This window comes from Pseudomonas sp. Pf153, assembly GCF_001269775.1.
Taxonomy (GTDB): domain Bacteria; phylum Pseudomonadota; class Gammaproteobacteria; order Pseudomonadales; family Pseudomonadaceae; genus Aquipseudomonas; species Aquipseudomonas uvaldensis.
The window spans coordinates 1-56,190 of the sequence record NZ_LHVL01000025.1 but is presented as its reverse complement, the minus strand read 5'-3'; the positions used below and the strand labels follow the sequence as shown (position 1 = coordinate 56,190).

Below are 56,190 nucleotides of genomic sequence, written 5' to 3'. Positions count from 1 at the left end.
CTTGAGGTAGTAAGCGTAATCGACGTTCGGGTGCTGCGGGTGCAGACGAATGAAGCGCTCGGCGGCGGATTTCGCAGCTTCCGGCTCGGCGTTCTTGTAATTGGCGTAAATCAGCTCCAGCTGGGCCTGATCGGCGTAGCGACCGAACGGATACCGCGACTCCAGGGCCTTGAGCTTGGCGGTGGCGCTGGTGTAGCTGTTGTTGTCCAGGTCGTTCTGCGCCTGTTGGTACAGTTCGACTTCGCTCAGGTTTTCGTCTACGACTTCCTTCGACGAGCAAGCAGCAGTCAATGCGAGGATGGCGATCAGCAGCAGGTGTTTCACTTGCATGGCGGCTTGCGTCCCTATGACGGCCGCTGTCTTGGGCGGGGCCGTCCTGTTATGATGAGCGCCCCGTTGAAAAGCCTCGGGGCAAAAGACGCCGTATTTAACCACAAGCGCGCAGCCGAAACCAAAGGCTGTGCCGACGCCCAGTCCGAGCATGTCCGATAAAATAGAACTTCGCGCAGAGGTGCCGTCCGAATTGGGCGGCCAACGCCTCGATCAAGTCGCCGCCCAACTCTTTGCCGAGCATTCGCGCTCGCGCCTTTCCGCCTGGATCAAGGACGGCCGCCTGACAGTGGATGGGGCGGTCGTGCGCCCGCGCGACATCGTCCATGGCGGCGCCGTCCTCGAACTGACCGCCGAGCAGGAGGCCCAGGGTGAATGGGTCGCGCAGGACATTGCCCTGGACATCGTCTATGAAGACGACGATATCCTGGTGATCAACAAGCCGGCGGGCCTGGTGGTGCACCCGGCGGCGGGCCATGCCGATGGCACCCTGCTCAATGCCTTGCTGCATCACGTACCGGACATCATCAATGTCCCGCGCGCCGGCATCGTTCATCGTCTGGACAAGGACACCACCGGCCTCATGGTGGTGGCCAAGACCATCCAGGCGCAGACACAGCTGGTCGCGCAGCTGCAAAGTCGCAGCGTCAGTCGTATCTATGAATGCATCGTGATCGGCGTGGTCACCGCGGGTGGCAAGATCAATGCCCCCATCGGTCGTCATGGCCAGCAACGCCAGCGCATGGCGGTGATGGAAGGCGGCAAGCCGGCGGTCAGCCATTATCGCGTGCTGGAACGCTTCCGCTCCCACACCCATGTGCGGGTCAAGCTGGAAACCGGTCGTACCCACCAGATCCGCGTGCACATGGCCCACATCAATTTCCCGCTGGTGGGCGACCCAGCCTATGGCGGTCGTTTCCGCATCCCGCCGGCGGCCAGCGTGACGATGGTTGAATCCCTGAAGAATTTCCCGCGCCAGGCGCTGCATGCACGCTTCCTGGAGCTGGACCATCCGACCACCGGCAAGCGCATGAGCTGGGAGTCGCCGCTGCCGGATGACTTCGTCTGGCTGCTGACGCTGCTCAAGCAGGATCGCGAGGCGTTCGTCGGATGAGTGACTGGCTGATACCCGACTGGCCTGCGCCGACCCGGGTAAAGGCCTGCGTCACTACCCGCGGAGGCGGCGTCAGTCTGGCGCCGTTCGACAGCCTCAACCTTGGCAACCATGTGGACGACGACCCGTTGGCTGTTGCCGAGAACCGTCGCCGTCTCACCGACCGATTCGCCATTCGCCCGGCCTGGTTGCAGCAGGTTCATGGAATCAATGTGGTCGAGGCTGATCCGGCGCAGATGCTTATCGCTGATGCCAGTTGGACCGCTACGCCGGGTATCGCCTGCACAGCGATGACTGCGGACTGCCTGCCCGTGCTCTTCTGCAGCCGTGCCGGCACCCGCGTCGCGGCGGCCCATGCTGGCTGGCGCGGGCTGGCGAACGGCGTACTGGAAGCCACGCTCGATAGCCTTGAAGTTTCTCCGGGTGAAGTGCTGGCCTGGCTCGGTCCGGCCATTGGCCCGCAAGCCTTCGAGGTCGGGCCCGAGGTGCGAGAAGTTTTCACCGCCGCACTGCCCGAGGCCGCAAAAGCCTTCGTACCCAGTCCCAATGCCGGCAAGTTCCTGGCTGATATCTATGAGCTGGCACGTCTGCGGCTGAAAGCTCGGGGCGTCACGGCGGTCTACGGCGGCGGGCTGTGCACCGTGAACGACCCGCGTTTCTTTTCCTACCGTCGCAATCCGCGCACCGGTCGCTTCGCCTCCCTGGTCTGGATCGACGCTAGACTCTGCTGATCTACATCAATAGCGCGTTGCTTGAAACTTCCAGAATCGACCACATCTATAACGGTATCTGGCAGGTTTCTTCATTCAGGATGGTTTTCAGGTCCGGCCTGCTTTAAAGGAAGGTGACCCTATGCGTATTGACCGTTTAACCAGCAAACTGCAATTGGCCTTGTCCGACGCCCAGTCATTGGCTGTCGGCATGGACCATCCCGGTATCGAACCGGCGCATCTGATGCAGGCCATGCTCGAACAACAGGGCGGTTCCATCAAGCCGCTGCTGATGCAGGTGGGCTTTGACGTCAACAGCCTGCGCAAAGAGCTGGCGAAAGAACTCGACCACTTGCCCAAGATCCAGAACCCCACCGGCGACGTGAATATGTCCCAGGATCTGGCGCGGCTGCTCAACCAGGCCGACCGTCTGGCCCAACAGAAGGGCGATCAGTTCATTTCCAGCGAACTGGTGCTGCTCGCCGCCATGGACGAGAACAGCAAGCTCGGCAAATTGTTGCTTGGCCAGGGTGTGAGCAAGAAAGCCCTGGAAAATGCCATCAACAACCTGCGTGGCGGCGAAGCGGTAAACGACGCCAACCACGAGGAGTCCCGACAGGCGCTGGACAAATACACCGTCGATCTGACCAAGCGCGCCGAGGAGGGCAAGCTTGACCCGGTCATCGGCCGCGACGACGAAATCCGCCGTACGGTCCAGGTGTTGCAGCGTCGCACCAAGAACAACCCGGTGCTGATCGGTGAACCCGGCGTCGGCAAGACCGCCATCGCCGAAGGCCTCGCCCAGCGCATCATCAACGGCGAGGTGCCGGACGGCCTCAAGGGCAAGCGCCTGTTGTCCCTGGACATGGGGGCGCTGATTGCCGGTGCCAAGTACCGTGGCGAGTTCGAAGAACGGCTCAAGGCCCTGCTCAACGAGCTGTCCAAGCAGGAAGGGCAGATCATCCTGTTCATCGACGAACTGCACACCATGGTCGGTGCCGGCAAGGGCGAAGGTTCGATGGATGCCGGCAACATGCTCAAGCCCGCGCTGGCCCGTGGTGAGTTGCATTGCGTCGGCGCGACCACCCTCAACGAGTACCGCCAATACATCGAGAAGGACGCGGCCCTTGAACGTCGCTTCCAGAAAGTGCTGGTGGACGAGCCGAGCGAGGAAGACACCATTGCCATCCTGCGCGGCCTGAAGGAGCGCTATGAGGTGCACCACAAGGTGGCGATCACCGATGGCGCGATTATCGCGGCGGCCAAGCTCAGCCATCGTTACATCACCGACCGCCAGTTGCCGGACAAGGCCATCGACCTGATCGATGAGGCGGCCAGCCGTATCCGCATGGAGATCGACTCCAAGCCGGAGGTGCTGGATCGCTTGGAGCGGCGCCTGATTCAGCTCAAGGTCGAATCCCAGGCCTTGAAGAAAGAAAGCGACGAAGCGGCGAAGAAGCGTCTGGAGAAACTGCAGGAAGAGATCGTCCGTCACGAGCGCGAATATTCCGATCTGGAGGAAGTCTGGAACTCGGAAAAAGCCGAAGTCCAGGGTTCTGCGCAGATTCAGCAGAAGATCGAGCAATCGCGCCAGGAATTGGAGGCGGCTCGTCGTAAAGGCGACCTCAACCGCATGGCCGAGCTGCAGTACGGGGTGATCCCGGACCTGGAGCGCAGCCTGCAAATGGTCGATCAGCACGGCAAGAGTGAAAACCAGTTGCTGCGCAGCAAGGTGACCGAGGAAGAAATTGCCGAAGTGGTGTCCAAGTGGACGGGCATTCCGGTGTCGAAAATGCTCGAAGGCGAGCGCGACAAACTGCTGAAGATGGAAACCCTGCTGCACCAGCGTGTGATCGGTCAGGAAGAAGCCGTCGTGGCCGTGTCCAATGCCGTGCGTCGGTCCCGTGCGGGGCTTTCGGACCCTAACCGTCCAAGCGGTTCGTTCATGTTCCTCGGCCCGACCGGTGTCGGTAAAACCGAATTGTGCAAAGCGCTGGCCGAATTCCTCTTCGACACCGAAGAAGCCATGGTGCGCATCGACATGTCCGAGTTCATGGAGAAGCATTCCGTGGCGCGGCTGATCGGTGCCCCACCGGGCTACGTCGGTTATGAAGAGGGCGGCTACCTGACTGAGGCCGTGCGGCGTAAACCGTACTCGGTGATCCTGCTCGATGAGGTCGAGAAGGCGCATCCGGATGTATTCAACATCCTGTTGCAGGTGCTGGAAGACGGGCGCCTGACCGACAGTCACGGGCGTACGGTTGACTTCCGCAATACCGTGATTGTGATGACCTCCAACCTGGGCTCGGCCCAGATCCAGGAGCTGGTGGGGGATCGCGAGGCGCAGCGTGCCGCGGTGATGGACGCGATCTCCACGCACTTCCGCCCGGAATTCATCAACCGGGTCGACGAAGTGGTGATCTTCGAACCGCTGGCCCGTGATCAGATCGCCGGTATCACCGAAATCCAGTTGGGCCGTCTGCGCAGCCGCCTCACCGAGCGCGAGCTGAAGTTGCAATTGAGCGACGAAGCCTTGGACAAGCTGATTGCCGTGGGTTACGACCCGGTGTATGGCGCAAGACCGCTCAAGCGTGCGATTCAGCGCTGGATCGAGAACCCGTTGGCTCAGTTGATATTGTCCGGGCGCTTCATGCCCGGTGAAACCGTGACTGGCACAGTGGAGAACGACGAAATCGTCTTCAACTGACAGCTTGCACGTGCTTTGATCGAATGGCCTCGCATTGCGAGGCCATTTTTTTCATCAGGCCGTTGAACTCAAAGGAAAAGGCTTGTAAAGTGCGCCCCGCAGTCAGTCACCCACGGGTTACTTCTCATCGGGAAGGAATCCAAAACAAGTTGCAAATCATTGTCTTGAAAGCAATTTAGGGGGTTGACAGCGGTTTTGAAGATTGTAGAATAGCGCGCCTCAGACACACGAACGCAGCGATGCAGACGAGTAGAAGAGGTTGAAGCGAGATTCGACAGGCTTCAATGTTGCAACTTGAAATATCAGTTCCGTGATAGCTCAGTCGGTAGAGCAAATGACTGTTAATCATTGGGTCCCAGGTTCGAGTCCTGGTCACGGAGCCATTTCAATCGGGGTATAGCGCAGTCCGGTAGCGCGCCTGCTTTGGGAGCAGGATGTCAGGAGTTCGAATCCCCTTACCCCGACCATATTTGGGTCGTTAGCTCAGTTGGTAGAGCAGTTGGCTTTTAACCAATTGGTCGTAGGTTCGAATCCTACACGACCCACCATTTTTGAAACCAGTTCGCTGGAATCGAATCTCAAGATCAGAGGCCAAAAGCGCTGATCGAGGAAGGCGACTTGCGAAGGTCGCCTTTTTTTTACCGGGGTATAGCGCAGTCCGGTAGCGCGCCTGCTTTGGGAGCAGGATGTCAGGAGTTCGAATCCCCTTACCCCGACCATATAGAAAATCCCCGTATCGAAAGATACGGGGATTTTTTTTGCCTGTGAAAAAGCGCAATGCTTCAAGTTGTCGTACAACCAGCCGATAAACCGCCGACAGGGATTCGACCCCACTTCACGCCAACAATAAAAAAGGCATTCCACTATGTTTCTTCGTCAGATGAATATCGCCCGCCGTGCCGCGTTGGGTTTTGCCTTGATCGCCCTGTTGGTGGCGCTGCTCGGGGTGTTTGCGTTGGGGCAGATGTCGAGCATCCGCGACAGTGAGGTCGCGGTTGAAACCCAGTGGTTGCCGAGCATTCGCGGCGGTGACGAGATACGTGAATTGATGCTGCGCATTCGCACCATTTCCCTGCGCATGGCCCTTGACCAGGATCCGAAGAACACTTCGGTCTACCGGGGACAAATGGACACCCGCGACAAGGAGCTGAGCGAAAAGATCGCCAGTTACGAACGGCTCGTCGTGACGCCTGAAGGCAAAGCGCTCTATGACCAGTTCAAGCAGACGTTTGCCGCCTACCGTGCGGGCATCGCGCAATCCTTCACCCTCGCCGAGCAGGGGCGTCGGGATGAACTGATCAAGCTGCTGCTGGTGGACATGAAGACCGTCGTGGACGGTTCCGGCAAGCAGCTCAACGATCTGGCGGAGCTGTTCTCCAAACAAGTCTCCATCGAGAGCCAGAAGTCCCAGGAGCACTACGCCAATTCCCGCATGATCGTCACCCTGTTCATTGTGCTGGCTGCGCTGGCGACGGTGGCCTTGGCGATGCTGCTGACGCGCAGCATCGTCAAGCCCTTGGGCGAGGCACTGAATGCCGCAGAGAGCGTGGCCAAAGGGGACCTGACCCGGCCGATCGAAACCCATGGCAACGATGAGGTGAGCCGCTTGCTCAAGGCGCTGGCGACCATGCAACAAAACCTGCGTGATACGTTGCAAAGCATCAGTGGCTCGGCGACGCAGCTGGCAACGGCGGCCGATGAGCTGAACGTGGTCACCCTCGACAGTACTCAGAGCCTGCAACAGCAGAACAACGAAATCGAACAGGCCGCCACCGCTGTCACCGAAATGACCACTGCTGTCGAAGAGGTGGCGCGCAACGCGGTGTCCACTTCCGATGCCACGCGCCAGTCCAGCGAATCGGCGTCCCTTGGGCAGCAGCGGGTCAGCGACACGGTCGACGCGATTGGCGCCCTCGCCAACGATGTCGAAGTGACCGGTGGCCTGGTGCAGTCCCTGGCGAACCAGTCGCAGGATATCGGCAAGGTCCTGGACGTGATCCGGGCCATCGCCGAGCAGACCAACCTGCTCGCGCTCAACGCGGCCATTGAGGCCGCACGGGCTGGCGAAAGCGGTCGCGGTTTTGCGGTGGTGGCGGACGAAGTCCGGGCGTTGGCTTATCGCACGCAGCAATCGACCCAGGAAATCGAGCAGATGGTTCAGGGCATGCGCACCGGTGCCACCCAGGCCCTGGACTCCATGCAGGCCAGCTCCTCTCGCGCAGCCAGCACCCTGGCGATGGCGGAACGGGCAGGGGAGGCGTTGCAGACCATCACGGCGTCGGTCAATGAGATTCACGAGCGCAACCTGGTGATCGCCAGTGCCGCGGAAGAACAGGCACAGGTGGCCCGCGAAGTGGATCGCAATCTGGTGAATATTCGTGATCTGTCCGTGCGCTCGGCCACGGGCGCTGACCAGACCAGTGCCTCCAGCCATGAGCTGTCGCAACTGGCGAACTCGCTGCGCACAATGGTGCAGCGGTTTCAGGTGTGATTGATGGCAGGCTCGGGTAGTGATTCTGGTCGAGCCTGGATGTTGACTGTACCGCCGTCATCGCGAGCAGGCTCGCTCCCACAGGGATTGCATTCCACTGTGGGAGCGGGCTTGCTCACTAAAGCGGCGTGTAAGGCTCAGTGCAACTTGAGCCGAGGCTCGGTCCCGCGCCCGATCTTGCTGCCCAGCATCAGCATGGCCGTGCGAAACATGCCGTACAGCGCCATCTGGTGCATGCGGTACAGCGACACGTAGAACATCCGCGCCAGCCAGCCTTCGAGCATTACGCTGCCGGTGAGGTTGCCCATCAGGTTACCCACCGCCGAAAACCGTGACAGGGAAATCAACGAACCGTAATCGGTGTACTTGTAGTGCGGCAGCGCCTTGCCTTCGATCCGCAGTTTCAGAGACTTGGCCAGCAGTGAGGCCTGTTGGTGCGCAGCCTGGGCACGGGGCGGTACGTTGCGGTCGGAGTCCGGTTGCGGGCAGGCCGCGCAATCGCCGAAGGCGAAGATGTTCTCGTCGCGGGTGGTCTGTAGGGTCGGCAGTACCAATAGCTGATTGATCCGGTTGGTTTCCAGTCCGTCGATGTCCTTGAGAAATTCCGGGGCGCGAATCCCGGCGGCCCAGACTTTCAGGCTCGCGTCGATCACGTTGCCATCGACAGTGATCAGGCTGTCGGCGGTGACCCGGCCGACGGCGGCATTGGTCATCACGTTGACCCCCAGTTTTTCCAGGGTCTTGTGCACCGGGCCGCCGATGCGCTCGGGCAATGCCGGTAGCACCCTTGGCCCGGCCTCGATCAGGGTGATGTGCATGTTTTCCGGCTTGATCCGGTCCAGGCCATAGGCCGCCAGCTCATGGGCCGCATTGTGCAGCTCGGCCGCCAGTTCGACGCCGGTGGCCCCGGCACCGACGATGGCAACGCTGATCCGCTCCTCGGTGTTTGTCTGGCCGGCGTGGGCGCGCAGGTAATGGTTGAGTAACTGCTGGTGGAAGCGTTCGGCCTGCTTGCGGGTATCGAGGAACAGGCAGTGCTGCGCCGCGCCCTCGGTGCCGAAGTCATTGGTGGTGCTGCCGACTGCAATCACCAGAGTGTCGTAGCTCAATTCCCGGGCCGGCAACAGTTCCAGGCCAGCCTCGTCATACGTGGCGGCCAGTTGGATGCGCTTGCGTTCCCGGTCCAGGGCGCTCATGCGTCCAAGCTGAAACTCGAAGTGGTTCCATTTCGCCTGGGCGACGTAATTGAGTTCGTCTTCGGAGGAGTTGAGAGAGCCGGCGGCCACTTCGTGCAGCAGCGGTTTCCAGATGTGGGTCAGGTTCGCGTCGACCAGCATCACGCTGGCCGTGCCGCGCTTGCCCAGGGTCTTACCCAGGCGGGTAGCCAACTCCAGGCCGCCGGCGCCGCCGCCAACGATAACGATACGGTGAGTCATGGGGATATCTCGCAAGGCTAAAGGAAATCGGTGCCGTTACCCTCGCGAGCATAGGTGTCGTGCCTCACAACACTGTTGTGAGGCACGATACCTGCTCAAAGCGTCAGGTAACTGATCAGTCGGCTCAACAGACCCAGGCCGATGGTCACGGCCAATACCACCACCAGGAGCAACCACGGCCGGAAAGGCCGGCGCTCGACTCGGTGCTGGGACAGTTGCAGGTACTCTTCGACATGCTTCTGGTCTTCGGGGTTCAGGCGGCTCGTCATAAAGGCCTCGTCAGGTAGACGTTACGAAGTGTACAGACGTTACAGGCAATGTATCCGGGCATGAGACTTCACAAGCTGATCCCGACATCGAACACGATGCTGCGACCCAGGTTGCCTCGCAGGAAATCCGGCGCGTCGGGATGGGCGAACAGCACCCGGGCGAAGGTCGGCCCCACCAGCGACAGCGAGCGCCAGCCCTGGCGCAGGTATTCGGTTGGGGGCGGGAAGTGGCTGTTGAGGTCCAGCACTTCACGCTTGAGACTGGCAAACGCGATGATGTCCAGCTCCCCCAGGTCCATGCCCCGCTCTGTGTAGTTGTGGGCTTTCTTGCGCAAGGTCGGCGCCAGTCTCAACAGGAACTCGTTGGCCGGGATCCGCCTGGGCTTGGCCTCGCGGCGTACCAATTGGCTGAGGGAAAAGGCACTGCGGCGGCGTTGCAGTTCGTCGCGCCATTCATCATTGAGGCGACGACCTTCGTCGAGGACGAAAAACACCTCGAAGTTCGCATCACGGAACAATACGTCCGGCGGCTCCCCCGCGGGGGTGAACTCATCGGCGCGATAGGGCACGTTCAGCCCCTGCAACAGCCGCTGGCAGACCCAACGCTCACGCTCCCATTTGCGGGCATTGGAGAGAAAGGCGTTGGCTTGCTCGGCCGCGATGGTCAGCAGGCGTAAGTAATCGGAATCATCCATGAGCCCAAGCTTAGCGTTCAATTGCGACAAGCTGAAAGCGTTGCGTTGATTAATGGAGGGGAGGTGGGGTGTAGACTGCCGGATTGAACCCTCAAGTGACGCGAGGGCAGGCGAAAGGTGTAGTCCATGATCGGAGCTGAACTGCTCTCACCACAGACACTGGCGGTTGGCTGGCTGATTTATGTGCCGATGCTCGCCTGGGCGGTGTGGCGGGCGCCCTGGGTCGAGCTGTTCACCGACAGCCGTCGTCAGCACCTGCTGTTCGGCACGGTGCTGTCGCTGTTCATGTTATGGCTGGTGCGACGGGATTTCGAGACCGGCGTCTCGTATCACTTCATCGGCATGACGGCGGTAACGCTGTTGCTGGACTGGCCGCTGGCAATCCTCGGCGGGCTTTCTGCACAGCTTGGGCTGGTGCTGCTGGGGCGCCAGGACATGGCGGCGATGGGTGTCAACGGTGTGTTGCTGGTCCTGTTACCGGTATTGGTCACCGAGTGCTGTGCGATCCTGGTGGAGCGTGCCCAGCCGCGTAATCTGTTCGTGTACATCTTTTGTTCGGGGTTTCTTGCCGCTGCTCTGTCGGCGTTGCTGTGCCTGCTGCTGGGGCTCGGCTTGCTGTGGTACGACGGGGTATTCGCCATGCCGTACTGGTTGGGCGATTTCGTCGGCTACCTCTGGCTGATCATTTTTCCCGAGGCCTTCATCAACGGCATGGTGGTCAGCGCCCTGGTGGTATTCAGTCCCGAATGGCTCGAGACGTTCAACCGCACGCGCTATCTGTCGGCGCCCTGGAAGGATGACGATAAGCCTTGATTCACATCAAGGCCGGGCAGGCAGTGGCGCTTCATGCTCTGGAAAATTTCCAGGAGCACAGCCATGAGTGTTTATGAGTGGGCGAGACAAGAGATCAGGCGCAGTCACGACGCGGCGATGGAAATCGGCTTCGATCCAGGCTTGAGCCTGCGTGCCTTGCTCAGTGCAATCGTGCAACAGAGCAAGACAGTGCGCAGCGTTGAAGACCTGGCCGATGAGTTGAGTTTCCTGGCGGAGAACCTCGACGATGAACAGGATTACGGTTTTATGCGGCCTTAGTGGTGCGAGCGAGGATTGAAGTCCTCGCTGAACAGCTCATCCTCGGCATCCGGGCTGACCGGGATTTTGTGCTCTTCCGATGCCCAGGCGCCCAGGTCGATCAGTTTGCAGCGATCGGAACAGAATGGCCGGAATTTGCTCTCCGGGCTCCATTCCACAGGTGCGCCGCAGGTTGGGCAATTGACGATTGGGGTCTGGCTCATGACTGGCCTCCACGCAAGGTAAGGTAAAAGTGATGCAGGCGTTCGACCTCGGCGTGCAGCCACGCGAGGTCGCGGTCGTTGACCACCACGTCGTCTGCATGGCTCAGGCGATCCTGACGGGTAGACTGCGCCTTGAGGATGGCCTGGACCTGCTGTTCGCTGGTCTGGTCGCGCTGCAAGGTGCGTTCGATCTGCAGCTGTTCCGGGGCATCGATCACCAGGATCCGCTGGGTCATGGCGTATTGTCCCGACTCGATCAGCAGCGGCGATACCAGAATCGCATACGGCGATTGTGCCAAGGCCAAGTGGTGCGCGATCTCATCGGCTATCAACGGGTGCAGCAAGGCTTCGAGCCAGCGCCGTTCTTCGGCATTTTCAAAGATCAGTGTGCGCAGCGCCCCACGGTCGAGGGCGCCGCCGGTCTGCAACACGCCGGGGCCGAAATGCCTCGTGATTTCCGCCAGCGCCGGGCGCCCTGGTTCGACGACCCAGCGTGCTGCGTGATCGGCGTCGACGACGTGTACACCCAAGTCGATGAAGTGCTGCGCCGCCGCGCTTTTGCCACTGCCGATGCCGCCGGTCAGGCCGAGGATCCAGGGTTTTTCCAAAGAGGTGTTCATTAAAAACCGACAGACTGCCAATAAAAGTCCGTTATTTGACCACCCCAGAGCAAGGCAATCCAGCCGGCAATCGCCAGATAAGGTCCGAAGGGGATCTGAGTCGATGTCGGCGCATCCCGCATGCGCAGCATGACAATGCCGACGACGGCACCCACCAGGGAAGACAATAACAGCGTCAGAGGCAGGATTTGCCAGCCGCCCCAGGCCCCCAGCATCGCCAGCAGCTTGAAATCGCCATAGCCCATGCCTTCCTTGCCGGTGATCAGCTTGAATACCCAGAACACCGACCACAGCGCCAGGTAACCGGCCACCGCGCCCCACATCGCCTCGTTCAACGAAACGAATACACCGAAGCTGTTGACGATCAGGCCCAGCCACAACAACGGCAGTACCAGCGTGTCGGGCAGTAATTGATGCTCGGCATCGATCAGGCTCATGCCCAGCAGGCCCCAGGTCAGGACCATCACCATCGCGGCCTGCCAGCCGAAGCCGAAATGCCAGGCGACAAACGCCGACAATGCGCCGCAGGCCAGTTCGGTCAATGGGTAACGCTTGCCAATGGGGGTTGCACAGCTGGAACAACGCCCGCGCAGCGCCACGTAGCTCAGCAGCGGAATATTTTCCCAGGCTCGAATGCGGTGTCCGCAATGGGGGCATTGGGAGTGAGGCAACACCAGGTTGTAGGCCGGGCCGGGCGTTTCGGCGGGCAGGCCGAGCAAGTCGTGGGCTTGCAGCCGCCACTCGCGGCTGAGCATCTTGGGCAGGCGCCACACCAGGACGTTGAGAAAGCTGCCGACAATCAGCCCGAGCAGTAGCGCCGCCAGCACGAAGGCCAAGGGATACAGCACGAAGAATTCGGTCAGGGGCATGTCAGATCGCAGAGCCGAGTTGAAAGATGGGCAAGTACATCGCGACCACCAGGCCGCCGACCACCACCCCCAGGATCACCATGATGAAGGGTTCCATCAGGCTGGTGAGGTTGTCCACCAGATTGTCCACTTCGGCCTCATAAAAGCTCGCCACTTTGTCGAGCATGTCGTCCAGCGCGCCGGATTCCTCGCCGATGGCAGTCATCTGGATCGCCAGGTTCGGAAAGATGCCTGAGGCGCGCATGGAGAAATTCAGTTGCATGCCGGTCGAGACATCCTGGCGGATGCGCTGCACGGCACGTTTGAACACTACATTGCCGGTGGCGCCGGAAACCGAGTCCAGGGCTTCCACCAGCGGCACGCCGGCCGCGAAAGTCGTGGACAGCGTGCGGGCGTAGCGGGCCACCGCGGATTTGTACATCAGGGCACCTACCAGCGGTAGCTTGAGCAGCCATTTATCGCGCCAGTCACGAAACCCCTGGGAGCGCTTGAGCGCGTACTTCACGCCAAAAAAGCCGCCCACCAGGCCACCCAGCAGCAGCCACCACCATTGCTGCATGAACTCCGAGAGGCCGATGACCATAACCGTGAACGCCGGCAGCTCGGCGCCGAACCCGGCGAACACCGATTCGAATTGTGGCACCACCTTGACCAGCAGAATGCCCGTGACCACCGCCGCGACGAGGATGACGGCCGTCGGATACGTCATGGCTTTCTTGATCTTGGCCTTGAGGGCTTCGCTCTTTTCCTTGTAGGTGGCAACCCGATCCAGCAGCGTGTCCAGTGCGCCGGCCTGTTCACCGGCGTCCACCAGGTTGCAATACAACTCATCGAAATACTGCGGGCATTTGCGCAACGACGCGGCGAAGCTGTTGCCGGCGGCGACTTCCTGTTTCACCTCATCCACCAGCTTGCGCATGTTGGCGTTGTCGAAGCCTTCGCCAATGATGTCGAACGCCTGCAACAACGGCACGCCGGCCTTGAGCATCGTGGCCATCTGGCGGGTGAAGAGGGCGATATCCAGCGGCTTGATGCGCTTGCCCTTGCCGAATATCGAGGCGGACTTCTTGCGCACCTTTTCCGGATTGATGCCTTGCTTGCGCAATTGTGCCTTGACCAGTGCCGGGCTCTGGCCGGCCAGCTCGCCGGACATTTTCGTGCCCTTGCGGTCCTTGCCTTCCCACGTATAGGTATCGGTTTTGACTGCCTTGACCGCCATGCTCAATCCTTGGTGACCCGGTTGATTTCTTCGAGGCTGGTCACTCCTTGCATCACTTTGAGCAGCCCGGAGGCGCGCAGGTCGTTGAAGCCGTCCTTGCGCATTTGCAGGTCGATTTCCAGCGAGTTGCCCTCGGCCATGATCAGCCGTTGCAGCTCGGGTGTGTTTTTGACCACTTCATAAATCCCCACGCGTCCCTTGTAGCCGTTGTTGCACTGTTCGCAACCGACCGGCTCATAGATCGTGAACGAGCCGATGCGTTCCCGGGGAAAACCTTCCTTGAGCAACGTCTCTTCGGGAATCTCGATGGCCTTCTTGCAATGGCTGCACAGCTTGCGCGCCAGCCGCTGGGCGATGATCAGGTGGACCGCCGTGGCGATGTTGAAGCCGGGAATGCCCATGTTCTGCAAACGGATCAAGGTTTCGGCAGCGCTGTTGGTGTGCAGCGTCGACAACACCATGTGCCCGGTCTGGGCCGCCTTGATGGCAATTTCGGCTGTTTCGAGGTCGCGGATCTCACCGACCATGATCACATCCGGGTCCTGGCGCAGGAACGAGCGCAGCGCCTGGGCGAAGTCCAGGCCCTGGCGTGGGTTCACGTTGACCTGGTTGATCCCTTCCATGTTGATTTCCACCGGATCTTCGGCTGTGGAAATGTTGATGTCCACGGTATTGAGGATATTCAACCCCGTGTAGAGCGAGACGGTCTTGCCCGAGCCGGTCGGCCCGGTTACCAGGATCAGCCCTTGCGGTTGTTTGAGGGCCGCCAGGTACAGCTCTTTCTGGTCCGGTTCGTAGCCCAGGGCGTCGATGCCCATCTGCGCACTGGAGGGGTCGAGAATCCGAATCACCACTTTTTCGCCCCAGAGCGTGGGCAGGGTGTTGACCCGGAAATCGATGGATTTGGTTTTCGACAAGCGCATTTTCAGCCGCCCGTCCTGAGGCTTGCGCCGTTCGGAAATATCCAGGTTGGCCATGACCTTCAGGCGCGCGGCGATGCGGGTCGCCAACTGGATCGGCGGTCGGGCGACTTCGCGCAACATGCCATCAGTGCGGACCCGCACACGGTAGGATTTTTCATAAGGCTCGAAATGCAGGTCGGAAGAGCCGCCCTTGATCGCATCCAGCAGCATCTTGTTGACGAAGCGCACCACCGGCGCATCGTCGGCGTCCAGGCCGGCGATGGCGTCCTGCTTGTGGTCATCGCCCGACTCGATGTCCAGGCCATCGAGGTCTACATCGCCCATGCCTTCCAGGCCTGTGGTACTGGATTCGAAGAACTTTTCGATGGCATCGCTGAGTTTGTCGTCCTCCACCAGGATGGCTTCGGTGGTCAGGCCGGTACTGAACTGAATGTCATTGATAGCCTGGTGGTTGGTGGGGTCGGAAATGCCCACGAACAGTTTGTTGCCCCGTCGCCACAGCGGCAGCGCATGGTGCTGGCGAACCAGTTTCTCGCTGACCAGGCCCGTAGGCTGGGCCTCCTTGTCGAGGCTGTTGAGGTCCAGCAGGGCGACGCCGAAGTGTTCTGAGGCGATCTCCGCAACCTGGCGACTCTGGACCAGTTTGTTCTGCACCAGATAACTGACCAGGGGCATGCGATTGCGTTGGGCCTGTTGATGCGCCTGTTGCGCACTTTGTTCGGTGAGCAGTTCGGCCAGCACCAGTTGCTTGGTCAGGCCGCTGAGGGCGATGTCATTCATGGGGATCCCGGACGCAGACAGTTCATGACTTATAGCCTAGTCAAGCATCAACACCAAACCAGCGGGTTGGGGTGACAAAAAATGTCAGATAGTGCGGTTGTAGGGATGGGGCGCAAGGCTTCTGTGGCCCCGAACCCCCGGTGGGCATGGCTCCGGACGGTTGGCATGTGCCCTGCAACGGCTGCCCCAACCATGAGACTCCACCTCATGTATGGAGATGTCTATGAACAAGCAGAGTGGCTTTACCCTGATCGAGCTGCTGATCGTCGTGGCGATCATCGGCATCCTGGCGACCTTTGCGTTGCCGCAATATTCCAAATACCAGGCGCGGGCCAAGGTGACGGCGGGCCTGGCGGAGATCACTGCGTTGAAGGTGCCGTTCGAGGACACGATCAATTCGGGTACCAACCCGACCCTCGAACTTGTTGGCGGGACGGCAACGACCAGTAACTGCACCACCACTGCCTCGGGTGTTGCCTCTACAGGGGTTGGCACCATTGGCTGCACCATCCTCAATGCGCCGGGTCCGGTGGTGGGCAAGACGATTACGCTGAGTCGTTCGGGAACCGGGGTATGGACATGCGCCACCACGGCTGAGCAGGAATACGCTCCCAAGGGCTGCACCGGTGCCGCTGCAGGTGGTTGAGGCATAAAGGTTGGTCTGACCGGCCCCGCTTTTAGCGGGGTTTTTTGTTGTAGGAAAATGCTCTGCAATTCAGTGGCTTAAGCCATGGCCGAAACCCGCATGTTGCATGTACAAAATCGACGGGTCATGCATTTTGCATGATTCCGTAAAATACCGTTTCGCTTAAATTGTTGATTTTTATAGATTTTTTTTGAAATAAAAAACTGGCACACCCTTCGCACTACTCCTGACAGCCCTGCCGGACTGCATTTCCCGGCAGTTTCTGAGAAAAACAGGAGTTACTCGTATGAAGAAGTTCGCTATCACTGCCGCTGCTGCTACCGCACTGACCCTGACCATGGCTAACGCCGCATTTGCCCAGAACGTTCAAGCGACGCAGGCTCCAATGATGCTGGCTGCTGGCGAAGTTACGAAAGCCAAGGAAGAAACCAAAGACACCTGGATCACCACCAAGGTCAAAGCGGACCTGGTCACTGAAAAAGGCATTCCAGGCACCGATATCAAGGTTGAAACCAACAAAGGCGTTGTATCTCTGTCTTCGGACGTCGCTGTAACGAAGGCTCAGAAGGAAACCGCCGTGGCGATTGCCAAGAAAATCAAAGGCGTGCAAGACGTATCGGCTGATGGTCTGAAGGCCGAATAACGCCAAGACTTCTCGCCTGGACCGGGAGAAGGCACGGCAAACGGGCTGAGTCATACGTTTGCCGTTGCTTTGGAGTTCATGCGAAAGGCCACAGGGAGGTGGCCGTCCACAGGCCCCCGGCGTTGCCGGGGGCCTGTTCTATTCTGCATAGGCTATTCAAAGACTGCGGTGGAACAGACATCAACCTTGTTTGCCATGAAGCGGTTGCGGTTCAGCGCCCACGCTTGCTGGTGATCTGTACCAATCGATTACCCTCGAAGCGCAGGTATTGGTACATGCCGCTGTTGGGCCCATAGGTCCATTCTTCCACCGGGTACTCTTCCCGCCGATTGACACTGCGCTTATAGCCCAGGTCATCCCGAGCCGCCGGTTCTCCGCATTTTTGCAGCACTTCGCTGGAGCGGTCGCCGACGCTGATCAACTGGCTGCCGCAGCGCAACGTGTCGGCCGCCGGTGCCTGGCTCGCAACCAGCAACAAACCCAGGGAGAGCCAGCAAGAGCGTTTCATCTTATTCGGCGTCCAGGTGCATGGGAGTGATCACGCGCCCATCGCTTTCGGCCTGGCCGAGGCTGGCGTCGATAAAATAGACACGGTCGTCGGCCAGTTTGCCTTTGTCCACCAGGAAGTCCTTGATGCTGCTCGCCCGTTCCTGGCCCAGTTCGCGCAGCAATACCTCGCTGCCGCTCCAGAATTTGATGACCCCTTCGCGCAGTTTTTCGATACGGGCTTTTTTATCCAGTTGCGACCATTCGACCGGCGGTTGTGTCTTGAGGCGGGTGCGGTAGATGCCTTCCAGCAGCGGAGCCTTTTCGTCTTCCGGAACTTCCAGTAACGACGCTTTGGCCGGAACTTTATCGCCCCGACGTTGCAGCATCTTGTAGTAGTTGTACTGGTACTCACGCTCCAGGCGCTGGGAGGCCAGCAATGGACCATCGCTGCTCTCGGCGGCGGTGCCTTCGATCTCCAGGCGCAGTTCCGGACGTTTACCAAGCGCTTCGGACAGCTTGAGCAGCACACCCTCGTTTTCCTTGCTCAGCTCGCTGGAGCCCGGTGCGAACGCCACGCTGCCCAGGTCCTCGGAGCCACCACCGGCCACCAACCCGCCGATGAGCTTGAACGGTGCCTGGGCCGCCCGCACCACGAGATTGCGCAGAGTCTGCCAGACGATCGGCATTACGCTGAACTGCGGATCGTTGAGGTTGCCGGACACGGGCAACTCGATGGAAATCCTGCCTTCGGAATCCTTCAACAGGGCGACGGCCAGCTTCAACGGCAGGCTGACGGCGTCCGGGCTGTCGACCTTTTCGCCCAATTGCAATTGCTCGACCACCACCTTGTTCTCGGCCTGGAGCTGGCCCTGGGTGATGCGGTAATGCAAATCGAGATTGAGCCGGCCCTTGCGGATGCGATACCCGGCGAATTTGCCGGAGTAGGGCGTCAGGGTTGTCAGCTCGACCCGCTTGAAGCTGGTGGCGATATCGAGGCTGGCCATGGGGTCGAACGGATTGAGCGCCCCCTTGATGGTGACCGGGGCATAGCGGTCGACCTTGCCCTTGACGTCTACGCTGGCCGGTTTGGCCTGGCGGCTGTCGATGGTGCCGATCTGGCCGTTGAGCTGTTGGATGGCGGTGGCGAAATTTGGCGTCAGGCTGAAGTCGGCGAAGTTGGCCGAGCCGTCATTGATGGCAATCGCACCGATGTGGATACCCAGCGGCTTCCCTTGGGACGCCGGTTTGGCCGCCGTGTTCTTCGCGCTGTCGGGCGGTTGCGGGATCAGCAGATCATCGACGTTGGTGGTGCGATCGTCGTTGATCATGAAGCGCGCGTAGGGTTGGAACAGGTTGACCTTGTCGATGGAGAGGCTGTCGCCATGCTGGTAGTTGAGGCCCTCGACGACCACGCTTTGCCATTTGACGAAGTCACGGGTCTTGAGAGTATCGAGCGTGTGCAATTGGTCGACCTGGGCGCGACCGGTGACCGCGAACGCCAGCGGGTCGATGCCCTTGAGATCTACCGCCAGGTCGCTGCCGAGCATCCCGGAGCGCAGCTCCAGCCGAATGAAAGGATTGATGTAGGCTTGGGCGACGCGCAAGTCGATATCCTGGGTCTTGACCTTGAGTCTGGCGCTGACCGGGTTCAGGTTGACTTCGCCGTCAGCCAGGATCTTGCCTTGTTTACCCAGGCCGGTGTCCAGCTTGAGGGTGAAGGGCGAACCGTTGAGGGTGTCGTAGTTCTGCAGGTCGAGGTTCAGCGGGCCGACGTCCAGCGCCACGGCGGGTTGGGCCTGGCGATCGGCCAGGTGCACCTGGTAGTCGCGCAATTGCACGTCCTTCAACAGGACCTGCCATGGTTTGCTCGGCGGAGCGGGTTCGGGTTTGGGGGAGTCGGCGGCTGCCGGCGCCGATGCCGGTTCCACCTTGACCTGGGGCTTCGCCGGCTGGCTGGCGAACAATTTCTGCCAATCCAGTTGACCGTCCGCCTCCCGGGCCGCCCAGGTTTCCAGTTTCTGGCTGCGGACTTTGCCCACCAGCACTTGCTGTTTGGCCAGGTCCACCGTGGTTTCGCTGACATCCAGGCGTTCGAGCCTGGCCAGTGGACGACCATCGGGAGACTTGATGGCGAAGGGCGCGACGCTGACGGCAGCGTTGCTCAAGAGCAGTTCGGTGCCCTTGGCCAGGTTGAGTTTGTAGTCGGTGCTCAGGTTGACGATGCCGTTTTCCAACACCAGGGGGACCGCATCGCGTACATAGGGCCACCAGAATTTCATCTGACCATCGGTGACCTTGAGCTTGCCCTCGGAGGCGATTGGCGAAAGGCTGAAATTGCCGGTCCAGTCGATTTTCCCGCCTTCGGGCCCGGCGGCAACCAGGGTCATGTCGGCGCTGTCGTCGGGCAGAGTGCTGAGGTTCTTCAGTTCGAAATCAAGCGCGTCGTAAAGGAACTCGATGGGCTCGCTGGGGCGCAGGTCCTGGAAATGCACATATCCGGTGGCGAGCTTGATCCTATCGACCCGCAGGGGAAACGGCTTGGCGTCCGGGTTCGCCGGAGCAGGCTCGCTGGGCGGTAATTTGAACAGGCCCAGCAGGTTCAGTTGCCCATCCTTGGCGAACACAATCTCGGTCTTGGGCTTGTCGAGCTCGATGTCGGCCAGGTGCAGGGCGCCGGACCACAGGCTGTCGACTTGCAGGTTGGCGTACAGCCGTTCGAAGCCGACCTGCTCCTTGCCCGGTTCGCCCACATTCAGCCCCCACAAGGTGACTTCAAGGCTGAATGGATTGAGTTCGATGCGCTGGAGCTGGGCCGGCACCGTGGCATGGCTGGCCAGTTGCTGGTTGGCGATCCGCAAGGCGATGCCCGGCAATATCAGAAACCCCAGCAGGCTGTAGAGGGCCAGTGCGATAAGCAGTGCGGCGAAAGCGCGCTTCAATCCTTTGGACATGTGTGGCTTCGTCTGGTGTGAATCGGAGTGCCTTGGAGTATGGCATGCGTTTACGGTTCCGAAACCACTGAGATTTATCGGATTTGTCCGTTTTTTCCGTAGGTCTGCGGAGGTTGGCTTAGAACTGAAGGACCAGTGTCTTGAGCGGCGGATTCCCGTCCCTGGAGGGAAAATCGTCGCCGGGCGTCAGCACGCTCCATTCCCGCACAGGTCGGCCGGCTTTGCCCGCGCAGCGCAGCACCTGTTCGCGCCAGTCATCCATGGAGACTTTCGCCAGGTTGTTGCAACAGATCAGCACGCCATCGTCAGCGGTGGTCAGCAGCGCCGGTTTGAGCAGGCTCTGGTAGTCACGCAGCAGGTCGACGGTACCGAAAGCACTCTTGGCCCAGGCCGGTGGGTCCAGCAGTACCAGGTCGTACTGGCGAGGTTCCAGGCGCACATAGCTCGGTAATTTCTGTCCGCGTCGCTGGCTGATGGGCAGGCCGGCCAACTGGCGGATCGCCGGGAAGTAATCGGATTGCACGAACTCCATGGGCGGTAAACCCGGATTGAGCAGGCCGTTCTCCCGACCCACGGCGAGGTTGCCTTCGGCGAAGTCAAGATTGCATACCTCCCGCGCGCCACCGGCCGCGGCGCTCAGGCCAACCCCGCAGGTGTAAGCGAACAGATTCAGCACGCTTTTGTTCCGGCTGTGTGCCTTGACCCAGCCACGGGCGTTGCGCAGATCCAGGAACAGCAACGGGTCTTGTCCGGCATGGCGCCCGCGAACGCGATAATTAAGACCCCATTCGTGGCCGACGAGGTCTTGCAGGGCGGCCTCGTCAGCCTGGTAGACGGCGTCCTGGCGGTCTATCCGTGAATTGCCCCGGGCGCGGTCGTTGTAGACCAGCAGCGTGTCCAGGCCCAGGTGTTGGTTGACGATGTCGTGCATGTGCAACAAGGCATCGCGTTCCAGTGACTCATGAAAACTCTGCACCAACAGCTGCGGGCCGTAGCGATCGACGGTCAGGCCCGGTGCGCCTTCCTGGCTGCCATGGAACAGCCGGTAGCAATCGGTGCCTTGCTGCTGCAACTGGCCGAGCAGATCATGACGCTGGTCGAGGGCGGCGCGCAGCGCCTGATTCAAGGAAGACATGCCAAGCGCGCCTTAGAGAAATGAGGCGCGGGAGTTTAGCAGTAATGACGGGTATGGTCCTTGTGGGAGCGAGCAGGCTCGCTCCCACAAGGTGGGGAGAGTCGCCGTTGAGCGTTCAGCGATTCAAGCGCTTGTCGATCAGCCCCTCCACCACACTCGGATCGGCCAGAGTCGAGGTATCGCCGAGGCTGTCCAGTTCGTTGCAGGCGATCTTGCGCAGGATGCGTCGCATGATCTTGCCTGACCGGGTCTTGGGCAGCGCCGGCGCCCATTGGATCAGTTCCGGCTTGGCGAAACTGCCGATTTCCTTGCTGACATGGGCCAGCAGTTCCTTCTTCAGCTCCTCGTTGGCCTCGACCCCGTTCATGGGCGTGACGAAGGCGTATATGCCCTGGCCCTTGAGGTCATGGGGATAGCCGACGACCGCTGCCTCGGCGATGCTGTCGTGCAGGACCAGGGCGCTTTCCACCTCGGCGGTACCAATGCGATGTCCGGAGACGTTGATCACGTCATCGATGCGCCCGGTGATCCAGTAATCGCCGTTCTCGTCGCGACGGGCGCCGTCGCCGGTGAAGTAATAGCCGGGATAGGGCTTGAAGTAAGTATCGACCATGCGCTGATGGTCCCTGTAGACGCTACGGATCTGACCGGGCCAGCTGGATTTGATCGCCAGTACGCCACTGCCGGGACCGCTGATTTCCTTGCCCGCTTCATCCAGCAGTACCGGTTGTACGCCGAACATCGGCCGGGTGGCGCAGCCCGGTTTGAGCTGTTGCTGGCTCACCAGCGGGCTGAGCATGATGCCGCCGGTTTCGGTCTGCCACCAGGTATCGACAATCGGGCAGCGTTGCTCGCCGACCTTGTTGAAATACCATTCCCAGGCTTCCGGATTGATCGGCTCGCCGACACTGCCGAGCAGTCGCAGGCTCTTGCGGGAGGTTTTCTGTAGTGGCTCGATGCCTTCGCGCATCAGCGCGCGCAGGGCGGTAGGTGCGGTGTAGAAAATATTGACCTGATGCTTGTCGATCACCCGCCAGAAGCGCGAACTGTCGGGATGGCTCGGTACACCTTCGAAGATCAGCGTGGTGGCACCGTTGGCCAACGGGCCGTAGACGATGTAACTGTGGCCGGTGACCCAACCGACGTCGGCGGTGCACCAGAACACCTCGTTGTCGCGGTAGTCCAGTACGTACTTGAAGGTCATTGCGGCCTGCAGCAGATAGCCGCCGGTGGTGTGCAATACGCCCTTGGGTTTTCCGGTGCTGCCGGAGGTGTAGAGAATGAACAGCGGATCCTCGGCATCCATCGGTTCGGGCGGGCAGTCGTCGCTGGCGTCGTGCATGGCCTGGTGATACCAGAGGTCACGGCCTTCGACCCAACTGATCTCGGCCTGGGTGCGCTCGACCACCAGGACGGTGCTGACGTCGGGGCAGCTTTCCAGTGCCTGGTCGACATTGCGCTTGAGCGGTATGGACCGTCCTCCCCGCACACCTTCGTCGGCGGTGATCACCGTGCGGCAATCGGCATCGAGAATCCGATCGCGCAGCGAGTCCGGCGAAAAGCCACCGAACACCACCGAATGCACCGCGCCGATGCGAGAGCAAGCGAGCATCGCATAGGCCGCTTCCGGAATCATTGGCATGTAGATACAAACCCGGTCGCCTTTCTTGACCCCACGACTTTTCAGCACGTTGGCCAGGCGGCACACATGATGATGGAGTTTTCGGTAAGAGATTTCCGCCGATTCGGCGGGATTGTCGCCTTCCCAGATGATTGCTGTCTGGTCGGCGCGTTTTTCGAGATGGCGGTCGATGCAATTGGCGCTGACGTTCAGCTTGCCCCCGGCGAACCAGGTGGCATCCCCGGTCTTGAGGTCATAGCGCTGGACGGTTTGCCAAGGCGTTATCCAGTCGAGGAAGCGGGTGGCCTGTTCGGCCCAGAAGGTGCTGGGGTGTTCGATGGATTCCTTGTAGAGCCGCTTGTATTCGTCCTGACTCAGTTGCGCAGCCCGGCGGACGGCATCGGCTTGGGGGAACTGGCTGATATCGAGCATGGCGGTTCCTTATTCTTGTTTTGCGACAAGTCATAAAGATGCGCCCACTCGCCGGAGGGTTCAAGCCATGCACAAATGACTGTGGGAGCGAGCCCGGTGGGAGCGAAGCTTGCTCGCGATGACGCCGTCACATTCAACACGCAGGTTGATACGGCTATCGCGAGCAAGCTTTGCTCCCACAAGACCCTCCCACAAGGGTAATGCAAACCTGGGATCAGCCGCGATGACGCCCGCGGAAGTAGTTGATCAGGCCCTGGGTCGAGGCATCTTCGGCCGGGCTTTCTTCGCTGCCCACCAGGCGGTTATAGACACCTTTGCCCAGCTCCTTGCCCAACTCCACGCCCCACTGGTCGAAGGCATTGATGCCCCAGACCACGCTTTGCACGAACACTTTGTGTTCATACAGCGCCACCAGTGCGCCCAGACGGCGAGGGCTGATGCGTTCGACCACGAGGGTGTTGCTCGGCCGGTTGCCCGGAATGACCTTGTGGGAGGCCAGTTTGCGCACGTCTTCTTCGCTGGCGCCCTTGTCGCGCAATTCGGCCTCGGCCTCGGCGCGGGTCTTGCCGAGCATCAGTGCCTGGCTCTGGGACAGGCAGTTGGCGTACAACCACTGATGGTGGTCGGCCACCGGGTTGAAACTGACCACGGGGACGATGAAGTCGGCCGGGATCAATTGGGTGCCCTGGTGCAGCAACTGATGGTAAGCGTGCTGGCCGTTGCAACCGACGCCGCCCCAGATGACCGGGCCCGTGTCGGTCGATGCCGGGGTACCGTCCTGGCGCACGCTCTTGCCATTGGATTCCATGTCCAATTGCTGCAAGTGCTTGGTGATGTTACGCAGGTAATGGTCGTACGGCAGGATCGCGTGGCTCTGCGCGCCCCAGAAATTGCCGTACCAAACGCCGAGCAACGCCAGCAGCACCGGCATGTTCTGCTCGAACGGCGCACTCTGGAAATGCTGGTCCATGGAATAGGCGCCGGACAGCAGTTCCTTGAAGTTCGACATGCCGATGGCCAGGGCGATAGGCAAACCGATGGCCGACCACAGCGAGTAACGACCACCCACCCAGTCCCACATCGGGAAGATGTTCTCTTCACGGATGCCGAACGCCACGGCCGCCGCATTGTTGCTCGATACGGCAATGAAGTGGCGATACAGCTCGGCTTCGGAGCCGCCCTGGGCGAGGTACCAGGCACGGGCGGCCTGGGCGTTCTTCAGGGTTTCGAGGGTATTGAAGGATTTCGACGAGACGATGAACAGCGTGGTCTCGGCGCGCAGCTTCATGGTCAGCTCATGGAATTCGCTGCCGTCGATGTTCGCCAGGTAGTGGCAGCGAACGCCTTTTTGCGCGTAGGACAACAGTGCTTCGGACACCAGTTCCGGGCCGAGGAAAGAGCCACCGATGCCGATGTTCACTACGTCGGTGATCGGCTTCTCGGTGTAGCCCCGCCACAGCCCGTCGTGAATGCGGCCCACCAGGTCGGTGATCTGGTTCAAGACCTTATGCACGTCCGGCATCACGTTGACGCCGTTTACCAGCAATTTGTCGCCTACCGGCCGCCGCAGGGCGGTGTGCAAGGCCGGGCGGTTTTCCGAGGCGTTGACGATTTCGCCTTCGAACAGCGCCTTGATCGCACCCTTGAGGTCGACTTCGTTGGCCAGGTTGACTAGCAGATCGCGAGTCTGGGCGTTGATCAGGTTTTTCGAATAGTCGAGAAACAGGCCACAGCTCGACAGGGTAAATTGGTTGAAACGCTGCGGATCGGCGTTGAACGCTTCGCGCATGCTGAAATCCTGCATGGCTTTGCGGTGGTCATTCAGCGCTTGCCAGGCGGGCAGAGCGGTCACGTCATGAGGGTTTCGGTAATACGCCATCGCTGCGGGTTTCCTTTTACTTGAACGACCTTTTGTACACTAAAAACTCCGGCATGGCCCGAGGCGGGCGTCCGGACGACTGCGTCGACACGATCACTGGGCGCAGGGCGACTACAGTAAACCTCGCGTTGCGATCTGTCTTGACTTTGTCTGACCGTTTCCCGGTACTTTTTTATACAACGGGCTCGGGACAGGTCCGACAGACGGGGCCCAGAATCCTATCACTGGACACTTCATGTGGGAGCATTAGGGAAATCAGGCAACCTGGACCGGGATGGCGTTGCTGGTGTGGCTCAGTTCATTGCCTGGCGCCATGTACAGCATGCGGGGTTTGAAATTCACCAGTTCGGCTTCGCTGTAATGGGCGTAGGCGCAAATGATGACACGGTCGCCCACCTTGGCCTTGTGCGCCGCGGCGCCGTTGACCGAAATCATCCGCGAGCCATCTTCGCCACGAATGGCATAGGTAGTGAAGCGCTCGCCGTTGTCCACGTTGTAGATCTGGATCTGCTCGTATTCGCGGATGCCGGACAGGTCCAGCCATTCACCATCGATGGCACAGGAGCCCTCGTAATCGAGCACGGCGTGAGTGACTTCGGCGCGGTGCAGCTTGGCCTTGAGCATGATGGCGTGCATGGGGTTTCCTCTGGTCGGGTCCAAACGGCGGGCAGTGTGCCCGAAGGCTGCAGGAGCGGCAATAACACCGCAGCGCTCTATGGGCGAACCTGTGGGAGCACAGCTTCCTCCCACAGTTTGTTTCCACAGGAGGATGTTCAGGCGTGCGCGTCGAGATCCAGATGCAGGTTGTCGATCAGCCGAGTCGTGCCCAGGAAGGCAGCGACCAGGATCACCAGGTCGCGGTCTTCGGCCGTGGCCGGTCGCAAGGTCCGGGCATGGCGCACTTCCAGGTAGTCGGGGCGCAGGCCGGCGGCTTCGAGTTGCTTGAGCTGCTCGGCGATCAACGCCGGGAAATCCCGCTGCCCCTGGCGGATCGCCTCGGCGATGTGGCTCAGGCTGCGGTAGACCGCTGGGGCCACGGCGCGTTGTTCGGGGCTGAGGAAACCGTTGCGCGATGAAAGCGCCAGGCCGTCTTCGGCCCGGACGGTCGGCTCGCCGATGATCTGGATCGGCATGTTCAAGTCGTGGACCAGCGCGCGGATCACCGCCAGTTGCTGGAAGTCCTTCTGGCCGAATACCGCCAGGTCAGGCTGGACCATGTTGAACAGCTTGCTGACCACGGTCGCCACGCCTTCGAAATGGCCCGGACGGCTGGCACCGCACAGGCCTTCGGACAATTGCGGAACGCTGACCCGGGTCTGCCCGGCCATGCCGTCGGGATACATCTCTTCAACGCTGGGGGCAAACAGCAAGTGGCAGCCAGCCTGCAGTAGCTTTTCCTGGTCCGCCGCCAAGGTGCGGGGGTATTTGTCCAGGTCTTCGCCCGCTCCGAATTGCAGTGGGTTGACGAAAATGCTCGTCACCACGAAATCGGCCCGTTGCGCTGCTTTGGTCACCAACGCCATGTGGCCGCTGTGCAGATTACCCATGGTCGGTACGAAGGCGATGCGCTTGCCTTCGTTGCGGGCACGGGCCACGGCGGCCCGCAGTTCACGTACGGTCTTGACGGTGTTCATGCAGAGAATCCGTGTTCGGCGCCTGGGAAGGTCGCGGCTTTGACTTCTGCCACGTAGGCGCTCAAGGCTGCCTGGATGCTGGTTTGTCCGGCCATGAAGTTTTTCACGAACTTGGGGACGCGGCCGGTGATCGACAGCCCGAGCATGTCGTGCAGCACCAACACCTGGCCGTCGGTGGCACTGCCGGCACCGATCCCGATGACCGGTATCTTGACCGCCTGGGTGATTTCTTCAGCCAGCTCGCTGGGTACGCATTCGAGCAACAACATCGCCGCGCCGGCCTGTTCCAGCGCGATCGCATCGGCGCGCATCTGCCGCGCCTGGTTTTCGTTGCGCCCCTGGACCTTGTAGCCACCGAGAACGTTCACCGACTGCGGCGTCAGGCCCAGGTGTGCGCACACCGGAATGCCTCGTTCGGCCAGCAGCCGGATCGACTCGGCCAGCCACAGCGCGCCTTCGATTTTCACCATATGGGCGCCAGCCTGCATCAGCAGGGCGCTGTTGGTCATGGTCTGTTCGAGGGTGGCGTAGGCCATGAACGGTAGATCGGCGAGGATCAGCGCATCGGTGTTACCGCGTTTGACGCAGGCCACGTGATAGGCCATGTCGGCGGTGGTTGCCGGCAGCGTGCTGTCATGGCCTTGCAGCACCATGCCGAGGGAATCGCCCACCAGTAGCACTTCGACGCCGGCCTCGTTGCAGGCGTGGGCGAAGGTTGCGTCATAACAGGTCAGCATGGTGATTTTTTCACCTTTTTGCTTGAGACCTTGCAGCGTGGTCAGGGTAATAGCTGGCATGAAAAAGTCCTCATTGGACGCTCGTATTCAGGCGCACCCTCTATGCGTGGTGCTTGTAAGGCCTGGATTGCGCCCTTGAATGCCGCGTTGGCGGCAACGGGACGCCTATAGTCGTGAGGAGCACCGGGGAAGTCAATTGGATGTGTTACCGGCGGGTGTTACCGGGGTTACTGATGCGTTTCAGCGTGGGGGAACGTATCGGATCTGACCGTTGGGTACCGATCCTTGGGAGGGTATTGTCAGCCAGGCAAGCGTTCCAGGCCGACGAATGGGCAAGCTGCGAGCAGGTCTTCGAGCAGGCGCCCATCGGCCAGGCGCAGGTCGGCGGGGGCCAGCTCGGCCAGAGGGTACAGCACGAAGGCCCGGGCCTGCATGTGGTAGTGGGGGACTTTCAGGCGAGGCTCGTCGATCAGCCGATCGCCAAACAGCAGAATGTCCAGGTCCAGGGTGCGCGGGCCCCAGCGTTCCAGGCGTTCGCGTCCCTGGCCGGTTTCGATGGCTTGCAGCGCATCGAGCAGCGCCAGCGGCGCCAGACGACTGTCCAGCGCGGCCACCGCGTTGGTGTAGCGCGGTTGGCCGGGCAGCAGCGAGTCGCTTTGATAGAACGCCGAAACGCCAGCCAGCTGGGTGTCGGGCAATTGCGCCAGCGCCTGGAGGGCACTGCGCAGTTGTTCGGCGGGTTCGGCCAGGTTGCTGCCCATGCCGATGTAGACGCGTTCCATGGATTATTCGCCCGACGCGCCGACCTGTTTACGCTTGGCACCGCTACTACGCCGGCGTTTGCGCGGACCGCTGGCACCGTCGTCCTTGCCGCTGAGTTGGCGGATCATCTCCCGACGCTCGCTGTCATTGGCGTCCTGGTAATCCGTCCACCATTCGCCCAGGCCATCGGTCTGTTCACCGGCACTTTCGCGCAGCAACAGGAAGTCGTAGCCGGCGCGGAAACGCGGGTTGTCCAGCAGCAGGTCGGCCCGCTTGCCGCTACGCCGTGGCAGGCGTTCCTGCATGTCCCAGATTTCTCGGATCGGCATCGTGAAACGCTTTGGGATCGCGATGCGCTGGCATTGTTCGCTGATCAGTTCGTGTGCAGCTTCCTGCATGGCCGGGATCGGCGGCATGCCGCGCTCCTGAAGGCACAACACCCGAGTCGGCAGCGCGGGCCAGAGCAGCGCGGCGAACAGGAAGGCCGGGGTCACCGGTTTATTCTGCTTGATACGCAAATCAGTATTGATCAGCGCTTCACTGATGAGGGTATGGGTGTAGGTCGGGTTGTGCTCCAGCGCCTCGGCGCTGGCCGGGAACAGCGGGTCGAACAGTTGCAGGTCCACCAGCATTTCGAAGGTGTCCGCCGCATTGCCCGACAGGAACAGCTTGAGCACTTCCTCGAACAGGCGCGCCGAGGGAATGTCCCGCAGCGTCGGCGCCAGGTCGCGAATTGGCGTGGCGCTGTGTTTTTCGATGCCGAAATCCAGCTTGGCGGCGAAACGCACGGCCCGCAGCATGCGTACCGGGTCTTCCTGGTAGCGCTGCTTGGGATCGCCAATCAGGCGGATCAGACGATTGCGGATATCGTGCACGCCGTTGGCGTAGTCGAGGATGCGCTCGCTGACCGGATCGTAATACAGGGCGTTAATGGTGAAATCGCGGCGTTGCGCGTCTTCTTCCAGGGTGCCATAGACGTTATCCCGCAGGATGCGCCCGCTCTCGTTGCGAGAAGACTGGTTGCTGTCTTCTTCATCCTCGTTTTGCGGGTGGTTGGCGCGAAAAGTCGCCACCTCGATGATTTCACGACCGAAATGGATATGAACCAGTTTGAAGCGTCGACCAATGATCCGTGCGTTCCGGAATTCGGCCCGAACCTGTTCCGGCGTGGCGCTGGTGGCGACGTCGAAATCCTTGGGGGTGATGTTGAGTAGCATGTCGCGCACGCATCCGCCCACCAGGTAAGCCTGGTAGCCGGCGTTCTGCAGGCGTTCGACGATGTTCACCGCATAACGGCTGAACTGGGCCTTTTGCAATGAGTGCTGGCCGCTGTTGAGCACTTCAGGCGTGCTGCGAATGTGTTGCGTACGACGCAAGGGAGAACGAAATGACTGGAACAGCTTCTTCAGCATGGGATGCACTGTTTGAAGGAATGTTCGGCCAAAACGGAGAATGGCCGCATGATGGGCGGGGATTCTAGCATTTAGTCAGGGGATGGTGTAGGACACCGCAGTTTTGAGCTGCAAGCTTCAAGCGACAAGGCTTGTAGGCTGGAGGGAAGGGGAATGTCAGAAACCACAAGGGGAGCCGAAGCTCCCCCAGAATTAGTTGCGTGCTCTGTTTTTATTATGGTTTTGGGCTTCTTGTTTTTGTGAGTGCCCGCGCCACGAGGTTTCCCGTCGTGACCCTCCCAATCGGGAGCCAAGAGCAAACGGATTGCTTTGGTCGCTGTGTTGCAGTGATCAGTCGATCCAACCAGTTCAGGCGCCTGTCTTGAGACAGTTTTTATTGTTCTCGGCCTGGTCGTGGGGCAAGCCCCAAATACAACGCCTCTCCAAAAGAATCAGTTAGCTGCGCCTCTCGCCGTCTTGTTTTTATTGTGCGTGAGTCGATTCGTCTTATTTTTATTGTCTTGTGCATTGCTTGTTATTGTTCTTGTACCAAAGCTATAGCAGGGGGCGTGCCAACTTTTGCGAGGCCCAGCGAAACCGGGGGTTCTATGGTTATAGCCATTTTTCCTGGGCGAAAAAAAGCCGGGGTTTCGTTACCGTAAACCCCGGCTTCTGTTACGTGAAAAAGCTGGGGTAACAGTTTTTTCACATTGATACGGTACGACAGTGATCCCTCTGTGGGAGATCGCTCCCACAATTCTCAAATTTCAGCTCTCGCTGGCCACCCCGGTCTTGCGCCGCGGAATCCCCAGGCGCTGGCGGCGCTCCCACAGGCACTTGCGGCTTACCCCGAGCTTGCGAGCCAGTTCGGTCTCGGTCATGTGGTCCTGGTGTTCCAGGACGAAGTGCTGGAAGTAGTCTTCCAGGGACAGGTCCTCGGTCGGCTCGTGGCTGGTGTTGTTGGCAGCACCGCCCTGTTGAGGGGCCAGGCCAATGAATTCTTCATCGTCCATATCGCTGAGCTCGATGTCGATACCCAGCAGGTCGGCGGAGATTTCCGGGCTTTCGCACAGGATCACTGCCCGCTCCACTGCGTTTTCCAGTTCTCGTACGTTGCCCGGCCAGGCGTAATGACGAATGGCCTGTTCGGCGTCCGGGGCGAACTTCAGGTCGGTGCGGTTGACCCGTGCGCTCTGGCGGGCAAGGAAGGCATTGGCGATTTCGTTGACGTCCGCGCCTCGTTCACGCAAGGCCGGTAATTTCAGCGCGATGACGTGCAGCCGGTAATACAGGTCCTCACGGAACTGGCCAATCTTTGCCAGGCTCTTGAGGTCCCGGTGGGTCGCTGCGATCAGGCGTACGTCGACTTTTTGCGACTGGACTGAGCCGACCCGGCGGATTTCGCCTTCCTGGAGAACCCGCAGCAACCGTGCCTGGGCTTCCAGCGGCAGCTCGCCGATTTCGTCAAGGAACAGCGTGCCGCCATCCGCTGCTTCCACCAATCCGGCGCGTCCGGCGCTGGCTCCGGTGAACGCGCCTTTCTCATGCCCGAACAGCTCGGACTCGATCAGGCTTTCCGGGATCGCCGCGCAGTTCACCGAAATCATCGGGGCCTTGGCCCGGCGAGACAGGTTGTGCAGGGCGCGGGCGACCAGTTCCTTACCGGTACCGGACTCCCCCTGGATCAGGACGTTGGAGTCGGTCGGTGCCACTTTGCGGATCTTGACGTAGAGGTCCTGCATGGGAGGGCAGGAGCCGATGATGCCGATTTCGCCATTGGCATTGCCGGTGCCGGCTTTCGCGGAGGCTGCGCCTTTACCGTTCGTCGGCTCCGACGGATTGCTCGCTGCCGTCTGTCGGTCACGCAGGATGCGAGCCACGGCCTGGAGCATTTCGTCGTGGTCGAACGGCTTGGCAATGTAGTCCACCGCGCCCATTTTCATGGAGTCGACCGCCGAGCGCAGGCTGGCGTAGCTGGTCATGATCAGCACGGGCGTGCCCTGGCCAAGCTTGATCAGCTCGGTACCGGGAGCACCGGGCAGACGCAGGTCGCTGACGATGAGGTCAAACGTTGGGATGCTGAAACGCTCTTGTGCTTCCTGCACGGAACCGGCTTCGCTGACCTGGTACTGGTTGCGTTCCAGCAGGCGGCGCAAGGCGGAGCGGATAATGGTTTCGTCTTCGACGATCAAAATGTGCGGCATTGATTCGATTCTCTCGACGGTCTCAGTTCACAGCGGACGTCGCTTCGACATGGCGCGGCAGGGTGACCCGGATACGGGTGCCGCGCTGGCTTTGAACATCGGCCGGGCTGTCGATGGTGATTTGTCCATAATGCTCTTCAACGATGGAATAGACCAGTGCAAGGCCCAGTCCGGTGCCTTCGCCAGGATCCTTGGTGGTGAAGAAAGGTTCGAACAACCGATCCATGATGTTCTGTGGGATGCCACTGCCTTCGTCTTCGACGATCAGATCGATCGTGTGTTCGCTGGCTTCGCTCTTGACTCGTACCGCACTGCCCGCGGGTGAAGCGTCGCGGGCATTGGACAACAGGTTGATCAGCACTTGGGCGAGTCGCTGGGGGTCGCCGTCGACCCAGTGATCCGGGTCGCACAGGTTGAAGAACTGCACTTCGAAATTGCGCCGGTTCAGGGCCAGCAGGCCAATGGCATCCTGGGCAACTTCGGCCAGGCACACGGGTTCGTCGTTGTGCTGGTGCCCGCCGGCATGGGCGAAACTCATCAGGGACTGGACAATGCGCGACACTCGGCGGGTCTGCTCAAGGATCTGGCTGCTGATTTCCGTCAGTTCGCTATCGTCCTCGCGCTCTTCGCGCAGGTTCTGCGCCAGGCAGGCGATGCCGGTAATCGGGTTGCCGATTTCGTGGGCCACCCCGGCGGCCAGCCGGCCGATGCTCGCCAGGCGTTCGGAGTGGACCAGCTTGTCTTCGAGCATCTGGGTGTCGGTCAGGTCTTCCACCAGCAGCACCAGGCCGCTGTTACCCGGCGCCAACGGCTCATCGATCGCCGCCTTGTGCAGGTTTAGCCAGCGGGTCTGGCCGTCCAGGGCCAGGTGTTGCTTGTGCAGGTGCTCGTCCGGCAGGTCGATGAAGCCTTGCAGCAAGCCTCTCCAGGGTTCGCCCAGGGTACTGAGGCGTGAACCGACCACGCGCTGGGCGGCGATCCCGGTCAGCTCTTCCATGGCCTTGTTCCACATCAGGATTTCCTGGTCCTTGGCCAGAGAACACACGCCCATTGGCAGCTCTTGCAGGGTCTGGCGATGATAACGGCGCAGGGCGTCCAGTTCGGCGGCCAGGCCGGTGAGGCGGGAGTGGTAGTCTTCGAGGCGGCTTTCGATGAAGTGGATATCTTCTGTGACATAGTTTTCGCCGCCCGCCTTGTAGGGCAGGAATGTCTCGACCATGTCCTGGGCCACGCTGGGGCCCATCAGGCCGGACAGGTTGGCTTCGATGCGGTCGCGCAGGCGGCGCAGGGCGTACGGGCGGCGTTCATCGAAAGGCAGGTAGAGGTCGCGCAGGGCCTGTTCGACTTCCTTTTGCGCGGCCTTGGCGCCCAGGGGCTTGGCCAATTGCGTGGCGAATTCCTGGGGCGAAGCGGCGTGCAGTTCGCGACGTTGCGGACGACGCACATTGTCCACCGCGCAGGCTTCGGCGGCGCTGGCTTCTTCGCTGCTGGCGTTGGTGAACAGGGAGATCAAGGTGAACATCAACACGTTAGCCGCCAGCGAGGCGATGGCCGCCATGTGCCAACTGGTGTCGTCGAGCACGTAGATCATGTTCAGCAGAGGGATGTAGAAACCCTCCAGATTGCCCAGCAACGGCAATAGCATGGCGACCAGCCAGACCAGGATGCCCGCCAACAGACCGGCGATAAAGCCGCGGCGGTTGGCGGTCGGCCAATACAGCACCGATAGCACCCCCGGCAGGAATTGCAGGGTGGCGACGAAGGCGACGATGCCCAGGTTAGCCAGGTCCTGTCCGTCCCCCAACATCAGGTAGAACCCGTAGCCGGCCATGATGATCGCCACGATCAGCGCCCGCCGGGTCCATTTCAGCCAGCGGTAGATATTGCCTTCGGCCGGCGGCTGGTAAAGCGGCAGCACCAGATGGTTGAGGGCCATCCCCGACAGCGCCAGGGTGGTCACGATGATCAGGCCGCTGGCCGCCGACAGGCCGCCGATGTAGGCCAGCAAGGCGAGGGCCGGACTGTTGGCGGCTATGCCGATGCCCAGGGTGAAGTACTCCGGGTTGGTACTGGCGCCCAATTTCAACCCGGCCCACAGTATCAAAGGCACCGCCAGGCTCATCAGCAGCAGGAACAGCGGCAGGCCCCAGCTCGCGCTGACCAGCGAACGCGGATTAAGGTTTTCGGTAAAGGTCATGTGATACATGTGCGGCATCACGATCGCCGAGGCGAAGAACACCAGCAGCAGGGTGCGCCACGGGCCTTCTTGCAGCGGCGTGTGCAGGGCGGCGAGGGCGGTCTGGTTTTGCAGCAGCCAAAGTTCGAGCTGTTGCGGGCCATTGAAGACACCGTACAGCGCATAGAGGCCAACGCCACCGATGGCGATCAGTTTGATCACCGATTCGAAAGCGATGGCGAATACCAGACCTTCGTGTTTCTCCCGGGTGGCGATGTGCCGGGAGCCGAAGAAGATGGTGAACAGGATGATCAGGACGCAGAAACTCAGCGCCACCCGGTGTTGCACCGGCTCATGGGTCAGGATGCTGATGGAGTCGGCCACGGCCTGCATCTGCAAGGCCAGCAATGGCAGCACGCCCACCAGCATGAAGATCGTAGTCAGCGCCCCGGCCCAAGTGCTGCGGAAACGAAAGGCGAACAGGTCGGCCAGCGAAGAGAGCTGGTAGGTACGGGTGATTTTCAGAATCGGGTACAGCAGCACCGGCGCCAGCAGGAATGCCCCTGACACACCGAGATAACTGGACAGGAAACCATAGCCGTACTGGTAGGCCAGGCCGACCGTACCGTAGAACGCCCACGCGCTGGCATAAACGCCCAGCGACAGGGTGTAGGTCAGCGGATGGCGAATGATCGCCCGTGGGATCATGCCCCGTTCGCTGATCCAGGCCACGCCGAACAGTACCGCCAGGTAGACGGCGCTGATCAGGACCATCTGGGTCAGGCTAAAGCTCATCGGCATCTTTTTGGCTCTGCAGGATGAAGGTCACGACGATCAGGATCAGCCAGAGCAGATAAGGCCGATACCAGGCACCCGTGGCGTCGATCCACCAATCCATGATGGCTGGGGAGAACAGATAAATCCCCACTACCAGGAGCAGGACCAAGCGATAGATGTACATCCCGGCCTCTCTTTTTTAAGCGCGTGCCCGAAAAACGTGCGGCGATGGTAACGGATGGGCGCCAAGCTGCAAGGGCCGTCAGCGTATTTGCGCTTCGGGCAGGGTCAGTGTGCGTGGAATGCTGGCTACATCCCAGTGCCGGATGCCCCAATCCAACAGTTCACGGGGGCTGGTATCGACCAGCTCGGGCCCCGGTCGCTGCCCCAGCGCCCGCAACGCCCGTAGCAGAAGCGGGGTCGCCTGGTCGGCGTCCAGCGGCGGCGAACGGTAGGACTTGCCGAGCTTATGCCCGTCCGGTTGAGTGATCAGCGGCACGTGCAAATAACGTGGTTGCGGCAAGCCGAGCAGCTCCTGCAGGTAAAGCTGGCGCGGGGTGGAGTCCAGCAGGTCGGCGCCACGCACGATATCGGTCACCCCTTGCCAGGCGTCGTCCAGCACCACGGCCAGTTGATAGGCATGGAGCCCGTCGCGACGACGGATCACGAAGTCGCCGACCTCGCGACCCAGGTGCTGGCGGAATGGGCCCTGTACCCGGTCGGTGAAATGGTACTCGAGTTCGGGCACACGCAGACGGATGGCAGCGCCCTGCATGTCGTGTCCGGCGTTGCGGCACAGCCCCGGATAAACGCCGTGGTAGGCCTCCAGCTGTTTGCGCGAGCAAGTACAGGCATAGGCCAGGCCCTGGCTGAACAGCCGGTTGATGACCTGATTGTAGGCGTCATGACGATCGCTCTGGCGAACCATCTCGCCGTCCCATTCGAAACCGTAGGCCTCCAGGGCCTTGAGAATCGCCGCCTGCGCGCCAGGCTCTTCCCTTGGCGGGTCGAGGTCTTCCATGCGCAACAGCCAGCGTCCACCCACGGACCGGGCATCCAGGTACGAAGCCAGCGCAGCGACCAGCGAGCCGAAATGCAGGTGGCCGCTGGGGGTGGGTGCGAAGCGGCCGATGTAGGAGGAGGTAACGGTCATGGGGGGTGGATTGCTGAATCTTAGTAAGAATATAGGTCTTGCTGACGAAGCATATCCCCTGTGGGAGCGAGCCTGCTCGCGATGGCGGTATGCCTGTCACATCAATGGTGGCTGATCTGGCGCTATCGCGAGCAGGCTCGCTCCTACAGGGGGACAGTTTCGCAAACAAAAAACGGAGCGTGTGGACGCTCCGTTTTTATTACAGCCCGGCGATTATTTGCCGACCTGTTTTTCCTTGATTTCCGCCAGTGTCTTGCAGTCGATGCACAGGTCGGCGGTCGGTCGGGCTTCCAGTCGGCGGATACCGATTTCGATGCCGCAGGATTCGCACCAGCCGTATTCTTCGTCTTCGATCAGTTGCAACGTCTTGTCGATCTTCTTGATCAACTTGCGTTCACGGTCACGGGCACGCAGTTCGAGGCTGAATTCTTCTTCCTGGCTGGCACGGTCGGCCGGATCGGGGAAGTTGGCCGCTTCGTCTTTCATATGGTCCACGGTGCGGTCGACTTCCTGCATCAAGTCCTGCTTCCACTTGTTCAGGATCTTGGTGAAGTGAGCGCGCATGGGGGCGCCCATGTACTCTTCGCCCTCTTTGGGGACATAAGGCTCAAACCCGCTGAGCGACTGGTTTTGATTCTGCTTTGCTTGGGTGGGCATGAATGGACCGCCTCTACTCTTGTAATCCACTACGCAGGATTGCTCCATCACCGACACCTGCCGGCCCTGCGGCTGCAAGCGGGCGAACTTACCAGATCGAATCGGGCCGCGCTACTCCCGGTTGTCGAGCCTGCGGCGGGCGGGGCTTTGTGAGGCACGCTCGGGTTCGCTCCGGTGGAACTGTCATCCTGCTCAATGCTTGATTCTAGTCAAGCCTGGGTCAATCGCCGGAGTCATTTCCTGCAATCCAACGGCTCAGACCCTTTTGAATCGATGCTCGTTCCCGCACGCGTTTACGAGTTGGGTAGAATCGGTTCTTTTTACGCGAAGGAAGGCCCATGGCCCAGCCCTACAGTGCGCGCAGCCGCGCCATCGAACCTTTCCATGTCATGGCGCTGCTGGCCCGCGCCAACGAGCTGCAGGCCGCCGGACACGATGTCATCCACCTGGAGATCGGCGAGCCGGACTTCACTACGGCTGAGCCGATCATCCAAGCCGGTCAGGCCGCGCTGGCGGCGGGCAAGACCCGCTACACCGCAGCCCGCGGAATTCCCGAGCTGCGCGAGGCCATCGCCCGGTTCTATGGGCAGCGCTATGGGGTCGAGATCGATCCCCGGCGCATCCTGGTCACTCCGGGCGGGTCCGGTGCGTTGTTGCTGGCCAGTGCCTTGTTGGTGGATCCGGGCAAGCACTGGCTGTTGGCCGACCCTGGTTACCCTTGCAATCGTCACTTCCTGCGGTTGGTGGAGGGCGCGGCGCAGCTGGTGCCGGTAGGCCCGGAGGTGCGTTACCAGCTGACACCGGACCTGGTGAACCGTCACTGGGACCAGGGCAGCGTTGGCGCATTGGTGGCTTCGCCGGCCAACCCTACCGGGACGATCCTCACCCGGGACGAGCTGGCCGGGCTGTCCACGGCCATCAAGGGGCACAATGGCCATCTGGTGGTGGACGAGATCTATCACGGCCTGACCTACGGCACCGATGCCGCCAGCGTGCTGGAAGTCGATGACGAGGCCTTTGTCCTGAACAGTTTTTCCAAGTATTTCGGCATGACCGGTTGGCGGCTGGGCTGGCTGGTGGCCCCTTCGGCTGCGGTCGGTGAGCTGGAAAAGCTGGCGCAGAACCTTTACATCAGTGCACCCAGCATGGCTCAGCATGCGGCGCTGGCCTGCTTCGAGCCGGCCACTATCGAGATTTTCGAGCAGCGTCGGGCCGAGTTCGCATTGCGCCGCGACTTCCTGCTGCCGGCCTTGCGTGAGCTGGGTTTCGGCATTGCGGTCGAGCCGCAAGGTGCGTTTTATCTGTACGCTGATATCCGTGCGTTCGGCGGCGATGCGTTTGCCTTCTGCCAGCATTTCCTGGAAACCGAACACGTGGCGTTCACGCCAGGGCTGGACTTCGGGCGTCATCAGGCCGGGCATCATGTGCGTTTCGCCTATACCCAGAGCCTGCCACGGCTCCAGGAAGCGGTGGAGCGCATTGCCCGCGGGCTGCGGAGCTGGCAAGGCTGATGCGATTTTCTCCTGAGTTGGAAGCAGGTCGACTGATCCGGCGCTACAAGCGTTTTCTCGCCGATATCGAAACCGTCGATGGCGAGCACCTGACCATTCACTGCCCGAACACGGGTTCGATGCTCAATTGCATGGCCGAAGGCGCGCGCGTCTGGTTCAGTCGCTCCAGCGACCCCAAGCGCAAGCTGCCCGGCACTTGGGAAATAGGCGAGACCCCTCACGGACGGCTGGCCTGCATCAATACGGCGCGGGCCAATACCTTGATCGAAGAGGCGTTGCGCGCCGGGGTGATCACTGAGCTGAACGGCTTCACCGGCTTGAAGCGTGAGGTGGCCTATGGTGTGGAGAACAGCCGTATCGATTTTCGCCTGGATTACGATCACGGCTCGGCCTGGGTCGAGGTCAAGAGCGTCACGCTGGGCTTCGAGGGGACGAATGTCGCCGCGTTTCCCGATGCCGTGACCCAGCGCGGCGCCAGGCACCTGAGGGAGCTGGCCTGTCTGGCTCGACAAGGCGTTCGTGCGGTACAGCTGTATTGCGTCAACCTGAGTGGCATCGACGCCGTGCGTCCCGCCGAGGAAATCGATCCGTTCTATGCGGCCGCGTTACGCGAGGCGGTGGCGGCAGGCGTGGAGGTGCTGGCCTATGGTGTCACGTTGACGCCTCAGCAGATGTGGGTGGACCGTGCGCTGCCGGTTCTGCTTGAGCCGCTACAGCTCAACCCAGATGCCTCGCTCGTCCTCCCGGCTCTCTAGGGCGGCCAGGAACTGACCGGAACAGGGGCCGGCCACGCACTCGCCGCTTTCGATGAGGAACAGCGCGCCATGGGTCGCGCATTGGATCAGGCTGGCGCTGGCGTCGAGGAACTGGTCCGGTTGCCATTCCAGCGGCACGCCGCGATGAGGGCAGCGGTTGAGATAGGCATACACCTGACCCGCACGACGCACGGCCAGCACCTTGCGCCCCTCGATGTCGAAACCACGACTGCCGTTGTCAGGCAAATCTGTATTGGTACACAGAAATTTCATGTAGATCCTCAATAGCCCGACGCAGCAGGCTGTAGGGGGCCAGCTTGCATATCGGTTCTGAATGTCCACGCTTGACGGTCAAATGAAAACAATTATCAAATGGCGCCTCCTTCGCAGGTCGTCGAGGATACTTGGCATGGCGGGTCAATGCCCGCTCCTGTGAACAACATCGTATGAGGAAGCTGCCTGATGCGCCTGAATATCCGCGTTGTCGCACTTTGTGTCGCATTGCTGGCCAGCCAGGAGGCCGGCTCGACCGAATTGCCGCAACGCTGGGTCAGTGCCGGTGGGGCATTGTCGGAGTGGGTCAGTGCCCTGGGTGGGGAATCGAAGCTGGTAGGGGTTGACTCCACCAGCCAGCATCCTGAATCCCTTCGGGCCTTGCCCAGTATCGGCTATCAGCGACAACTGTCGGCGGAAGGTGTGCTGAGCCTGCGTCCACAGATCCTGGTGGGCACTGAAGAAATGGGGCCGCCGCCGGTGTTATCGCAGATTCGCAGTGCCGGGGTACAGGTGGAACTGTTCTCGGCCACGCCCGACTTATCAACGCTTCAAGACAATCTAGCGCACCTGGGCCGCTTGCTGGGGGCTGACGCGAAGGCCGCGCAGTTGTTCGAGCATTTTCAACAGCAGCTCGTCCGGCAAAAGGCGCGAGTGGCGCAAGCCCAGTTGAAGCGACAGGCGCCCGGCGTGTTGCTGGTGCTGGGGAACGCGGGCGGCAAGCCGCTGATCGCAGGCAAAGACACGGCCGCCGATTGGCTGCTGCAACAGGCCGGTGGCCGCAATCTGGCGTCCCACAGCGGTTACAAACCTTTTTCCGTGGAAGCCCTGGCCGGACTGGATCCCGAAGTGCTGGTATTCGCCGACCGCGCCTTGAGTGGCGAAGCGGCCCGTGCGGCACTGTTCAAGGAAAACCCGATTCTGGCCTCGACCAGAGCCGCCCGGGACGGGCGTGTCGTGGAACTTGATCCAACCTTGCTGGTGGGCGGTCTGGGGCCTCGCTTGCCCCAAAGCCTGGCGGCCCTGACGGCCCGGTTTTACCCGAATGAGACGGTCAGTGCGCCATGACGCCCTTGGTCAAGCCGCGCACGTTGTTTATCGGCCTGGGGCTGCTGTGTCTGTTGGCGATCTGGTTGTCCCTGGCCCTGGGCCCGGTGAGCCTGCCTTTGCTCGATACTGCACGCGCGGCGTTACGCCTGTCGGGCTTGCCGGTGGCCGCCGACAATCTGGAACAGGCTGAACTGATCCTTGGCCAGATACGTTTGCCGCGCACGCTGTTGGGCCTGGCGACAGGCGGCGTGTTGGCGTTGTCCGGCGTGGCGATGCAAGGCCTGTTCCGCAACCCGCTGGCGGACCCGGGCCTGGTGGGCGTTTCCAGCGGCGCTGCACTGGGCGCGGCGTTTGCCATCGTCGGCGGGGCCGCGTTGGGCGGGCTGCCTGAAGTGTTCGGCCCTTACCTGCTGTCGCTGTGTGCATTCCTTGGCGGGCTCGGGGTCACGGCGCTGGTCTATCGCCTGGGACGACGCAACGACCAGACCCATGTCGCTACCATGCTCCTGGCCGGCATTGCTCTCACTGCATTGTCCGGGGCCGCGGTCGGGCTGTTCACCTATCTGGCAGATGACGCAACCCTGCGCACGCTGACGTTCTGGAACCTGGGCAGTCTCAACGGTGCCAGTTATGCGCGCTTATGGCCGTTGCTGCTGGTCAGCGCTGGTGTGTCGCTGTGGCTGCCACGGCGGGCCCGGGCCCTCAACGCGCTGTTGCTGGGTGAGTCCGAGGCCGCGCATTTGGGTGTCGATGTCGAACAGCTCAAGCGTGAACTGGTGTTTTGCACCGCCCTGGGCGTCGGCGCTGCGGTAGCGGCGGCGGGCATGATCGGCTTTGTCGGGCTGGTGGTGCCCCACCTGGTAAGGCTGATGGCCGGTCCCGACCACCGCGTCCTGCTGCCAGCCTCTGTGCTGGCGGGGGCAAGCCTGCTGCTGTTCGCCGATCTGGTGGCGCGTCTGGCACTGGCCCCGGCGGAGCTGCCGATCGGCATTGTCACGGCGTTCATCGGAGCGCCGTTCTTTCTTTATTTATTGCTGCGAGGGCGTGCCTGATGTTGCGAGCGCAGAGCCTGCACATTCACCGTGGTCGGAAAACGGTGCTGGCGGACGTTGATCTGGCGCTCAATTCCGGCGAAGTGCTCGGTGTGCTTGGACCCAATGGTGCCGGCAAAAGCACCTTGCTGGCGGGCCTGTGTGGTGAGTTGCGCCCAACCCAGGGACAGGTATGGCTCGATGAGAGGCCGCTGGCCCAGTGGGACGGCGCCCAACGCGCCCGTCGCCTCGCGGTGTTGCCACAATCCTCGACCCTGGATTTTGCGTTTCGCGTGGAAGAAGTCGTCGGCATGGGGCGTCTGCCGCATCAAAGCGGTCGTGCACGAGATGAGCAAATCGTGGCCTCGGCCCTGCAAGCCGCAGACGCTGCGCATCTGCAGGGGCGCAGTTACCTGGCGTTGTCGGGGGGCGAGCGTCAGAGAGTCCACTTGGCGCGGGTACTTGCGCAATTATGGCCGGGGGAAGCAGGACAGACTTTGCTACTGGACGAACCGACTTCAATGCTCGATCCGTTGCATCAACATACGATCCTGCAAGCGGTGCGTGATTTTGCAGATCGAGGCGGCGCCGTGCTGGTGATTCTGCATGACCTGAACCTGGCGGCACGCTACTGTGATCGCCTGTTGCTGCTTGCGTCCGGCAGGCCGGTGGCGCTGGACACACCGCAACACGTGCTGCGCCCGGAACCGCTCAAGGCGGTGTTCGGTCTTGAAGTGCTGGTGCAACCCCATCCGGAGCGCGGACACCCATTGATCATCGCCCGTTGAAGGGCTCAATGAGGATGACGCTGTGCGCCTGATCCTGATCTTGTTCCTGAGCCTACTGACCGCTTGCCAGAGCCTCTCGCCGCCCCCGATCACCGGGCGTATTCGCGATTTGCACACCGGCAGGGCCGTCACGCCCCAGGCGCTGGTCGAGCAGTTGGCAAAGGCTCCGCGGCTGATCGTGGGCGAACAACACGACAATCAGGATCATCACGCCTTGCAATTGTGGTTGCTGCAGGCCCTGGAAGAGCAACGGAGCCAAGGCAGTCTGTTGCTGGAAATGCTGACGCCGGAGCAGCAACCTCGGGTCGACGCGGTCCGCCGGTTGCCGGTCTTGCCGCAGGATCTGCCTGCCGCGCTGGGTTGGTCGCCGGGTTGGGATTGGACCCTGTATGGGCCGGTTATCACATTTGCCCTGGTACAACCCTATCCGCTCCTGGCTGCCAACCTGGATACCGTCGAGATCCAGCGATTTTACCGGCAGTCATCGGGCCTCACGGGGGCTCGCTCCAATGCGGCGACCGTGAAGGATCAACTGCTGGGGCAGATCAGGGACTCGCATTGCGGTCTGCTGCCAGCGTCGAAAATGCCGGCCATGCTGGCTGTCCAGCAACAGCGTGACCGGCGTATGGCCGAGCGATTGCTGGAGGCGCCGAAGCCCGCCTTGTTATTGGCTGGCGCCTGGCATGGACGCAAGGACGTTGGCGTGCCGCTGCACACATTGGATCTCGGTGCGTCAGAAGCGCCACGAGTCCTGATGCTGGCGGAGGAGGGCAGCGAGGTAACGTCGGCCATGGCGGATTACGTGTGGTACACGCCAGCCAAGCCAGCGGTGGATTATTGCGCTCAGATGCGTGGGGGGTAGGGTGAGCGCCGGTCCTGCGGGCAAAAAAAGACCCGGCAAAAGCCGGGTCGAATAACCGTGATTAGCCTGATGAGGAGATATCTGAGAGTCCGAACCAAGGGCTGTTCAAATATCGACCAGTCTCGCGACCGGATGTGGTAATCATAGCGATTCTCATTACCAAGTCAAACTTTCTTTTAACGAAACCTTGAAATACTCCAAGGCGGTTGTCACGCATCGTCAGGTAACGGGTGTTGTCAGGCTTTGTTGCGCGTGGAAATGGCATCCAACTGTTGATTCAGGGCTTCCTTGCGTTCGGCGGGGATATCGTTCCAGTGCACATCCATCAAGGCGCCTTCGATGGCGTATAACAATACTTTCGATGCCCGGAATCCACGAGTACGCACGGCGCGGTAGGCGTCGACCGCTCCGAGCCGACGCAGATCGGAAGCACTGTGGATGCCTACGGCGTGTAGCCACTGGGCCGATGTCTTGCCCAGGTTTTTCAGATGTTGCAATTCATCATTCATCGAGCCTCCTTGCGACGGCCGACTGTTGCAGTGGGCAAGCTTTTCAGGAGTGTAGCGCTCAGTAGGAAAAGCGTGATTCTTTGGTCGCAATCGTCGCAAAAGCTTCTAAGGCACAACGCACGACATGGCGCGGCACGCATCGGCATGCCTGTGTCCAGCGCGAGCGGGGGCGCTGGAGACAGTGGTGCTCAGTCGTACTTACGCCATCAGCGGGGCCATCAGCGGGTGCGGTAACGCAACCGGGTGCCGAAGTTCATCGACATGAGGATCTCGTCGGCGGACAGTTCCGGCGGGAAATAAGCGCCGGATATCTGCGCGTGGGCCAGGCTCGCGCCTTCCAGTTTGGATTTGCGAAAATCGACGCCGCGCAAGTCGGCGGAGCGGAAGTACGCGTCAGTAAAGTCGACGTCGTCCACGTTCAGCTCCCGCAGATCCAGGCCACGAAAGTCGCCGCCACGCATGTCGACCGGGCCTTGGGGGCGTTCGCTGTTGAAGCCCGCGATGTCGTCTTTGCGCAGCAAGGCATAAAGCGGGGTATTGAGAAGCTTGGGATGGCTCATGTCATAGCACCTGTTGGTTTTATGACGCCAGTATAGTGCCACCAGTTGTTGGCCGTGAAGCCGGGCGTCGCTTCACGGCCTGATAGTGGTTTACAGGCCAGGGAGGCGCTGGCGAATCTGCGCGACGACCTCGTCGAGTGTCTCGCTTTCATTGGTCTGGACCGGCTTGCTGCACAGGATTTCCTCCGGCGTCAGAGGCTCGCGGCTGGCCTGTTGGGTGGCGATCACGGCCAGGTTTGCGTCGGACGGGTCTTTACGGTCTGCCTGACGCTGCGCCAGGCGGCTTTCGATGACCGCTTGCGGTGCTTCACAGGCCAGAATCAGGAACGGGGCGCCTGTCGCTTCGGCGATTTTCGCGGCCGCGTCGCGCTGGTCATGTTTGAGGTAGGTGGCATCGATGACCACCGCAAACCCTGCGCGCAGGATGGCGCCGGCGATTTCATGCAGGCGTGCATACGTGGCGCTGCTGGCGTTGCTGCTATAAATGCCGGCCTGTGGGTCGTTCGGCACCTGTTGCTCGCCGAACAGACGCTTGCGCTCTACATCCGAACGCAGGCGAATCGCGCCCAGCGCCTCCACCAGGCGCATCGCGACATGGCTTTTGCCCACCGCCGAAACACCATGGGTAATGGCCAGGAACGGTGAAGGAATGGTGCTGTAGCTTTCGGCCAGGTTGGCATAGTTGCGGTATTGGCGCAGGGTAGTGGCTCGCTGCACAGGGTCGGCTTCGGCCGGCATGCTGAACAGCGCGATCTTGGCTCGGACCAGGGCACGGTAGGCCTTATAGAAGTTCAGCAGTTCCAGGCCCTGGTAATCGCCGGTCAGTTCCAGGTACTGGCTGACGAATCGCCGGGCCAATGACTTGAGGCCGCGGTCTTCCAGGTCCATCGCCAGGAACCCTGTGTCGGCGTAGACGTCGGTGAAGCGGAACGGCTCGTTGAATTCGATGCAGTCGAAAATCACCACCTTGCCGTCGATCACGGTGGCGTTGCCCAGGTGGATGTCACCGTGGCATTCACGGATGAAACCTTCGGCCTTGCGTTGGGTGAACAGTGGCTTGAGGCGTTCGAAGCTGCTTTCGGCCCACGCTTGCAACGCTTCGAGCTGAGCCAGGTCAGCTTTGTCACTGAGGAACGGGCGGATCTGTTCGAAGTTCTGCCGAACCGGTGCCATCACGCTGTCGGGAGTGCCGGCCTCGTTCTCGGCGGGGACCCTGGGCGTAGAAAGGTGGAAGCGGGCAATCTGCTCGGCCATCTCGTCAATGTGGGCCGTAGTCAGTTCGCCATTGGCTTGCAAGGTGCTGAGCAGTTGGCTCTGCGGGAACTGGCGCATCTTCAGGGCGTACTCGATGGCCGGGCCATCACCGCCCAATTGTGGGGCGTCGATGCTGCCGGTCACCGGCAGCACTTCCAGGTAAAGATCCTGGGTCAGGCGCTGGTTCAGGCGTAGTTCTTCACCGCAGAAATGCTTGCGGGCCTCGAGGTCGGTGAAGTCGAGGAAACCGAAGTTGACCGGCTTTTTGAATTTGTAGGCGTAAGGGCCGGTGAGCAAGACCCAGGAAATGTGGGTTTCGATGACCTGGAACCCTTCGACGGGGTGGGGGAAGAGGGCCGGGTTTTGCAGGGCAGCGATCAGGGACTGGCTCACAGGCGATCCTTCAGAGTCTGGAAAATTCAAGGCCGTCATTATGGCTGCAAGCGGCGCTAACGCAAACCGCAGAGGCTGGACGCTCCGTTCTGTCAGGCCGTTTTGCAGGCTCATGTTGAACCGTCGCAAAGTGCGTATAATCCGCCGCCATGACTCGTACCCGATCCCCCCGTACCCCAAAGAAACCACCCGCCAGCCGCCTGCGGCCCTGGTTGGGCTGGGCCCTTAAACTGAGCCTGGTGGGCCTTGTCGTGCTCGTCGGTTTTGCCGTCTACCTCGATGCCATTGTCCAGGAAAAATTCTCCGGCAAACGCTGGATGATTCCGGCCAAGGTCTATGCACGCCCCCTGGAGCTGTTCGTCGGCCAGAAACTGAGCCGTGACGACTTCCTCACCGAGCTCGATGCCTTGGGCTACCGCCGCGAGAGCGTGGCCAACGGGCCGGGCGCGGCCTCCGTCAACGGCAATACCGTCGATCTCAATACCCGTGGCTTCCAGTTCTATGAAGGCATGGAGCAGGCGCAATCGGTGCGCGTGCGTTTTTCCGGCGATTATGTGGCTGCGCTGACCGGCGCCAAGAATGCGAATCTCTCGGTGGTGCGCCTCGAGCCCCTGCTGATTGGTGGCCTGTACCCCAAGAATCTGGAAGACCGGATCCTGATCAAGCTCGACCAGGTGCCACCGTTCCTGATCGACACGCTGATCGCCGTCGAGGACCGCGATTTCTATCACCACTTTGGCGTTTCGCCCAAGTCGATTGCCCGGGCTGTCTGGGTCAACACATCGTCAGGCCACATGCGCCAGGGCGGCAGTACCCTGACCCAACAGCTGGTCAAGAATTTCTACCTGACCAACGAGCGCAGCCTCACTCGCAAGCTCACTGAAGCCATGATGGCGTTGCTGTTGGAGTTGCATTACGACAAGCAGGAGATCCTCGAGGCGTACCTCAATGAGGTGTTCATCGGCCAGGATGGCCAGCGGGCGGTGCACGGTTTCGGTCTCGCCAGCCAGTTCTTCTTCAGCCAGCCCCTGTCCGAGCTCAAGCTGCACCAGGTGGCATTGCTGGTGGGCATGGTCAAGGGACCTTCTTCCTATAACCCGCGCCGCAACCCCGAGCGTGCCCTGGAACGGCGCAACCTGGTGCTCGATCTGTTGCAGCAACAGGGCGTGGCGACGGCCGAGCAAGTCGAGGCGGCCAAGAAAATGCCATTGGGCGTGACCAAGCGCGGCAGCCTGGCGGATAGCTCGTTTCCCGGTTTCCTTGATCTGGTCAAACGTCAGTTGCGTGAGGACTACCGCGATGAAGACCTGACCGAAGAAGGCCTGCGTATCTTCACCAGTTTCGACCCGATCCTGCAGATGAAGGCCGAAGCGTCGGTCGAAGATACCTTCAAGCGATTGGGTGGCCGCAAGGGCGCGGACGAGGTCGAGGCCGCGATGGTAGTGACCAACCCCGAAACGGGGGAGGTGCAGGCCATGATCGGCAGTCGCCAGGCCAGCTTTGCCGGATTCAACCGGGCGCTGGATGCGGTGCGTCCGATTGGTTCGCTGATCAAGCCGGCGGTATACCTCACGGCTCTGGAAAAACCGAGCCAGTACACCTTGACCAGTTGGCTGTCCGACGAGGCGTTCTCGGTAAAAGGGGCAGACGGCCAGGTCTGGAAACCGCAAAACTATGACCGCCGTACTCATGGCACGGTGTTTCTGTACCAGGGGCTGGCGCATTCCTACAACCTGTCGACCGCGCGCCTGGGAATGGAAGTCGGTGTGCCGAACGTGCTCAAGACCCTGGCTCGCCTGGGTGTCAATCGCGAACTGCCGGCCTTCCCATCAATGTTGCTGGGCGCCGGCGGCCTCACGCCAATTGAAGTGGCGGCCATGTACCAGACGCTGGCCAACGGCGGCTTCAATACGCCGATGCGCGGCATTCGCAGCGTGCTTACCGCGGACGGCGAGCCACTCAAGCGTTACCCGTTCCAGATCCAGCAGCGCTTCGATCCGGCTTCCATTTATCTGATCCAGAACGCCATGCAACGTGTCATGCGTGAAGGCACCGGCAGTTCGGTTTATAACGTGTTGCCCCGGACTCTGTCGTTGGCAGGCAAGACCGGTACCAGTAATGACTCGCGCGATAGCTGGTTCGCAGGTTTCAGCCAGGACCTGCTGGCTGTGGTCTGGCTTGGCCGTGATGACAACGGCAAGACGCCATTCACCGGTGCCACCGGCGCGTTGCAAGTCTGGACCAGTTTCATGCGCAAGGCCGACCCGTTGCCGCTGGACATGCCGCAACCGGACAACATCGTTCAGGCCTGGGTAGATTCCCGTACCGGACAGGGCTCTGACGCCAATTGTCCGGGAGCGGTGCAGATGCCGTATATTCGCGGCAGCGAACCGCCACCCGGTGCCGCCTGTGGCAGTACGAATCCCGCCGAATCGGTGATGGATTGGGTCAAGGACTGGATGAATTAAGCAAAGAGGGTTTCAAGTGAATAAGTGGTTGATTCCAGCGGTGACTGCCGTGGCTTTGCTCAGTGGTTGCTCCACCGTACAACGTGGTTCGATTCCGGTGGTGGATGCCGGCACGGCGGTTTCCAATAGCGAGCGAGTCTCCGCCAGTGGCGGTTTCCGGCAGACGACGATAAAACGCCCGGTGCAGGGGCAGGCCCAGGCGATTCCTCAGGGTGATTCCGGCGTCGTGGTCATGGTACCGGGTGGCGGCGCCGCCACTTCGGCTCCGATCAGTAGCCAGCCGATCACGCCGGGGCCGGTCACGTCGGGTCCGATTACACCCGGACCTGTCAGTGGTTCGCCAATCGACCAGGGCAGCTACAGCATGCCGTCGACGCCCGGCAGCATTGCTCCGTCCAGCAGCGGCGGTTTGTCCGCGGATGAACAACTGGACGGACCGGTATTGGCCCTCCTGACCACGGCCCAGCAACAACAGGCCGGTGGCGACCTCAACGGTGCTTCGTCGAGCCTGGAGCGTGCGCAACGCGTTGCGCCTCGTGAACCCCAGGTTCTTTATCGCCTGGCCCAGGTGCGTCTGGCCCAGGGCGATGCGCCACAAGCCGAGCAACTGGCCCGTCGTGGCCTGACATTCACCAGTGGCCGTCCGGCACTTCAGGCCAGCCTGTGGGAATTGATCGCCCAGGCTCGCGAGAAGCAGGGCGATTCCGCTGGCGCGGCGCTGGCCCGTCAGAAGGCCAAGGTTTCGCTCTGATGGACGTTCGCTTCCCTCGGATCGCCGATCAGTTGCTGCTGATCGAGCGAGAGCTACGGGTTCAGGGGTGGTGGAGCAGCGTTTCGCCTTCGGACGAAGCGCTGGCCAGCGTCGAGCCGTTCGCGGTCGACACCCTGGATTTCGAGCAGTGGCTGCAGTGGATTTTCCTGCCTCGCATGAAAGCCATCCTGGAAAACGACCTGCCATTGCCCAATGCCTCGGGCATCCTGGCCATGGCCGAGATGGTCTATGCCCAGCGGCCAGGGCAGGGCATCGAACTGCAGCGGTTGCTGGCGCAGTTCGACCAATTGATCGCAGAGGTCAGCTGATCGCCATCACTGGCAGTGTTCTTCGATCTGCTTGCGCGTTTCGTCGATACGCTGGCTCCGTTCTTCGTCCGTAAGGCGGCGCATTTCCCCTTCCACCTCTTCGCGCAGCCTGGGATTGTTCTGCAGCTGCGCCAGATTGGTCCGGGCCTGTTCGCAGAAGACCTTGAGCTGGGCTTCCTGCTCGGCGACCTGTTTCTTCACGTCCTGGTCGATGGCCTTCTGATCGCCAATGGTGCCGCCGGAAGGGGGCGCTGGCGGTTTGCCAGCGGGTGGCGCAGCGGATTTGATTACGGTGGTGGCTTCCGTGCCTTGAGGGGGCTGAGAGCCGAAGTGAGTGACACCTTGGGCGTCCACCCACTTGTAGACCTGGCCGGCCATGCACATCGGGCTCATGCCGACCAGCAGGCCGGCGGTCAACAATAACGTTCGCATGCTGTTTCCTTGTCTTGGGTTGCGCAATTGAAGCTAACACAGTTGCCGTTTAAAGGTTTTTTCTTGCGTTCTCATGCGCTTACTTGAATAAAGCACATAGACGACTTGACTTGCAGAAGGCGAAACAGAAGAATCCAAAGTCCGCTGTAGAGGGACTGCCAGAAGCAGACCCACTCGGCAGATCATGAGGCGCATATCCGCGTCGACCTGTTACACCCGCAACGCGTTACCTCGCGCTGGGTGGGAAAGGCCCGCAACACTTGGGACGATCCCAATACTTGCTCAGTCAGTGCTGACGTAGTCGGCGACCACCGTCGCTCATGCTCTGCCGAGAAGTAAACCTATTAAGACCCGTCCCCTTTCCTGAGGGTCGGTATTCTGGCGTTTTAGAGGTGAACAACGTGGAGCTTTTATCTGGCGGTGAGATGCTCGTCCGCTTCCTGCGTGACGAAGGCGTCAAATATATCTACGGGTACCCGGGTGGTGCTCTTCTTCATGTCTACGATGCCCTGTTCAAAGAACCGGAAGTGACCCACGTCCTGGTTCGTCACGAGCAAGCGGCAACCCACATGGCTGACGGCTATGCCCGTGCCACCGGCAAGGCCGGCGTGGTGCTGGTGACTTCCGGCCCTGGCGCCACGAACGCCATCACCGGTATCGCTACTGCCTACATGGACTCCATTCCGATGGTGATCATCTCCGGTCAGGTGCCCAGCACCATGGTCGGTACCGATGCGTTCCAGGAAACCGACATGATCGGTATCTCCCGGCCGATCGTGAAGCACAGTTTCATGATCAAGCACGCTTCGGAAATCCCGGAAGTCATGAAGAAGGCTTTCTATCTGGCCGAGTCCGGTCGTCCAGGCCCGGTGGTGGTCGATGTCCCGAAAGACATGACCAACCCGGCCGAGAAATTCGAATACGTCTTCCCTAAAAAAGCCAAGCTGCGTTCCTACAGCCCGGCCGTACGCGGCCACTCCGGGCAAATCCGCAAGGCGGCCGAAATGCTGCTGGCGGCCAAACGTCCCGTGCTGTATTCCGGTGGCGGCGTGATCCTCGGTGGTGGCTCCGCGCCGCTGACCGAACTGGCGAAGATGCTTAACCTGCCGGTTACCAATACGCTGATGGGCCTGGGTGCATTCCCGGGCACCGATCGTCAGTTCATTGGCATGCTCGGCATGCATGGCAGCTACACCGCCAACCTGGCGATGCACCATGCGGATGTGATCCTGGCCGTTGGCGCGCGTTTTGACGACCGGGTCATCAACGGTCCGGCGAAATTCTGCCCGAACGCGAAGATCATCCATATCGACATCGACCCGGCGTCCATTTCCAAGACCATCAAGGCAGACGTGCCGATCGTTGGGCCAGTGGAAAGCGTATTGACCGAAATGGTCGCCATCCTCAAGGAAATCGGCGAGACCCCGAACAAGGAGGCCGTTGCCAGCTGGTGGAAGCAGGTTGACGAATGGCGTGGCGACCGTGGCCTGTTCCCTTATGACAAGGGCGATGGCAGCGTGATCAAGCCGCAGACCGTGATCGAGACCCTGTGCGAAGTGACCAGGGGCGACGCCTTCGTGACCTCCGACGTGGGCCAGCACCAGATGTTCGCCGCGCAGTACTACAAGTTCAACAAACCCAACCGCTGGATCAACTCCGGCGGCCTGGGCACCATGGGCTTCGGTTTTCCGGCGGCCATGGGCGTGAAGCTGAGCTTCCCGGATAGCGACGTCGCCTGCGTCACGGGCGAAGGCAGTATCCAGATGAATATCCAGGAGCTGTCCACCTGTATGCAGTACGGTTTGCCGGTGAAGATCGTCAACCTGAACAACGGCGTGCTGGGTATGGTTCGTCAATGGCAGGACATGAGCTACGGCAGCCGTCACTCGCATTCCTACATGGAATCGCTGCCGGACTTCGTCAAATTGGTCGAAGCCTATGGTCACGTGGGGATCCGCATCACCGACCTGAAGGACTTGAAGTCCGGGCTTGAAGAAGCCTTCGCCATGAAGGACCGCCTGGTGTTCCTCGATATCCAGGTGGACACCAGCGAACACGTCTATCCGATGCAGATCAAAGACGGTTCCATGCGCGATATGTGGCTGAGCAAGACGGAGCGTACCTAATCATGCGACATATTATTTCCCTGCTTCTGGAAAACGAACCGGGTGCTCTGTCTCGTGTAGTGGGCCTGTTCTCGCAGCGCAACTACAACATCGAAAGCCTGACCGTGGCGCCAACCGAGGACCCGACCCTGTCGCGTCTGACGCTGACCACCGTGGGCCACGATGAAATCATCGAGCAGATCACCAAGAACCTGAACAAGCTGATCGAGGTGGTCAAGCTCGTGGACCTGTCGGAAAGTGCTCACATCGAGCGCGAACTGATGCTGGTCAAGGTCAAGGCCACCGGCGCGCAGCGCGCCGAGATCAAACGCACCACCGATATTTATCGTGGGCAGATCGTCGATGTCAGCGCCAGCGTCTATACCGTTCAGTTGACCGGTACCAGCGACAAGCTCGACAGCTTCATTCAGTCGATTGGCACTGCCTCGATTCTGGAAACCGTACGCAGTGGCGTCACCGGGATTGCCCGTGGCGACAAAGTGCTGAGCATCTAAACCAAATTAGCGAATGGCCTGAACGGCCGGATAGAGAGGAAATTCATGAAAGTTTTCTACGATAAAGATTGCGACCTGTCGATCATCCAGGGCAAGAAAGTCGCCATCATCGGTTACGGTTCCCAGGGTCACGCCCAGGCGTGCAACCTGAAAGACTCCGGCGTCGACGTAACCGTCGGTCTGCGCAAAGGCTCGGCTACTGTCGCCAAGGCAGAAGCCCATGGCCTGAAAGTGGCTGACGTAGCGACTGCCGTTGCCGCCGCGGATCTGGTCATGATCCTGACCCCGGACGAGTTCCAGGGCGCGCTGTACAAGAACGAAATCGAACCGAACATCAAGAAGGGCGCTACCCTGGCCTTTTCCCACGGCTTCTCGATCCACTACAACCAGGTTGTGCCACGCGCGGACCTCGACGTGATCATGATCGCGCCGAAAGCTCCGGGCCACACCGTACGTTCCGAGTTCGTCAAGGGCGGTGGTATTCCTGACCTGATCGCTATCTACCAGGACGCTTCGGGCAACGCTAAGAACGTGGCCCTGTCCTACGCTGCCGGCGTCGGCGGTGGTCGTACCGGCATCATCGAAACCACCTTCAAGGACGAGACTGAAACCGACCTGTTCGGTGAGCAAGCCGTTCTGTGCGGCGGTACCGTCGAGCTGGTCAAGGCCGGTTTCGAAACCCTGGTGGAAGCGGGCTATGCTCCAGAAATGGCCTACTTCGAGTGCCTGCACGAGCTGAAGCTGATCGTTGACCTCATGTACGAAGGCGGCATCGCGAACATGAACTACTCGATCTCCAACAACGCCGAGTACGGCGAGTACGTGACCGGTCCGGAAGTGATCAACGCCGAGTCCCGCCAGGCCATGCGCAACGCCCTGAAACGTATTCAGGACGGCGAGTACGCCAAGATGTTCATCAGCGAAGGCGCCACCGGCTATCCTTCGATGACTGCCAAGCGTCGCAACAACGCTGCCCACGGTATCGAAATCATCGGCGAGCAACTGCGCTCGATGATGCCTTGGATCAGCGCCAACAAGATCGTCGACAAAACCAAGAACTGAGTCGCGAGCTTGATCGGAAAACGCGGCCTCGGCCGCGTTTTTTCGTTTGAGCGACGGCTTCTGGTATAAAGCTGCATCGTTTGCGGCCGAACCGTCGTCCCAGACACCTGTCGAATTTTTTCACACCGTTGCAAGGTACTGTCCATGAGCGAACGTCCCGACGAGCCAAACCAGGCTCCTGACGCCGAAAGCATGCTGCCCATCGATGAGCACGTCGAAGAAGGTCATGACGCTGAAGGCCGCAAGGTCCGGCATCGTGGCATTTATCTGCTGCCGAATCTGTTCACCACCGCAAACCTGTTCGCCGGTTTTTATTCCATCATCAGTTCCATGAGCGCCCAGGCTGCATTGAGCGCTGGCGATAGTGCCGGGGCGAGTCGTTATTTTGCCTTTGCCGCCATTGCTATCTTTGTGGCTATGGTGCTCGACGGCCTGGACGGGCGGGTGGCGCGCATGACCAATACCCAGAGCGCGTTCGGCGCCGAGTATGATTCGCTGTCCGACATGGTTGCCTTTGGCGTGGCCCCGGCATTGCTGGCGTTTGGTTGGGCGCTGGGAGACATGGGCAAGGTTGGCTGGATGGTCGCCTTCATTTATGTGGCGGGCGCCGCGTTGCGTCTGGCGCGTTTCAATACCCAGGTTGGCAAGGCTGACAAACGCTATTTCATCGGCCTGGCCAGTCCGGCTGCGGCAGGTGTTGTGGCTGGGGTTGTCTGGGCGTTCAGCGACTATGGCATCCAGGGGTCGAAAATGTCCTTCCTGGTGGCGTTGCTCGTAGCCGCAGCCGGTATGCTGATGGTCAGCAACATCAAGTACAACAGTTTCAAGGAGCTGGATCTGAAGGGGCGCGTGCCATTCGTTGCGATTCTGGCGGTGGTACTGGTCTTCGCGGTGGTTTTCAGTGATCCGCCACGGATTCTGCTGCTGGTGTTTCTCGCGTATGCCGCTTCCGGGCCGGTGCAGTACCTGCTGCGCCTTCGCCGACGCTAAACGTTGCCTTAATGTAATTTCCCCCATACTCCGCAGTCTATTGGTACATCTGCCCTCCAATGCTGCGGAGTCGTCATGTTGATCAAGATCCCCAAGTCGTCCGATTGCCGTGAATCGGACGTCACCCCTGAATCCCTCTATCTGTCCCGTCGTCAAATGTTGGGGGCAACCATGGTGGCTGGCCTTGCCATGGGTGGCCTGCCACCCTGGGCATATGCTGCCGACGCCGCACGTTATCCCGATGTACAACCCGGCAAGGCGCCGTCCTGGTTCGCCGATAAACTGCCGTCTATCCAGTGGGGGGCGGTCGTCGTCAAAGATGAGTCGGTGACGCCGTTCAAGGACGCGACCCATTACAACAACTTCTATGAGTTCGGGACCGACAAGGGGGATCCGGCTGCCAACGCGAACTCCTTGAAAACCGAGCCCTGGAGCGTTGTGGTGGACGGCGAGGTGGGTAAGCCGGGGCGTTATGCTCTGGAAGACTTCATGAAGCCTTACCAACTGGAGGAGCGGATTTATCGCCTGCGCTGTGTTGAAGCGTGGTCGATGGTCATTCCCTGGATCGGTTTCCCCATCTCGGCCTTGCTCAAGCAGGTTGAGCCGACCTCCAAGGCCAGGTACATACGTTTTGAAACATTGCAGGATCCCAAGGTCATGCCCGGGCAGCGTTCGGGCTTTGCCTTGATCGACTGGCCCTATGTCGAGGGGCTGCGGCTGGACGAGGCAATGAATCCGCTGGCCATCCTCGCGGTTGGTATGTATGGACGCGAGTTGCCGAACCAGAACGGCGCGCCATTGCGGTTGGTGGTGCCATGGAAATACGGTTTCAAAAGTGTGAAATCCATTGTGCGCATCAGCCTGGTCAGCGAACAGCCCAAAACGACATGGCAAAGCATCGCGCCAGATGAGTACGGCTTCTATGCCAACGTCAATCCGACAGTGGATCATCCGCGCTGGACGCAAGCCCATGAACGTCGTTTGCCGAGCGGGCTATTCAGTCCCAACGTGCGCGATACCTTGATGTTCAACGGTTATCAGGACGAGGTCGCTTCTCTTTATGCGGGGATGGACTTGAGGAAGGACTACTGATGCGTTTTCCACTTTGGCGAATCGGCGTTTTCGTGGCAGCGGCCGTCTGGCCGCTGTTCTGGCTTTATCAGGCGCTGACCAATGCGTTGGGGCCTGACCCTGGCAAGGTGTTGGTGGACAGGCTTGGTTTGGGGGCGCTTATTCTTTTGCTGCTTACCTTGAGCATGACGCCGCTGCAGAAGTTGACGGGGTGGGCAGGGTGGATCTCGGTCCGGCGTCAACTTGGCTTGTGGTGCTTTGCCTATGTGGTGTTGCACCTGTCCAGCTATCTGGCTTTTATCCTGGGTTTCGACTGGTCGCAGTTGGGGATCGAGTTGAGCAAGCGGCCTTACATCATCGTCGGTGTGCTTGGCTTTCTCGGTTTGTTGCCCTTGGCGCTTACGTCCAACCGCTATAGTCAACGGCGATTGGGCGCACGCTGGAAAAAGTTGCATCGTTTGGTCTATCCAATCCTGGGGCTTGGGTTGCTGCATATGCTCTGGATCGTACGGGCGGACCTTCAGGAGTGGAGCCTCTATGCTGGCATAGGCGTCTCGCTGCTGGTGCTGAGAGTTCCGCCGGTGATGCGTCGGATCCCGCGTCTAATGGGGCGCAAGGTTCCTTTTTCAACAAAAGCATAATTAAGGGTTGACGGCAGATTCTGAGTCTCTATAATTCGCCCCACTTCCGGCGCAGTAGAAACGGAAAACTTCTTGAGATTCAATGAGTTAAGTAG

The 56,190-nt window shown here is 60.7% G+C and carries 52 protein-coding genes, 4 tRNA genes and 1 pseudogene (1 of these 57 only partly in view); 28 read left to right on the top strand and 29 right to left on the bottom strand.

Features of this window, described 5'->3' with window-relative positions; genetic code table 11:
* On the bottom strand, window positions 1–330 hold the 5' end (the start) of the coding sequence (locus tag AD666_RS15660) for an outer membrane protein assembly factor BamD (protein ID WP_053153578.1). 687 nt of this gene lie to the left of the window's left edge; the window shows 330 of its 1,017 coding nt (coding positions 1–330); it begins with the start codon at window positions 328–330; its stop codon lies off the left edge, out of view.
* Window positions 331–481: 151 nt separating this feature from the next.
* On the opposite strand from AD666_RS15660, the gene rluD reads away from it, so the two are divergent.
* From rluD to AD666_RS27025, 9 genes and pseudogenes are all read left to right on the top strand, one after another.
* The gene (rluD, locus tag AD666_RS15655; protein ID WP_053153575.1) at window positions 482–1,444 is read left to right on the top strand and encodes a 23S rRNA pseudouridine(1911/1915/1917) synthase RluD; all 963 of its coding nucleotides are present in this window, start codon (window positions 482–484) and stop codon (window positions 1,442–1,444) included.
* Complete coding sequence (gene pgeF / locus AD666_RS15650) at window positions 1,441–2,175, top strand: peptidoglycan editing factor PgeF (protein ID WP_053153572.1); 735 nt, start codon at window positions 1,441–1,443, stop codon at window positions 2,173–2,175. Before rluD ends, pgeF begins: the two co-directional genes overlap by 4 nt.
* A gap of 121 nt (window positions 2,176–2,296) precedes the next feature.
* Window positions 2,297–4,861: an ATP-dependent chaperone ClpB gene (gene clpB, locus AD666_RS15645; protein WP_053153569.1), complete on the top strand. Its 2,565-nt coding sequence runs from the start codon at window positions 2,297–2,299 to the stop codon at window positions 4,859–4,861.
* 307 nt (window positions 4,862–5,168) lie between these two features.
* Window positions 5,169–5,244: transfer RNA gene (locus AD666_RS15640), tRNA-Asn, on the top strand.
* 7 nt (window positions 5,245–5,251) lie between these two features.
* Window positions 5,252–5,328 (top strand) — tRNA-Pro (locus tag AD666_RS15635).
* Window positions 5,329–5,333: 5 nt separating this feature from the next.
* Window positions 5,334–5,409 (top strand) — tRNA-Lys (locus tag AD666_RS15630).
* A 94-nt stretch (window positions 5,410–5,503) separates the two neighbouring features.
* A tRNA-Pro gene (locus AD666_RS15625) sits at window positions 5,504–5,580 on the top strand.
* A 146-nt stretch (window positions 5,581–5,726) separates the two neighbouring features.
* A pseudogene (locus AD666_RS27030) lies at window positions 5,727–6,497 on the top strand (MCP four helix bundle domain-containing protein); the annotation flags it as partial.
* Entirely contained in the window at window positions 6,489–7,352 is an 864-nt protein-coding gene (locus tag AD666_RS27025; RefSeq protein ID WP_371259600.1) for a methyl-accepting chemotaxis protein, read from the top strand. The pseudogene AD666_RS27030 and the gene AD666_RS27025, both read left to right, overlap by 9 nt.
* Before the next feature lie 137 nt (window positions 7,353–7,489).
* Here the strand turns inward: AD666_RS27025 and AD666_RS15615 are convergent, their stop codons facing one another.
* The 3 genes from AD666_RS15615 to AD666_RS15605 all read right to left on the bottom strand — a co-directional run bounded on the left by AD666_RS15615 (window position 7,490) and on the right by AD666_RS15605 (window position 9,752).
* Complete coding sequence (locus AD666_RS15615) at window positions 7,490–8,788, bottom strand: NAD(P)/FAD-dependent oxidoreductase (protein WP_053153563.1); 1,299 nt, start codon at window positions 8,786–8,788, stop codon at window positions 7,490–7,492.
* Window positions 8,789–8,883: 95 nt separating this feature from the next.
* Window positions 8,884–9,057 (bottom strand): DUF3094 family protein, encoded by a 174-nt coding sequence (locus AD666_RS15610; RefSeq protein WP_053153560.1) that lies wholly within the window; start codon window positions 9,055–9,057, stop codon window positions 8,884–8,886.
* A 68-nt stretch (window positions 9,058–9,125) separates the two neighbouring features.
* Window positions 9,126–9,752, bottom strand: a complete 627-nt coding sequence (locus tag AD666_RS15605; RefSeq protein ID WP_024779575.1) for a DUF1780 domain-containing protein — start codon at window positions 9,750–9,752, stop codon at window positions 9,126–9,128.
* A gap of 126 nt (window positions 9,753–9,878) precedes the next feature.
* On the opposite strand from AD666_RS15605, the gene AD666_RS15600 reads away from it, so the two are divergent.
* Together AD666_RS15600 and AD666_RS15595 are read left to right on the top strand one after the other, a co-directional pair.
* Window positions 9,879–10,565: an energy-coupling factor ABC transporter permease gene (locus tag AD666_RS15600; protein ID WP_053153557.1), complete on the top strand. Its 687-nt coding sequence runs from the start codon at window positions 9,879–9,881 to the stop codon at window positions 10,563–10,565.
* Between the two features lie 63 nt (window positions 10,566–10,628).
* Window positions 10,629–10,844, top strand: coding sequence for a hypothetical protein (locus tag AD666_RS15595; RefSeq protein ID WP_003185533.1), 216 nt, complete (start codon window positions 10,629–10,631; stop codon window positions 10,842–10,844).
* Here the strand turns inward: AD666_RS15595 and yacG are convergent.
* Genes yacG through pilB form a run of 5 tightly spaced genes read right to left on the bottom strand, consistent with a single transcriptional unit; the run spans window position 10,841 to window position 15,458 of the window.
* Window positions 10,841–11,047, bottom strand: a complete 207-nt coding sequence (gene yacG / locus AD666_RS15590) for a DNA gyrase inhibitor YacG (RefSeq protein ID WP_053153554.1) — start codon at window positions 11,045–11,047, stop codon at window positions 10,841–10,843. The two genes, AD666_RS15595 and yacG, sit on opposite strands and share 4 nt — an antisense overlap.
* Window positions 11,044–11,667 (bottom strand): dephospho-CoA kinase, encoded by a 624-nt coding sequence (gene coaE, locus AD666_RS15585; RefSeq protein WP_053153551.1) that lies wholly within the window; start codon window positions 11,665–11,667, stop codon window positions 11,044–11,046. Before coaE ends, yacG begins: the two co-directional genes overlap by 4 nt.
* Window positions 11,667–12,536: an A24 family peptidase gene (locus AD666_RS15580; protein WP_053153549.1), complete on the bottom strand. Its 870-nt coding sequence runs from the start codon at window positions 12,534–12,536 to the stop codon at window positions 11,667–11,669. The genes coaE and AD666_RS15580 overlap by 1 nt, the downstream gene beginning before the upstream one ends.
* A 1-nt stretch (window position 12,537) precedes the next feature.
* Window positions 12,538–13,755 carry a type II secretion system F family protein gene (locus AD666_RS15575; protein WP_053153546.1) on the bottom strand — a complete coding sequence of 406 codons (1,218 nt, stop codon included), beginning with the start codon at window positions 13,753–13,755 and terminating at the stop codon, window positions 12,538–12,540.
* Between the two features lie 2 nt (window positions 13,756–13,757).
* Entirely contained in the window at window positions 13,758–15,458 is a 1,701-nt protein-coding gene (pilB, locus tag AD666_RS15570; protein WP_053153543.1) for a type IV-A pilus assembly ATPase PilB, read from the bottom strand.
* Between the two features lie 223 nt (window positions 15,459–15,681).
* Between pilB and AD666_RS15565 the strand changes: the two genes are divergently transcribed.
* Both AD666_RS15565 and AD666_RS15560 read left to right on the top strand, forming a co-directional pair.
* The gene (locus tag AD666_RS15565) at window positions 15,682–16,104 is read left to right on the top strand and encodes a pilin (protein ID WP_053153540.1); all 423 of its coding nucleotides are present in this window, start codon (window positions 15,682–15,684) and stop codon (window positions 16,102–16,104) included.
* 286 nt (window positions 16,105–16,390) lie between these two features.
* A complete protein-coding gene (locus AD666_RS15560; RefSeq protein ID WP_053153537.1) occupies window positions 16,391–16,747 on the top strand; it encodes a BON domain-containing protein in 357 nt (118 codons plus the stop codon).
* Between the two features lie 211 nt (window positions 16,748–16,958).
* Here the strand turns inward: AD666_RS15560 and AD666_RS15555 are convergent, their stop codons facing one another.
* The 15 genes from AD666_RS15555 to dksA form a co-directional block, all read right to left on the bottom strand.
* The gene (locus tag AD666_RS15555; RefSeq protein ID WP_053153534.1) at window positions 16,959–17,255 is read right to left on the bottom strand and encodes a DUF2845 domain-containing protein; all 297 of its coding nucleotides are present in this window, start codon (window positions 17,253–17,255) and stop codon (window positions 16,959–16,961) included.
* Between the two features lies 1 nt (window position 17,256).
* Complete coding sequence (locus tag AD666_RS15550; protein WP_053153531.1) at window positions 17,257–20,187, bottom strand: DUF748 domain-containing protein; 2,931 nt, start codon at window positions 20,185–20,187, stop codon at window positions 17,257–17,259.
* 118 nt (window positions 20,188–20,305) lie between these two features.
* Window positions 20,306–21,322 (bottom strand): class I SAM-dependent rRNA methyltransferase, encoded by a 1,017-nt coding sequence (locus AD666_RS15545; RefSeq protein WP_053153528.1) that lies wholly within the window; start codon window positions 21,320–21,322, stop codon window positions 20,306–20,308.
* A gap of 115 nt (window positions 21,323–21,437) precedes the next feature.
* Entirely contained in the window at window positions 21,438–23,375 is a 1,938-nt protein-coding gene (gene acs, locus AD666_RS15540; protein ID WP_053153525.1) for an acetate--CoA ligase, read from the bottom strand.
* 214 nt (window positions 23,376–23,589) lie between these two features.
* Complete coding sequence (gene pgi / locus AD666_RS15535; protein ID WP_053153522.1) at window positions 23,590–25,254, bottom strand: glucose-6-phosphate isomerase; 1,665 nt, start codon at window positions 25,252–25,254, stop codon at window positions 23,590–23,592.
* Window positions 25,255–25,509: 255 nt separating this feature from the next.
* Entirely contained in the window at window positions 25,510–25,890 is a 381-nt protein-coding gene (panD, locus tag AD666_RS15530; RefSeq protein ID WP_053153519.1) for an aspartate 1-decarboxylase, read from the bottom strand.
* Between the two features lie 137 nt (window positions 25,891–26,027).
* Window positions 26,028–26,888 carry a pantoate--beta-alanine ligase gene (panC, locus tag AD666_RS15525; protein WP_053153516.1) on the bottom strand — a complete coding sequence of 287 codons (861 nt, stop codon included), beginning with the start codon at window positions 26,886–26,888 and terminating at the stop codon, window positions 26,028–26,030.
* The gene (gene panB / locus AD666_RS15520; protein ID WP_053153512.1) at window positions 26,885–27,685 is read right to left on the bottom strand and encodes a 3-methyl-2-oxobutanoate hydroxymethyltransferase; all 801 of its coding nucleotides are present in this window, start codon (window positions 27,683–27,685) and stop codon (window positions 26,885–26,887) included. Before panB ends, panC begins: the two co-directional genes overlap by 4 nt.
* A 239-nt stretch (window positions 27,686–27,924) precedes the next feature.
* Window positions 27,925–28,407: a 2-amino-4-hydroxy-6-hydroxymethyldihydropteridine diphosphokinase gene (gene folK, locus AD666_RS15515; protein ID WP_053153509.1), complete on the bottom strand. Its 483-nt coding sequence runs from the start codon at window positions 28,405–28,407 to the stop codon at window positions 27,925–27,927.
* Window positions 28,408–28,410: 3 nt separating this feature from the next.
* Window positions 28,411–29,799, bottom strand: a complete 1,389-nt coding sequence (locus AD666_RS15510) for a polynucleotide adenylyltransferase PcnB (protein WP_053153506.1) — start codon at window positions 29,797–29,799, stop codon at window positions 28,411–28,413.
* A 746-nt stretch (window positions 29,800–30,545) separates the two neighbouring features.
* Entirely contained in the window at window positions 30,546–31,982 is a 1,437-nt protein-coding gene (locus tag AD666_RS15505; protein WP_053153503.1) for a sigma-54 dependent transcriptional regulator, read from the bottom strand.
* A 22-nt stretch (window positions 31,983–32,004) separates the two neighbouring features.
* The gene (locus AD666_RS15500) at window positions 32,005–34,959 is read right to left on the bottom strand and encodes a sensor histidine kinase (protein WP_172679638.1); all 2,955 of its coding nucleotides are present in this window, start codon (window positions 34,957–34,959) and stop codon (window positions 32,005–32,007) included.
* The gene (locus AD666_RS26445; RefSeq protein ID WP_003176118.1) at window positions 34,943–35,119 is read right to left on the bottom strand and encodes a hypothetical protein; all 177 of its coding nucleotides are present in this window, start codon (window positions 35,117–35,119) and stop codon (window positions 34,943–34,945) included. Before AD666_RS26445 ends, AD666_RS15500 begins: the two co-directional genes overlap by 17 nt.
* Window positions 35,120–35,197: 78 nt before the next feature.
* Window positions 35,198–36,088, bottom strand: a complete 891-nt coding sequence (gluQRS, locus tag AD666_RS15490; RefSeq protein ID WP_053153497.1) for a tRNA glutamyl-Q(34) synthetase GluQRS — start codon at window positions 36,086–36,088, stop codon at window positions 35,198–35,200.
* A 213-nt stretch (window positions 36,089–36,301) separates the two neighbouring features.
* A complete protein-coding gene (gene dksA, locus AD666_RS15485; protein WP_047698275.1) occupies window positions 36,302–36,745 on the bottom strand; it encodes an RNA polymerase-binding protein DksA in 444 nt (147 codons plus the stop codon).
* Between the two features lie 338 nt (window positions 36,746–37,083).
* Between dksA and AD666_RS15480 the strand changes: the two genes are divergently transcribed.
* Both AD666_RS15480 and sfsA read left to right on the top strand, forming a co-directional pair.
* Complete coding sequence (locus AD666_RS15480; RefSeq protein WP_053153493.1) at window positions 37,084–38,256, top strand: pyridoxal phosphate-dependent aminotransferase; 1,173 nt, start codon at window positions 37,084–37,086, stop codon at window positions 38,254–38,256.
* The gene (sfsA, locus tag AD666_RS15475; protein WP_053153490.1) at window positions 38,256–39,011 is read left to right on the top strand and encodes a DNA/RNA nuclease SfsA; all 756 of its coding nucleotides are present in this window, start codon (window positions 38,256–38,258) and stop codon (window positions 39,009–39,011) included. The genes AD666_RS15480 and sfsA overlap by 1 nt, the downstream gene beginning before the upstream one ends.
* Here sfsA and AD666_RS15470 read toward each other — a convergent pair.
* Entirely contained in the window at window positions 38,967–39,284 is a 318-nt protein-coding gene (locus AD666_RS15470) for a Rieske (2Fe-2S) protein (RefSeq protein WP_053153487.1), read from the bottom strand. The genes sfsA and AD666_RS15470 overlap by 45 nt on opposite strands.
* A 189-nt stretch (window positions 39,285–39,473) precedes the next feature.
* On the opposite strand from AD666_RS15470, the gene AD666_RS15465 reads away from it, so the two are divergent.
* Genes AD666_RS15465 through AD666_RS15450 form a run of 4 tightly spaced genes read left to right on the top strand, consistent with a single transcriptional unit; the run spans window position 39,474 to window position 43,015 of the window.
* Window positions 39,474–40,352: a hemin ABC transporter substrate-binding protein gene (locus tag AD666_RS15465; protein WP_053153484.1), complete on the top strand. Its 879-nt coding sequence runs from the start codon at window positions 39,474–39,476 to the stop codon at window positions 40,350–40,352.
* A gap of 50 nt (window positions 40,353–40,402) precedes the next feature.
* Window positions 40,403–41,386, top strand: coding sequence for an iron ABC transporter permease (locus tag AD666_RS15460; RefSeq protein ID WP_172679647.1), 984 nt, complete (start codon window positions 40,403–40,405; stop codon window positions 41,384–41,386).
* The gene (locus AD666_RS15455; protein WP_053153478.1) at window positions 41,386–42,153 is read left to right on the top strand and encodes a heme ABC transporter ATP-binding protein; all 768 of its coding nucleotides are present in this window, start codon (window positions 41,386–41,388) and stop codon (window positions 42,151–42,153) included. Before AD666_RS15460 ends, AD666_RS15455 begins: the two co-directional genes overlap by 1 nt.
* A gap of 22 nt (window positions 42,154–42,175) precedes the next feature.
* On the top strand, window positions 42,176–43,015 hold the full coding sequence (locus AD666_RS15450) for a ChaN family lipoprotein (protein ID WP_053153476.1): 840 nt from the start codon (window positions 42,176–42,178) through the stop codon (window positions 43,013–43,015).
* Window positions 43,016–43,251: 236 nt separating this feature from the next.
* Here the strand turns inward: AD666_RS15450 and AD666_RS15445 are convergent, their stop codons facing one another.
* The 3 genes from AD666_RS15445 to AD666_RS15435 form a co-directional block, all read right to left on the bottom strand.
* On the bottom strand, window positions 43,252–43,524 hold the full coding sequence (locus tag AD666_RS15445) for a TfoX/Sxy family protein (RefSeq protein WP_053153473.1): 273 nt from the start codon (window positions 43,522–43,524) through the stop codon (window positions 43,252–43,254).
* 218 nt (window positions 43,525–43,742) lie between these two features.
* Window positions 43,743–44,084: a pentapeptide repeat-containing protein gene (locus AD666_RS15440; RefSeq protein WP_053153470.1), complete on the bottom strand. Its 342-nt coding sequence runs from the start codon at window positions 44,082–44,084 to the stop codon at window positions 43,743–43,745.
* Between the two features lie 90 nt (window positions 44,085–44,174).
* Window positions 44,175–45,731, bottom strand: coding sequence for a bifunctional aminoglycoside phosphotransferase/ATP-binding protein (locus AD666_RS15435; protein WP_053153467.1), 1,557 nt, complete (start codon window positions 45,729–45,731; stop codon window positions 44,175–44,177).
* A gap of 149 nt (window positions 45,732–45,880) precedes the next feature.
* Here AD666_RS15435 and mrcB point away from each other — a divergent pair, with 149 nt between their 5' ends.
* From mrcB to AD666_RS15420, 3 genes are read left to right on the top strand one after another with little or no spacing between them, the layout of a single operon-like run.
* Window positions 45,881–48,199 carry a penicillin-binding protein 1B gene (mrcB, locus tag AD666_RS15430; protein WP_053153464.1) on the top strand — a complete coding sequence of 773 codons (2,319 nt, stop codon included), beginning with the start codon at window positions 45,881–45,883 and terminating at the stop codon, window positions 48,197–48,199.
* A gap of 16 nt (window positions 48,200–48,215) precedes the next feature.
* The gene (locus tag AD666_RS15425) at window positions 48,216–48,950 is read left to right on the top strand and encodes a M48 family metallopeptidase (protein ID WP_053153462.1); all 735 of its coding nucleotides are present in this window, start codon (window positions 48,216–48,218) and stop codon (window positions 48,948–48,950) included.
* Complete coding sequence (locus AD666_RS15420; RefSeq protein ID WP_053153459.1) at window positions 48,950–49,279, top strand: YqcC family protein; 330 nt, start codon at window positions 48,950–48,952, stop codon at window positions 49,277–49,279. The genes AD666_RS15425 and AD666_RS15420 overlap by 1 nt, the downstream gene beginning before the upstream one ends.
* Window positions 49,280–49,285: 6 nt before the next feature.
* Here the strand turns inward: AD666_RS15420 and AD666_RS15415 are convergent, their stop codons facing one another.
* On the bottom strand, window positions 49,286–49,711 hold the full coding sequence (locus tag AD666_RS15415; protein WP_053153456.1) for a DUF4124 domain-containing protein: 426 nt from the start codon (window positions 49,709–49,711) through the stop codon (window positions 49,286–49,288).
* A gap of 401 nt (window positions 49,712–50,112) precedes the next feature.
* Here AD666_RS15415 and AD666_RS15410 point away from each other — a divergent pair, with 401 nt between their 5' ends.
* The 6 genes from AD666_RS15410 (at window position 50,113) to msrQ (ending at window position 56,095) form a co-directional block, all read left to right on the top strand.
* Window positions 50,113–51,837 carry an acetolactate synthase 3 large subunit gene (locus tag AD666_RS15410; protein WP_053155330.1) on the top strand — a complete coding sequence of 575 codons (1,725 nt, stop codon included), beginning with the start codon at window positions 50,113–50,115 and terminating at the stop codon, window positions 51,835–51,837.
* A gap of 2 nt (window positions 51,838–51,839) precedes the next feature.
* A complete protein-coding gene (gene ilvN / locus AD666_RS15405; RefSeq protein WP_003205610.1) occupies window positions 51,840–52,331 on the top strand; it encodes an acetolactate synthase small subunit in 492 nt (163 codons plus the stop codon).
* A 45-nt stretch (window positions 52,332–52,376) separates the two neighbouring features.
* The gene (gene ilvC / locus AD666_RS15400; RefSeq protein ID WP_022641000.1) at window positions 52,377–53,393 is read left to right on the top strand and encodes a ketol-acid reductoisomerase; all 1,017 of its coding nucleotides are present in this window, start codon (window positions 52,377–52,379) and stop codon (window positions 53,391–53,393) included.
* A gap of 144 nt (window positions 53,394–53,537) precedes the next feature.
* The gene (gene pssA, locus AD666_RS15395) at window positions 53,538–54,383 is read left to right on the top strand and encodes a CDP-diacylglycerol--serine O-phosphatidyltransferase (RefSeq protein WP_053153452.1); all 846 of its coding nucleotides are present in this window, start codon (window positions 53,538–53,540) and stop codon (window positions 54,381–54,383) included.
* Window positions 54,384–54,458: 75 nt separating this feature from the next.
* The gene (gene msrP / locus AD666_RS15390; protein ID WP_053153449.1) at window positions 54,459–55,475 is read left to right on the top strand and encodes a protein-methionine-sulfoxide reductase catalytic subunit MsrP; all 1,017 of its coding nucleotides are present in this window, start codon (window positions 54,459–54,461) and stop codon (window positions 55,473–55,475) included.
* Window positions 55,475–56,095, top strand: coding sequence for a protein-methionine-sulfoxide reductase heme-binding subunit MsrQ (gene msrQ, locus AD666_RS15385; protein WP_053153446.1), 621 nt, complete (start codon window positions 55,475–55,477; stop codon window positions 56,093–56,095). Before msrP ends, msrQ begins: the two co-directional genes overlap by 1 nt.
* Window positions 56,096–56,190 lie beyond the last annotated feature (95 nt).

Bases quoted from the DNA above. Each gene is read 5' to 3' on its own strand.
- rluD (WP_053153575.1), top strand. From the start codon at position 482: ATGTCCGATAAAATAGAACTTCGCGCAGAGGTGCCGTCCGAATTGGGC.
- pgeF (WP_053153572.1), top strand. From the start codon at position 1,441: ATGAGTGACTGGCTGATACCCGACTGGCCTGCGCCGACCCGGGTAAAG.
- clpB (WP_053153569.1), top strand. From the start codon at position 2,297: ATGCGTATTGACCGTTTAACCAGCAAACTGCAATTGGCCTTGTCCGAC.
- AD666_RS27025 (WP_371259600.1), top strand. From the start codon at position 6,489: ATGCAACAAAACCTGCGTGATACGTTGCAAAGCATCAGTGGCTCGGCG.
- AD666_RS15615 (WP_053153563.1), bottom strand. From the start codon at position 8,788: ATGACTCACCGTATCGTTATCGTTGGCGGCGGCGCCGGCGGCCTGGAG.
- AD666_RS15610 (WP_053153560.1), bottom strand. From the start codon at position 9,057: ATGACGAGCCGCCTGAACCCCGAAGACCAGAAGCATGTCGAAGAGTAC.
- AD666_RS15605 (WP_024779575.1), bottom strand. From the start codon at position 9,752: ATGGATGATTCCGATTACTTACGCCTGCTGACCATCGCGGCCGAGCAA.
- AD666_RS15600 (WP_053153557.1), top strand. From the start codon at position 9,879: ATGATCGGAGCTGAACTGCTCTCACCACAGACACTGGCGGTTGGCTGG.
- AD666_RS15595 (WP_003185533.1), top strand. From the start codon at position 10,629: ATGAGTGTTTATGAGTGGGCGAGACAAGAGATCAGGCGCAGTCACGAC.
- yacG (WP_053153554.1), bottom strand. From the start codon at position 11,047: ATGAGCCAGACCCCAATCGTCAATTGCCCAACCTGCGGCGCACCTGTG.
- coaE (WP_053153551.1), bottom strand. From the start codon at position 11,667: ATGAACACCTCTTTGGAAAAACCCTGGATCCTCGGCCTGACCGGCGGC.
- AD666_RS15580 (WP_053153549.1), bottom strand. From the start codon at position 12,536: ATGCCCCTGACCGAATTCTTCGTGCTGTATCCCTTGGCCTTCGTGCTG.
- AD666_RS15575 (WP_053153546.1), bottom strand. From the start codon at position 13,755: ATGGCGGTCAAGGCAGTCAAAACCGATACCTATACGTGGGAAGGCAAG.
- pilB (WP_053153543.1), bottom strand. From the start codon at position 15,458: ATGAATGACATCGCCCTCAGCGGCCTGACCAAGCAACTGGTGCTGGCC.
- AD666_RS15565 (WP_053153540.1), top strand. From the start codon at position 15,682: ATGAACAAGCAGAGTGGCTTTACCCTGATCGAGCTGCTGATCGTCGTG.
- AD666_RS15560 (WP_053153537.1), top strand. From the start codon at position 16,391: ATGAAGAAGTTCGCTATCACTGCCGCTGCTGCTACCGCACTGACCCTG.
- AD666_RS15555 (WP_053153534.1), bottom strand. From the start codon at position 17,255: ATGAAACGCTCTTGCTGGCTCTCCCTGGGTTTGTTGCTGGTTGCGAGC.
- AD666_RS15550 (WP_053153531.1), bottom strand. From the start codon at position 20,187: ATGTCCAAAGGATTGAAGCGCGCTTTCGCCGCACTGCTTATCGCACTG.
- AD666_RS15545 (WP_053153528.1), bottom strand. From the start codon at position 21,322: ATGTCTTCCTTGAATCAGGCGCTGCGCGCCGCCCTCGACCAGCGTCAT.
- acs (WP_053153525.1), bottom strand. From the start codon at position 23,375: ATGCTCGATATCAGCCAGTTCCCCCAAGCCGATGCCGTCCGCCGGGCT.
- pgi (WP_053153522.1), bottom strand. From the start codon at position 25,254: ATGGCGTATTACCGAAACCCTCATGACGTGACCGCTCTGCCCGCCTGG.
- panD (WP_053153519.1), bottom strand. From the start codon at position 25,890: ATGCACGCCATCATGCTCAAGGCCAAGCTGCACCGCGCCGAAGTCACT.
- panC (WP_053153516.1), bottom strand. From the start codon at position 26,888: ATGAACACCGTCAAGACCGTACGTGAACTGCGGGCCGCCGTGGCCCGT.
- panB (WP_053153512.1), bottom strand. From the start codon at position 27,685: ATGCCAGCTATTACCCTGACCACGCTGCAAGGTCTCAAGCAAAAAGGT.
- folK (WP_053153509.1), bottom strand. From the start codon at position 28,407: ATGGAACGCGTCTACATCGGCATGGGCAGCAACCTGGCCGAACCCGCC.
- AD666_RS15510 (WP_053153506.1), bottom strand. From the start codon at position 29,799: ATGCTGAAGAAGCTGTTCCAGTCATTTCGTTCTCCCTTGCGTCGTACG.
- AD666_RS15505 (WP_053153503.1), bottom strand. From the start codon at position 31,982: ATGCCGCACATTTTGATCGTCGAAGACGAAACCATTATCCGCTCCGCC.
- AD666_RS15500 (WP_172679638.1), bottom strand. From the start codon at position 34,959: ATGCCGATGAGCTTTAGCCTGACCCAGATGGTCCTGATCAGCGCCGTC.
- AD666_RS26445 (WP_003176118.1), bottom strand. From the start codon at position 35,119: ATGTACATCTATCGCTTGGTCCTGCTCCTGGTAGTGGGGATTTATCTG.
- gluQRS (WP_053153497.1), bottom strand. From the start codon at position 36,088: ATGACCGTTACCTCCTCCTACATCGGCCGCTTCGCACCCACCCCCAGC.
- dksA (WP_047698275.1), bottom strand. From the start codon at position 36,745: ATGCCCACCCAAGCAAAGCAGAATCAAAACCAGTCGCTCAGCGGGTTT.
- AD666_RS15480 (WP_053153493.1), top strand. From the start codon at position 37,084: ATGGCCCAGCCCTACAGTGCGCGCAGCCGCGCCATCGAACCTTTCCAT.
- sfsA (WP_053153490.1), top strand. From the start codon at position 38,256: ATGCGATTTTCTCCTGAGTTGGAAGCAGGTCGACTGATCCGGCGCTAC.
- AD666_RS15470 (WP_053153487.1), bottom strand. From the start codon at position 39,284: ATGAAATTTCTGTGTACCAATACAGATTTGCCTGACAACGGCAGTCGT.
- AD666_RS15465 (WP_053153484.1), top strand. From the start codon at position 39,474: ATGCGCCTGAATATCCGCGTTGTCGCACTTTGTGTCGCATTGCTGGCC.
- AD666_RS15455 (WP_053153478.1), top strand. From the start codon at position 41,386: ATGTTGCGAGCGCAGAGCCTGCACATTCACCGTGGTCGGAAAACGGTG.
- AD666_RS15445 (WP_053153473.1), bottom strand. From the start codon at position 43,524: ATGAATGATGAATTGCAACATCTGAAAAACCTGGGCAAGACATCGGCC.
- AD666_RS15440 (WP_053153470.1), bottom strand. From the start codon at position 44,084: ATGAGCCATCCCAAGCTTCTCAATACCCCGCTTTATGCCTTGCTGCGC.
- mrcB (WP_053153464.1), top strand. From the start codon at position 45,881: ATGACTCGTACCCGATCCCCCCGTACCCCAAAGAAACCACCCGCCAGC.
- AD666_RS15420 (WP_053153459.1), top strand. From the start codon at position 48,950: ATGGACGTTCGCTTCCCTCGGATCGCCGATCAGTTGCTGCTGATCGAG.
- AD666_RS15415 (WP_053153456.1), bottom strand. From the start codon at position 49,711: ATGCGAACGTTATTGTTGACCGCCGGCCTGCTGGTCGGCATGAGCCCG.
- ilvN (WP_003205610.1), top strand. From the start codon at position 51,840: ATGCGACATATTATTTCCCTGCTTCTGGAAAACGAACCGGGTGCTCTG.
- ilvC (WP_022641000.1), top strand. From the start codon at position 52,377: ATGAAAGTTTTCTACGATAAAGATTGCGACCTGTCGATCATCCAGGGC.
- pssA (WP_053153452.1), top strand. From the start codon at position 53,538: ATGAGCGAACGTCCCGACGAGCCAAACCAGGCTCCTGACGCCGAAAGC.
- msrP (WP_053153449.1), top strand. From the start codon at position 54,459: ATGTTGATCAAGATCCCCAAGTCGTCCGATTGCCGTGAATCGGACGTC.
- msrQ (WP_053153446.1), top strand. From the start codon at position 55,475: ATGCGTTTTCCACTTTGGCGAATCGGCGTTTTCGTGGCAGCGGCCGTC.